The 57,362-nt window shown below is 61.3% G+C and carries 50 protein-coding genes and 7 pseudogenes (1 of these 57 running past the window's edge); 11 read left to right on the top strand and 46 right to left on the bottom strand.

From position 1 onward, the window contains the following. The 5 genes and pseudogenes from ABIB73_RS35780 to bioB form a co-directional block, all read right to left on the bottom strand. Positions 1-958, bottom strand: the 5' portion of a protein-coding gene (locus ABIB73_RS35780) for an adenosylmethionine--8-amino-7-oxononanoate transaminase (protein WP_354231960.1). It extends 308 nt beyond the left edge of the window; only the first 958 of its 1,266 coding nucleotides appear in the window; its start codon is at positions 956-958; the stop codon falls past the left edge of the window. Beyond that, complete coding sequence (gene bioD, locus ABIB73_RS35775) at positions 955-1,587, bottom strand: dethiobiotin synthase (RefSeq protein ID WP_354231958.1); 633 nt, start codon at positions 1,585-1,587, stop codon at positions 955-957. The genes ABIB73_RS35780 and bioD overlap by 4 nt, the downstream gene beginning before the upstream one ends. After that, entirely contained in the window at positions 1,584-2,738 is a 1,155-nt protein-coding gene (locus tag ABIB73_RS35770) for an 8-amino-7-oxononanoate synthase (RefSeq protein WP_354231956.1), read from the bottom strand. Before ABIB73_RS35770 ends, bioD begins: the two co-directional genes overlap by 4 nt. Positions 2,739-2,821: 83 nt before the next feature. After that, a pseudogene (gene panD / locus ABIB73_RS35765) lies at positions 2,822-3,171 on the bottom strand (aspartate 1-decarboxylase). Positions 3,172-3,178: 7 nt separating this feature from the next. Then, the gene (gene bioB / locus ABIB73_RS35760) at positions 3,179-4,219 is read right to left on the bottom strand and encodes a biotin synthase BioB (RefSeq protein WP_354231954.1); all 1,041 of its coding nucleotides are present in this window, start codon (positions 4,217-4,219) and stop codon (positions 3,179-3,181) included. A 202-nt stretch (positions 4,220-4,421) separates the two neighbouring features. On the opposite strand from bioB, the gene ABIB73_RS35755 reads away from it, so the two are divergent. The 4 genes from ABIB73_RS35755 (at position 4,422) to ABIB73_RS35740 (ending at position 7,662) form a co-directional block, all read left to right on the top strand. Continuing rightward, positions 4,422-5,066 carry a GntR family transcriptional regulator gene (locus ABIB73_RS35755; protein ID WP_354231952.1) on the top strand — a complete coding sequence of 215 codons (645 nt, stop codon included), beginning with the start codon at positions 4,422-4,424 and terminating at the stop codon, positions 5,064-5,066. A 156-nt stretch (positions 5,067-5,222) separates the two neighbouring features. Beyond that, on the top strand, positions 5,223-5,582 hold the full coding sequence (locus ABIB73_RS35750; RefSeq protein ID WP_354231950.1) for a Dabb family protein: 360 nt from the start codon (positions 5,223-5,225) through the stop codon (positions 5,580-5,582). Between the two features lie 116 nt (positions 5,583-5,698). Then, positions 5,699-7,096, top strand: coding sequence for an aminodeoxychorismate synthase component I (pabB, locus tag ABIB73_RS35745; RefSeq protein WP_354231970.1), 1,398 nt, complete (start codon positions 5,699-5,701; stop codon positions 7,094-7,096). Next, complete coding sequence (locus ABIB73_RS35740; RefSeq protein WP_317242938.1) at positions 7,093-7,662, top strand: anthranilate synthase component II; 570 nt, start codon at positions 7,093-7,095, stop codon at positions 7,660-7,662. Before pabB ends, ABIB73_RS35740 begins: the two co-directional genes overlap by 4 nt. An 884-nt stretch (positions 7,663-8,546) precedes the next feature. Here ABIB73_RS35740 and ABIB73_RS35735 read toward each other — a convergent pair. The 6 genes and pseudogenes from ABIB73_RS35735 to ABIB73_RS35710 form a co-directional block, all read right to left on the bottom strand. Beyond that, positions 8,547-8,744 (bottom strand): annotated as a pseudogene (locus ABIB73_RS35735) (hypothetical protein); the annotation flags it as partial. Continuing rightward, positions 8,741-8,965 carry a hypothetical protein gene (locus ABIB73_RS35730; RefSeq protein WP_354231948.1) on the bottom strand — a complete coding sequence of 75 codons (225 nt, stop codon included), beginning with the start codon at positions 8,963-8,965 and terminating at the stop codon, positions 8,741-8,743. The gene ABIB73_RS35730 and the pseudogene ABIB73_RS35735, both read right to left, overlap by 4 nt. Positions 8,966-9,784: 819 nt before the next feature. Beyond that, a pseudogene (locus ABIB73_RS35725) lies at positions 9,785-10,315 on the bottom strand (transposase); the annotation flags it as partial. Positions 10,316-10,859: 544 nt separating this feature from the next. Continuing rightward, on the bottom strand, positions 10,860-12,329 hold the full coding sequence (locus tag ABIB73_RS35720) for a M16 family metallopeptidase (RefSeq protein WP_354231946.1): 1,470 nt from the start codon (positions 12,327-12,329) through the stop codon (positions 10,860-10,862). Then, on the bottom strand, positions 12,248-13,642 hold the full coding sequence (locus tag ABIB73_RS35715; RefSeq protein ID WP_354231944.1) for a M16 family metallopeptidase: 1,395 nt from the start codon (positions 13,640-13,642) through the stop codon (positions 12,248-12,250). Before ABIB73_RS35715 ends, ABIB73_RS35720 begins: the two co-directional genes overlap by 82 nt. Positions 13,643-14,347: 705 nt before the next feature. Further along, positions 14,348-14,524 carry a hypothetical protein gene (locus ABIB73_RS35710; RefSeq protein WP_354231942.1) on the bottom strand — a complete coding sequence of 59 codons (177 nt, stop codon included), beginning with the start codon at positions 14,522-14,524 and terminating at the stop codon, positions 14,348-14,350. Positions 14,525-15,145: 621 nt separating this feature from the next. On the opposite strand from ABIB73_RS35710, the gene ABIB73_RS35705 reads away from it, so the two are divergent. Then, positions 15,146-15,856 carry an SPASM domain-containing protein gene (locus ABIB73_RS35705; protein ID WP_354231940.1) on the top strand — a complete coding sequence of 237 codons (711 nt, stop codon included), beginning with the start codon at positions 15,146-15,148 and terminating at the stop codon, positions 15,854-15,856. Between the two features lie 818 nt (positions 15,857-16,674). On the opposite strand, the gene ABIB73_RS35700 is transcribed toward ABIB73_RS35705, so the two are convergent. The 8 genes and pseudogenes from ABIB73_RS35700 to nifH all read right to left on the bottom strand — a co-directional run bounded on the left by ABIB73_RS35700 (position 16,675) and on the right by nifH (position 23,680). Continuing rightward, a complete protein-coding gene (locus ABIB73_RS35700) occupies positions 16,675-17,346 on the bottom strand; it encodes a hypothetical protein (protein WP_354231938.1) in 672 nt (223 codons plus the stop codon). A gap of 117 nt (positions 17,347-17,463) precedes the next feature. Further along, positions 17,464-17,760 carry a ferredoxin family protein gene (locus ABIB73_RS35695; protein WP_148774735.1) on the bottom strand — a complete coding sequence of 99 codons (297 nt, stop codon included), beginning with the start codon at positions 17,758-17,760 and terminating at the stop codon, positions 17,464-17,466. Between the two features lie 41 nt (positions 17,761-17,801). Then, positions 17,802-19,109 carry an FAD-binding protein gene (locus ABIB73_RS35690; RefSeq protein ID WP_354098761.1) on the bottom strand — a complete coding sequence of 436 codons (1,308 nt, stop codon included), beginning with the start codon at positions 19,107-19,109 and terminating at the stop codon, positions 17,802-17,804. 10 nt (positions 19,110-19,119) lie between these two features. Further along, complete coding sequence (locus ABIB73_RS35685; RefSeq protein ID WP_354098760.1) at positions 19,120-20,235, bottom strand: electron transfer flavoprotein subunit alpha/FixB family protein; 1,116 nt, start codon at positions 20,233-20,235, stop codon at positions 19,120-19,122. Between the two features lie 1,108 nt (positions 20,236-21,343). Then, positions 21,344-21,676, bottom strand: a complete 333-nt coding sequence (nifW, locus tag ABIB73_RS35680) for a nitrogenase stabilizing/protective protein NifW (protein WP_354098798.1) — start codon at positions 21,674-21,676, stop codon at positions 21,344-21,346. Between the two features lie 222 nt (positions 21,677-21,898). Continuing rightward, positions 21,899-21,982, bottom strand: a pseudogene (locus ABIB73_RS37670) (hypothetical protein); the annotation flags it as partial. Positions 21,983-22,017: 35 nt separating this feature from the next. After that, positions 22,018-22,722, bottom strand: a complete 705-nt coding sequence (locus tag ABIB73_RS35675; RefSeq protein ID WP_354098759.1) for a nitrogen fixation protein NifQ — start codon at positions 22,720-22,722, stop codon at positions 22,018-22,020. Between the two features lie 67 nt (positions 22,723-22,789). After that, a complete protein-coding gene (gene nifH / locus ABIB73_RS35670) occupies positions 22,790-23,680 on the bottom strand; it encodes a nitrogenase iron protein (protein ID WP_085398584.1) in 891 nt (296 codons plus the stop codon). Positions 23,681-24,218: 538 nt separating this feature from the next. On the opposite strand from nifH, the gene ABIB73_RS35665 reads away from it, so the two are divergent. Continuing rightward, a complete protein-coding gene (locus ABIB73_RS35665; RefSeq protein WP_085398579.1) occupies positions 24,219-24,773 on the top strand; it encodes a peroxiredoxin in 555 nt (184 codons plus the stop codon). 81 nt (positions 24,774-24,854) lie between these two features. On the opposite strand, the gene ABIB73_RS35660 is transcribed toward ABIB73_RS35665, so the two are convergent. Further along, the gene (locus ABIB73_RS35660; protein WP_085398580.1) at positions 24,855-25,049 is read right to left on the bottom strand and encodes a hypothetical protein; all 195 of its coding nucleotides are present in this window, start codon (positions 25,047-25,049) and stop codon (positions 24,855-24,857) included. 431 nt (positions 25,050-25,480) lie between these two features. Next, positions 25,481-25,639, bottom strand: a complete 159-nt coding sequence (locus tag ABIB73_RS35655) for a hypothetical protein (protein ID WP_354098758.1) — start codon at positions 25,637-25,639, stop codon at positions 25,481-25,483. Between the two features lie 1,767 nt (positions 25,640-27,406). Between ABIB73_RS35655 and ABIB73_RS35645 the strand changes: the two genes are divergently transcribed. Together ABIB73_RS35645 and ABIB73_RS35640 are read left to right on the top strand one after the other, a co-directional pair. Further along, complete coding sequence (locus ABIB73_RS35645; protein WP_085398585.1) at positions 27,407-28,753, top strand: M16 family metallopeptidase; 1,347 nt, start codon at positions 27,407-27,409, stop codon at positions 28,751-28,753. Next, a pseudogene (locus ABIB73_RS35640) lies at positions 28,750-30,186 on the top strand (M16 family metallopeptidase). Before ABIB73_RS35645 ends, ABIB73_RS35640 begins: the two are co-directional and overlap by 4 nt. Positions 30,187-30,507: 321 nt before the next feature. Here ABIB73_RS35640 and ABIB73_RS35635 read toward each other — a convergent pair. The 22 genes and pseudogenes from ABIB73_RS35635 to ABIB73_RS35530 all read right to left on the bottom strand — a co-directional run. Beyond that, positions 30,508-31,221: a hypothetical protein gene (locus tag ABIB73_RS35635; protein WP_354231935.1), complete on the bottom strand. Its 714-nt coding sequence runs from the start codon at positions 31,219-31,221 to the stop codon at positions 30,508-30,510. A 145-nt stretch (positions 31,222-31,366) separates the two neighbouring features. Continuing rightward, positions 31,367-31,678: a hypothetical protein gene (locus tag ABIB73_RS35630; protein ID WP_354231933.1), complete on the bottom strand. Its 312-nt coding sequence runs from the start codon at positions 31,676-31,678 to the stop codon at positions 31,367-31,369. 603 nt (positions 31,679-32,281) lie between these two features. Beyond that, positions 32,282-33,070, bottom strand: a complete 789-nt coding sequence (locus ABIB73_RS37665) for an HU family DNA-binding protein (protein WP_502918481.1) — start codon at positions 33,068-33,070, stop codon at positions 32,282-32,284. Positions 33,071-33,099: 29 nt separating this feature from the next. Beyond that, positions 33,100-33,614, bottom strand: a pseudogene (locus ABIB73_RS35620) (response regulator); the annotation flags it as partial. Then, on the bottom strand, positions 33,611-35,311 hold the full coding sequence (locus ABIB73_RS35615; protein ID WP_354098755.1) for a hydrogenase maturation protein: 1,701 nt from the start codon (positions 35,309-35,311) through the stop codon (positions 33,611-33,613). The gene ABIB73_RS35615 and the pseudogene ABIB73_RS35620, both read right to left, overlap by 4 nt. An 8-nt stretch (positions 35,312-35,319) precedes the next feature. Beyond that, a complete protein-coding gene (hypE, locus tag ABIB73_RS35610) occupies positions 35,320-36,360 on the bottom strand; it encodes a hydrogenase expression/formation protein HypE (RefSeq protein WP_354098754.1) in 1,041 nt (346 codons plus the stop codon). After that, entirely contained in the window at positions 36,357-37,499 is a 1,143-nt protein-coding gene (gene hypD / locus ABIB73_RS35605) for a hydrogenase formation protein HypD (protein ID WP_354231931.1), read from the bottom strand. Before hypD ends, hypE begins: the two co-directional genes overlap by 4 nt. Beyond that, positions 37,496-37,732, bottom strand: coding sequence for a HypC/HybG/HupF family hydrogenase formation chaperone (locus ABIB73_RS35600; protein WP_085398637.1), 237 nt, complete (start codon positions 37,730-37,732; stop codon positions 37,496-37,498). Before ABIB73_RS35600 ends, hypD begins: the two co-directional genes overlap by 4 nt. After that, positions 37,732-39,984: a carbamoyltransferase HypF gene (gene hypF, locus ABIB73_RS35595; RefSeq protein ID WP_354098751.1), complete on the bottom strand. Its 2,253-nt coding sequence runs from the start codon at positions 39,982-39,984 to the stop codon at positions 37,732-37,734. The genes ABIB73_RS35600 and hypF overlap by 1 nt, the downstream gene beginning before the upstream one ends. Positions 39,985-39,986: 2 nt before the next feature. Next, the gene (hypB, locus tag ABIB73_RS35590) at positions 39,987-40,907 is read right to left on the bottom strand and encodes a hydrogenase nickel incorporation protein HypB (RefSeq protein ID WP_354098750.1); all 921 of its coding nucleotides are present in this window, start codon (positions 40,905-40,907) and stop codon (positions 39,987-39,989) included. Next, complete coding sequence (gene hypA, locus ABIB73_RS35585; RefSeq protein ID WP_148774722.1) at positions 40,907-41,248, bottom strand: hydrogenase maturation nickel metallochaperone HypA; 342 nt, start codon at positions 41,246-41,248, stop codon at positions 40,907-40,909. The genes hypB and hypA overlap by 1 nt, the downstream gene beginning before the upstream one ends. Next, positions 41,241-42,335: a nickel-dependent hydrogenase large subunit gene (locus ABIB73_RS35580; RefSeq protein WP_354098749.1), complete on the bottom strand. Its 1,095-nt coding sequence runs from the start codon at positions 42,333-42,335 to the stop codon at positions 41,241-41,243. The genes hypA and ABIB73_RS35580 overlap by 8 nt, the downstream gene beginning before the upstream one ends. Continuing rightward, entirely contained in the window at positions 42,332-42,859 is a 528-nt protein-coding gene (gene hybE, locus ABIB73_RS35575) for a [NiFe]-hydrogenase assembly chaperone HybE (protein ID WP_354098748.1), read from the bottom strand. The genes ABIB73_RS35580 and hybE overlap by 4 nt, the downstream gene beginning before the upstream one ends. Continuing rightward, positions 42,856-43,065 (bottom strand): rubredoxin, encoded by a 210-nt coding sequence (locus tag ABIB73_RS35570; protein ID WP_354098747.1) that lies wholly within the window; start codon positions 43,063-43,065, stop codon positions 42,856-42,858. Before ABIB73_RS35570 ends, hybE begins: the two co-directional genes overlap by 4 nt. Then, the gene (locus ABIB73_RS35565; protein WP_354098746.1) at positions 43,062-43,925 is read right to left on the bottom strand and encodes a hydrogenase expression/formation protein; all 864 of its coding nucleotides are present in this window, start codon (positions 43,923-43,925) and stop codon (positions 43,062-43,064) included. Before ABIB73_RS35565 ends, ABIB73_RS35570 begins: the two co-directional genes overlap by 4 nt. Beyond that, positions 43,922-44,368: a thioredoxin domain-containing protein gene (locus ABIB73_RS35560; RefSeq protein ID WP_148756124.1), complete on the bottom strand. Its 447-nt coding sequence runs from the start codon at positions 44,366-44,368 to the stop codon at positions 43,922-43,924. The genes ABIB73_RS35565 and ABIB73_RS35560 overlap by 4 nt, the downstream gene beginning before the upstream one ends. 275 nt (positions 44,369-44,643) lie before the next feature. Then, positions 44,644-44,940, bottom strand: coding sequence for a HypC/HybG/HupF family hydrogenase formation chaperone (locus tag ABIB73_RS35555; RefSeq protein ID WP_148744597.1), 297 nt, complete (start codon positions 44,938-44,940; stop codon positions 44,644-44,646). 26 nt (positions 44,941-44,966) lie between these two features. Continuing rightward, a complete protein-coding gene (locus tag ABIB73_RS35550) occupies positions 44,967-45,548 on the bottom strand; it encodes a HyaD/HybD family hydrogenase maturation endopeptidase (RefSeq protein ID WP_148744601.1) in 582 nt (193 codons plus the stop codon). Positions 45,549-45,562: 14 nt separating this feature from the next. Continuing rightward, positions 45,563-46,300, bottom strand: a complete 738-nt coding sequence (gene cybH, locus ABIB73_RS35545) for a Ni/Fe-hydrogenase, b-type cytochrome subunit (protein WP_275174343.1) — start codon at positions 46,298-46,300, stop codon at positions 45,563-45,565. A gap of 9 nt (positions 46,301-46,309) precedes the next feature. After that, positions 46,310-48,100, bottom strand: coding sequence for a nickel-dependent hydrogenase large subunit (locus ABIB73_RS35540; protein WP_354098744.1), 1,791 nt, complete (start codon positions 48,098-48,100; stop codon positions 46,310-46,312). A gap of 21 nt (positions 48,101-48,121) precedes the next feature. Then, positions 48,122-49,213: a hydrogenase small subunit gene (locus tag ABIB73_RS35535; protein ID WP_354062270.1), complete on the bottom strand. Its 1,092-nt coding sequence runs from the start codon at positions 49,211-49,213 to the stop codon at positions 48,122-48,124. Positions 49,214-49,411: 198 nt separating this feature from the next. Continuing rightward, positions 49,412-49,770, bottom strand: a pseudogene (locus tag ABIB73_RS35530) (nickel-dependent hydrogenase large subunit); the annotation flags it as partial. Between the two features lie 94 nt (positions 49,771-49,864). On the opposite strand from ABIB73_RS35530, the gene ABIB73_RS35525 reads away from it, so the two are divergent. The 3 genes from ABIB73_RS35525 to ABIB73_RS35515 all read left to right on the top strand — a co-directional run bounded on the left by ABIB73_RS35525 (position 49,865) and on the right by ABIB73_RS35515 (position 51,876). Further along, positions 49,865-50,263: a hypothetical protein gene (locus tag ABIB73_RS35525; RefSeq protein WP_502918480.1), complete on the top strand. Its 399-nt coding sequence runs from the start codon at positions 49,865-49,867 to the stop codon at positions 50,261-50,263. 157 nt (positions 50,264-50,420) lie between these two features. Further along, positions 50,421-51,164, top strand: coding sequence for a hypothetical protein (locus tag ABIB73_RS35520; protein ID WP_354231927.1), 744 nt, complete (start codon positions 50,421-50,423; stop codon positions 51,162-51,164). After that, positions 51,118-51,876, top strand: coding sequence for a hypothetical protein (locus ABIB73_RS35515; protein ID WP_354098742.1), 759 nt, complete (start codon positions 51,118-51,120; stop codon positions 51,874-51,876). The genes ABIB73_RS35520 and ABIB73_RS35515 overlap by 47 nt, the downstream gene beginning before the upstream one ends. A gap of 384 nt (positions 51,877-52,260) precedes the next feature. Here ABIB73_RS35515 and ABIB73_RS35510 read toward each other — a convergent pair whose 3' ends face one another. From ABIB73_RS35510 to ABIB73_RS35500, 3 genes are all read right to left on the bottom strand, one after another. Then, entirely contained in the window at positions 52,261-54,237 is a 1,977-nt protein-coding gene (locus ABIB73_RS35510; protein WP_354231925.1) for a RiPP maturation radical SAM C-methyltransferase, read from the bottom strand. A gap of 633 nt (positions 54,238-54,870) precedes the next feature. Beyond that, complete coding sequence (locus tag ABIB73_RS35505) at positions 54,871-56,403, bottom strand: radical SAM family RiPP maturation amino acid epimerase (RefSeq protein WP_354231923.1); 1,533 nt, start codon at positions 56,401-56,403, stop codon at positions 54,871-54,873. A gap of 140 nt (positions 56,404-56,543) precedes the next feature. Further along, entirely contained in the window at positions 56,544-56,936 is a 393-nt protein-coding gene (locus ABIB73_RS35500) for a hypothetical protein (RefSeq protein ID WP_354231921.1), read from the bottom strand. Positions 56,937-57,362: the final 426 nt, after the last annotated feature.

Here is a 57,362-nt window from a genome sequence, read left to right as displayed (position 1 = left end):
GATCTTGCCAGAGATCCAGGTTAGCCTTTGCGGCGGCGCAGGCCACTGGATTTGCCGTATATGAACTCGAATGAAAGAACGTACGCGTCCGATCTTTCGAATAGTGCGCGTCGAAAATATCCGCGCGACAGAGTGTCACCGCGAGTGGAAGCGCCCCTCCCGTGAGGCCCTTCGAATAGCAGGCGATATCGGGGGTGACATTAGCTTGCTCGCAGGCGAATAGTGTTCCGGTGCGACCCCAGCCTGTCATGACCTCGTCGGCAATGAACAGGACATCCGAGGCCTCGCAGATCCGCCTCATCTCTCTTAGCACCCAGGCTGGGTACATCAGCATTCCGCCCGCCCCCAATATCAGAGGCTCCACAACAAAGGCTGCCGGAACTTCGTTGCGACATACAGACTCGAGCGCATCGAGCGTCGCCTGTTCATGACCTCTCGCCGGGAACGGGATTGACGTAACGTCGAACAGCAGGGGCCTGTACGCCGCGTTGAACACACCACGGGCGCCAACCGACATCGCCCCTATCGTATCGCCATGGTAGGAATGTTGCATCACGACGATGCACGTCCGCTTCTTCCCGATGTTGTGCCAGTAGCCGAGCGCCATCTTTAGCGCGACTTCCACACTGGTCGAGCCACTGTCAGAAAAGAAGACATGCTCAAGTCCACGGGGCGCAACTTTCAAAAGCAGTGCCGCAACCTCCTCAGCCGGATCGTGGGCATAGCCAGTGAAGATGATCTGGTTGAGCTTGCCTGCCTGGTCCTGAATGGCGCTCACGATATGCGGATGGCAATGACCATGCGTGACAACCCACCACGATGAGATTGCATCTATGATACGGCGGCCATCCGCGGTGTAGAGATAAGTACCCTGCCCACGAACGACCTTTGTCATCTCGTCCTGAAGCGCGTGTTGCGTGAACGGACGCCAGATCGGCGACTTCGGCTTCGTCGTCATAGCTTGAAATGATCGGCATGGAACGAGGTTTTGAACGCGGCCTGCAGCGTGTCTGCCGTGAGGGGAGAAAGCCAGGGCAGTCGCCCTAACCAACGCACCCGCCCGATCTCGCGAATTGCAATCTGAGTCTCAGCATTTCGTTCACCAATGAAGGCAATCCCAAGAATAGGGATCTGGCGCTTTCGTAGCGCCTCGATCGACAGCAGCGAATGATTGATGGTGCCCAGTGCCGTACGCGCGCAAAGCACGACTGGAAGCCGCCAGCGCTCGAAGACATCAATGTAGAGTGTCTCGCCACTCAGCGGAACCATCAGGCCGCCAACGCCCTCAATCACCAACGGTCGCTCCCCGGTGTCCGGCACATCGAGCAAATCTGGCTCGATGCGAATTCCGTCAATTTCCGCGGAATGATGGGGTGAAGCGGGCGTTTGAAGGCGATAACGCTCCGGCACGATGCGATCGGACGAGAGATTGCCCAGTCGCGCGACGAACTCAGTATCGCTCTCTCCATCAAGACCGGCCTGAATCGGTTTCCAATAGCTCGCGCCAAGGAGATCGGCGAGCCCCGCGGAAAACACCGTTTTTCCGATCCCGGTATCGGTGCCTGTCACCACGATCCGCTGACTCATCGAATTTCACCTCTCGTCTCCTCGAACAGAGCATTGAGCATTGCACGCACGTCATCCTCCCCAGCGTTGAGCGTTAGTGAAATTCGCAAACGGGCCGTGCCCGCCGGCACGGTTGGCGGCCGAATTCCGCGGATATCGAAGCCGCGAGCCTGCAGTGCGGAGGCGAGCCGCATCGCACGCGCGTTGTCGCCAACGATATACGGCACGATCTGCGAGACCGAAGGACTTCGCCAACCGCGCAAACCCATCTCCCGATGCGTAAACGCGACCAGCTTGGCCAGACGCTGCTGCCGCTCAGGTTCATGTTGCAGGATGAAGAGCGCCTCCCGCACGGCAACAGCCATTAGCGGTGAGGGTGCCGTGGCGAAGATAAAGGGACGGCAGCGATTGATCATGAAGTCGCGCAGCACGCCGGAGGTAGTGACAAGCGCACCAGCTGCACCCAGCGCCTTGCCGCAGGTATGAACGACCAGGAGATTTTCGCGTCCCTCATAGGGCGCGGTGAGCCCTCGTCCCTGCTCGCCGTAAACGCCCGTGGCATGAGCCTCATCCACCATCAGGAACGCGTCGTACCGGTCCGCGATCGCGACCAGGTCTTCGAGCGGCGCGAAATCGCCATCCATGCTGTAGAGACTTTCGACCACGATCCAGACGCGGCCCGTTCCGCCCTCGGCCCGCCAGTCACGAATTGTGTCTTCGATCGATTGGGGATCATTATGGGCGCTTATCCGAAACTCGGCACGGCCAGCGCGCGCGCCTTCATGAATACTGGCGTGCACCAGAGAATCGAGAACAAGCAGATCGTCCCGCTGCGGCAGCGTTGTCAGGACGGCAAAATTTGCGATATAACCGCCACCAAAGAATAGCGCCGTCTCAGCCCCAAAGAACTGAGCCGCTTCTTTTTCGAGAGTTTCGTGTTCCTCGCAATTGCCGCGCAGAAGCCGCGACCCGCCGGCTCCGATCGGTGTGCCGGCCTCGAGCGCGGCGGAGACAGCCTTTTTCATCCGCGGCGCACTCGCCAGCGCTAGATAATCGTTCGACGCAAAATCGATGCCCGCGCGCGGCTTGAGGCCACGCAGCCGGTTGTCTACCTTCAGGGCATGCAAGGCCGCGACATAGTCGCCAAGATTGGCCGTGTGGATTGAATTCATTCTTCACTCGCAAAGTAGCGGTCGATCTCGCGAAAGTTATGATGGCCGCGAAGAACAAAGCTTCAGCATCGGGCTCTTGGTTTTCAACCTGACAAGATGCGATTTTCTCGGTCAACCGCCACAACGCGCGGTCTGAAGAGTTTCGTTTCCGCTTCATCGAAGGAGGCATATGCAACGATAATAATTTTGTCTCCGGGCATCGCGAGTCGCGCAGCCGCTCCGTTCAAATCTATGGTGCCGGATCAGCGGGGGCTTCCTCCACATAGGCGGCGAAGCGCGCTCCGGTTTCGATGTTGTCGATTTCGACGCGTTCGTTGATCAATCCTGCCGCATCCAGCAGCGCACGATCAATCGAAATCGAGCCATCACTGTGCAGATCGGCTTCAGTCACCGAGGCACGAAGGATTTTGCCTTTCATCAAGGTAATTTGCATTTAGCGCCTACACTGGAGTTTGCGCACAGCGAACTCGTTTGAGCTGTTTCACTCGGGCAAGCCCGGAGGTGATGCCGAGCCGGTCTAACAAATTCGCGTCACGGGCGCGCTGCGGGTTCTTGGTGGTCAACAGAACATCGCCGATGAAGATTGAATTCGCGCCGGCCAAAATGCACAGCGCCTGCAGTTCATCACTCATATACTGCCGTCCAGCGGACAACCGCACGACGCTCTTCGGCATCATGATCCGGGCCGTCGCGACCAGGCGCACCAGTGCAATCGGATCGGGACGCTCCGCAGTGTCATTGACCGGCACGCCCTTGACCTCGTTCCACAGGTTAATCGGCACGCTTTCCGGATGGCTGGGAAGATTGGCGAGTAGCACGAGCATGCCGAGCCGATCCTCGACGCGCTCGCCCATGCCGACGATACCGCCACAACAGACCTTGATGCCGGCGTCGCGCACGTGTGCCAGTGTGTCGATGCGATCTTGCAGGGTGCGGGTGGTGATGATCTTGTCGTAGAACTCGGGCGAGGTATCGACGTTGTGATTGTAGAAGTCGAGCCCGGCCTCGGAGAGCCGGGTGGCCTGCTTCGACGTCAGCATGCCGAGCGTGACGCAGGTTTCCATGCCAAGGTCTTTAACAGCGCTGATCATGTCGCAGACCTGATCGAGATCTCGGTCGTTCGGACTGCGCCAGGCCGCGGCCATGCAGAAGCGCGTCGCGCCAGCGTCCTTGGCGGCTCGCGCGGTGGCGACCACTTCGGCGCGATCCATCAGGCGGGTGGCTTTCAGGCCGGTGTCGTAATGCGCGCTCTGCGAGCAATAGCTGCAGTCTTCCGGACAGCCACCGGTCTTGATGCTGAGCAGGCTTGCTGTTTCGACGTGGTTTGGATCGAAGTTCTTGCGATGAACGCTCTGCGCCCGCAACATCAGGTCGGCAAACCGCAGGCCATAGAGTGCTTCGGCCTCGGCGCGCTGCCAGTCATGGCGGACCGGCGCGCTGTCGCCTCCGTCATTCCGTTTCACTCCCACGGCAGCAACCATAAGTCTCGCCTTCCTTATAATAGATAATCCGGGCGATTATCTATAATGTGACCGCCCGTTGCTGCCTGCTTTGTCTCTCCAACATGAAACATAACCGTATGCCGACGCCCAAAGACCGCGAAAGTCTGCAGGCATTGCAGAAATTCTGCAAAACGAGCGGGCTTATGCCGATCATCGACGGAGGGGTAATGATAGATAATCTATGATGACTGACGAGAACACGACGATTGCGGTGCGCATTGCGGAGTCAATCGGTGAGCGCATCATCAGCGGCGCGCTGCAGCCAGATGCCCCGCTCCGGCAGGATCATGTCGCGCGGGAATTCAATTCCAGCCACGTCCCGGTGCGCGAGGCTTTTCGGCAACTGGAGGCCCGACATCTTGTCGTCGCTGTGCGCCGTCGCGGTGTGCGGGTTGCCCCGCTCGACAGCAATTCAGTGAAGGAGATCGCCGAGATGCGTGCTGCGCTCGAAGTGGTCGCGTTGCGCAATGCGGCTTCAAAGCTCACATCCGCCCATTTGGCACGGATCGAGCTCTCCCTGATTGAAGCAGACAATGCCCAGACCATTCAGGAGTTTGAGACGGCCAACCGCGCCTTTCACCACGCGCTGGTGGCGCCCTGCGCGATGCCGCGCCTGCTCGCGAGCCTCGATGGACTACAGCTTGCAAATTCGCGATCGGTGTTTGCAACGGCGCGCAGTGCAGGCTGGCAACCGCGGTCCAATCAGGATCACCGCCTGATTCTGCGGGCACTGCGCGCACGCAACGTCGATCAAGCCTGTAATCTGCTCGCGCGCCACATTCAAACGATTGAGCGCCTTGCCCTTCCCGCGCCTGACCAGGAATGAGATCTGGCGAGGTCAGCTGCAGACAGCAAGCCATCGCAAGTCTGTCAAACGATCGACCGTCTTGCCGAGCGACATAACCTGCGACGACAGCGTTGCAGCGGGGTCGATCCCAAGATAGTTATGCGATCTACTTCCGTAATCACCCAACGGCCATCCATGATTCGTCACATCGTTCTATTCACCGCCAAAGATAAGGCCGACATCGACCAAATCATCGAAGGCCTGTCGGTTCTCACCAATATCCCACATGCACGCCGGCTCGAGGTTGCTCGCAATCGCAAGACCGACCAGCTCGACAACGATATCGACGTCGTGGTCTATGGTGAGTTCGATAACGAGACGGAACTCGCAGCCTACAAAGCGCATGAGCTATACCAGGAAGCGATCAGGCGGGTACGACCACTCCGGGAGCTGCGGTTCGCAGCTGACTACAATCTATCAACGGATGCGCGTTTCGCCTCAACGACAGTGATAAGCCAAGTTACTCGGCCCACCGCGTCCACTCGCGGGGGTTAACCTGAAAATCGAATTCAAGAGCTTGCGGGTCCTTGGCGAGCGTCGCTCTCGTTGGGGTAAGGATCACAATCGGAGCGCGTCTCCCAGCACGGCAGTCCTCGGTGACTGACTGGCCGATGCACGTCCGCGAGTTACCGTGGATTGGGCCTGTCACAGCGATGCGATGTCTCGCGCATCGACCGCACCTTACGTTTCTCGATAGCGCAGCAAGGCATGAGTTGCTCGGGCGCTACTCATTTCTGACCTGCGACCCCTTTAGCACCTACATGGTCGCGAACGGACAGGTGAGTTGCAACGGAGAGGCTCTCGAGGGCGATCCATGGGAAGTCCTTCGCACCCTGCTCGCCAAGTATCCGCAAGAGCATCGCCCAGATCTCCCGCCGTTCCAAGGAGGTGCGGCCGGGTTCTTTGGTTACGATCTGAACAGGACTCTGGAGCGATTGCCGGCGCCGGCAATTCCCGGTCAGCGTTTGCCGCAATCCATCCTGCATTTCTATGACGTGGTCATCAGCTTCGACCACCGTGACGACAGATGCTGGATCGTTTCTACCGGATGGCCGGAGCAGGATCCCGCACGTCGCGCCAAGCGCGCACGCCGTCGAGCCGACGAGTTTGCAGCAGCATTGCTTGCGGGCCCAAAGACGTCGTGGAACGACTTCCCCGGCCGAACTGCCGCATGGCATTCGAATTTCAGCCGTGAGGGCTATATTGCGGCAGTACAGCGCGTCATGGACTTGATTTTGGCTGGAGACGTCTTCCAAGCCAACATTGCGCAGCGCTTCAGCGCCCGCCTGTCGACCTCATTTGATCCTCTTGCCTTCTACTGCCAGCTGCGGTCGTTGAACCCGGCTCCCTTTGCGGCCCTCCTGCGCTACGGCAAGCTCACCATTGCATCGAGCTCGCCGGAACGATTCCTGAGGCTCGACGGACGACAGATCGAAACGCGCCCCATCAAAGGCACGATCGCGCGTTCTGCTGATTCCAAGGAAGACCAGCGTCGCGCTGAAATCCTAGTCACGTCCGAAAAGGACCGTGCCGAGAATACTATGATCGTCGACCTCATGCGCAACGATCTGTCGCGCGTTTGCACTCCACATTCGATCGACGTTCCAGTGCTGTGCGGCCTCGAATCCTACGCCTCAGTGCACCACCTCGTATCGATCGTTACGGGTGAACTTGCAGACGACCAAGACGCTATTACCCTGCTTCGAGCTTGCTTTCCCGGAGGCTCCATTACAGGGGCGCCAAAGGTGCGATCGATGGAAATCATTGCGGAAATCGAGCGGGCGGCGCGATACGTCTATTGCGGGGCGATTGGCTTTATCAGCTTCAACGGGCACATGGACACGAATATCGCGATCCGCACTGTCACGATCGACGACGATCTGGCCGTGTTTCATGCGGGTGGCGGCGTGACGGCGATGTCGGATCCAGAGGCCGAATACGAAGAGACGCTCGCCAAGGCGCAGCGAATCTTTGACGCGTTTCGTGCTGAAACATCCGGTGCATCTTGATTGTTATCATCGACAACTACGACTCCTTCGTCTTCAACATTGCCCGCTATTTCCGCAAGCTTGGTGAAGCAACGGAAGTGATCCGGAACGACGTGGTCGGCGTTAGCGATCTTGTTGGCCTCAAGCCGCGCGCAGTAGTTATCTCGCCCGGTCCCTGCGGTCCAGCTGAGGCCGGAATATCCACCGCCGTCGTCCGCGAACTTTCGGGTCAAGTTCCTATTTTAGGCATCTGCCTCGGTCACCAGTGCATTGGGAGCGTTTTCGGCGCTCAAGTGGCGCGTGCACGTCGCCCTATGCATGGTCGATCCTCCTACGTAACTCATGATAGCCGAGGGCTATTCAAGGAACTACCCTCCCCACTTCGCGTCGGGCGCTACCATTCTCTCGTTGTCGAGGTCGATGAGTCATGCGCGTCGCATCTCACGGTGACAGCGCGTTCGGAGGAAGGCGAGGTCATGGCCCTCGCACATCGATATCACCCAACTATTGGTGTGCAGTTCCACCCTGAATCGATACTTACCCAACAAGGGCACGTGCTGCTGCTCAACTTCTTGCGACTCATATAGTCTCCCAGGGGGTGAGGAGCTGAAGTTGCGTCACACGCACGGGCTCCCGGCCTGCTCAGAATCCCGCTCCGAGCGGTTGATCTCTTCGATTTGAGTAGAGCGGCGCCGCCGCGTTCGTTCGACGGCACCAAAAGCGTTCAGCATGCCGAGTGTGCCGCCCATCAGGATGGCAAGGAAAGTTGCCGCCGCAGGATCCCGATTGAGAGTGCGCGCCGACACGATGCGGCTGAGGACGCGCGGCCGAGGTAATTGCTGCCGAGCGGCAGCGCCGAGCACAAGCGCGCGAACAGTCATTGTCGACCGGCGCGCCGATGTTGTGACGGGCGATGTACGGGACGTGTGATCGCCATCAGGCGGCAACGATGCTAGCGCCGATTCGTGCCTGCGAGCGGACCGCCCCACGTGCGACCAGGGCGAGCGCTTCGACTGCAGCAATGGTCTGATCAGTTTCAATGATGACCGCGCCTCCGGTCAGATGGGATCCCGGCGATATAGACCAGCAACCCAAGGAAGAGATAGATCGAGCAGAAGATCATGACGCAGACCTGGATGAGCGGCATGTCGCGTGTCGAGACCGGTATCGATCAGACGGTGCGCAAGCCCTGGGTACCCACAATCGACAGTTTCAGACCGCTCTTGCTCTAACACTTGGCCGCTGGTGGCCCAAGGTCTGGCTTCCTTCAGATGCGTGCGATACGGACCAGCGTTGGCCTCATCGCGAAAGCGGCCAACGTTTTGAAGGCGGATTGGCAGCCCACTGGTAGTTTGTGCCGAAGCCAGAGCGCTTCGTTCTCGACATGAGGGCTGCTGTACCTGGGGGAACTCTCTGACGAAACTGGGAGCACTTCTCGAGCAGCAGCGCCAGAACTGCAATTTTTTCTGCCACCGCATGTCAAGCTGATCACGTAGCGCCAGCCCGCCGGGCGTTCTGCCGGATGAAGCTTCATCCACTCGGCGAGCTGCGGCGCACCCATCAGACAGGACTGCATCGAGACGTCGGCGAAGTCCGAGGTGGTCACGGTCTGCTCGTGGCAATTTGCCGGAGAGGAGAGACCGCAGAGCACAGCGATGATCTTGATCACGACTGGAGAGCCCCAACGCTGCGATGGGCATTTGCCCGGATGATCTTGATGGCTTTGGCCACCGTGCGCGGATGCAGGCCTAGCGCGTGGATCACTTCCTTCTTCTTGCAGCCGAGATTACACTCGAGGTAGCCGCGCACACGCTCGACGTTGAATGCCTCCAGCTCCTTGGAGCCGGGGCGCAGGTTCAGCGCTTCAATGGTACAGAATTCGTGGAACATGTTTGAAGCTGCCTACCCAGTCATGCACGCAATTCGCGTTCAGCGCTAGCAGCCGATCGGGCGAATGCTTTGGCCGCATCAACATGCCAAGCTTTCTCAGCACGCCGCTCGTAATCGTCGGCAAGGACCTTAAGCTGACCCGCAATCGCTGAGTCGGTCATGGTTTGGGCTGCACGGAGCAAAGTCCGTGCTGTCTCTAAATATGCCTTGCCTCGTTGAGAGATCTGGACCATCACAAAGCCCTCGCGCGGTTCTCTGGCAGCTGGTTGAAGGTGATCTGGAGCCAGCCCACCCAATTGCGGTCACTTTCCCTGCGAGCTCTGAAGCGATCGACGCACTTCTTGGAACAAAGAGGCGTTCGCCACGAGTAGTGCCGGACGAGACCGAACTTGCCGTCACAAACTGCGCATCGCGCGGCACCGCCAGATCTAAGACTTTCGGAGCAGTTGGGCATTGTACTCTCCTCTTGGCTTTATCGCAGCTGTTCGTCGATCATCCTTTTTTCACTGTCGCACTTGATGAGCCTGTGCGCGTTTCCAACGCATGCAGCCTAAGACGATCACGATCAGCAGCTCAATTGAACGTAGGTAATCGTCCGGCATCTAGATGGGTGACGGAACAATACGAAGGTTTAGGGCGCTCCTCCTTAAAGCCGACCACTTCCGCAATGGGTCTTGGTTGTGTGGAAACGGATAGCTCAGAGGCGGCCGTGGTCGACAATCGTTCCAGGCCGCCAATGTTTTCGCTTCGGAGCGTCTAAGTAGCCGGCCAAGGTGGTTAAGCGACGCGCGGCGTCGCCTTTGGCGCACTTCGCCGCCTTCAACTAGCGCGGATGGCTGCAATCAGGCCCGGTTTGCCGACGATGTTCATCGCCCTTGTGAGGTTATAGGCGAGAACATGCAGCGCCATCTCAGCGGCTACATTCCCTAGGCGCTTCATCAGGAAGTGGGTCGCACCCATACGGGCTTTGATCGTGCCGAAGGGATGCTCGACTCTCGCGCCGCGACCGCATGGCGTCGGGATTGGAATCGAGCCGTCTCTGGACCTCCTCGACCACATGCTCATGCTCCCAGCGCGTTATGCGGCGCTCCTTTGACGGCGTGCATTGGCTCTTGATCGCGCAGCCTTGGCACGCTGCTGTCGACCAGTAAACGGTGCAGCGTCATTCCGTGCTCGACGTTGGTGTAGTGATAGGCAGCCGCTGGCCGGATGGGCAGCGGTAGACGTCCTCATCAGGCAGATAGGCGAAGTCCTGTTTGCCGAACCCCCGAACCGGCCTTCCGCCTTGGCATTCGACGTCATGGGCTTGGGCAAGGTGACTGCAACGCCAGCCTGTTTGCAGACTAGGACTAACCCCATCCCGCTTTAGGTTAGTTGGCCTTGTCTCACTGATCCCTTCACTTCAGATCACGAAAGCCCATTCATGAAAGCGGCTTGCGGGAAACCTGCACGAGCCATCTGAGCGGCGGGCAAGCCCTTCAATGGGCGCCTCCCCCGACCTGACACTCCGAGGACGGGAAAGTTGTCCACATGGGGAAACGAAACTTGAACAGATAGCAGTGAAAGCTGTGAACCAACTGCCGAAGAGCGTGGTGCGGGAAATCCGCAGCCACGTTCTGTGGGAACCGGGGGCGGGCCACCGCCTCCGGTGACCCGGTGGGCGGAGCTTCGAGGCTCCCCCTATCCCGATCGATCACTTTCGGGGATCCCGTCAGCGCAAGGGGGGAGGGAGCCCGTCGGCCAATGCGCCCCTTACTGATCCCAATGACTTCGGAGTCATCTGCAACGCGCTGTGAGGTGAGAGCCCCGTTCAGGCTCCCTCCCCCTTGCGGCCCCTTGCGGGGGAGGGGGTAGGGAGAGGGTAAGCCGCAACGGAGGTGCGCGTAGGAAAACGTCAGTTCGATTTCGTCGCTGGCGCTGCCGCCGGTTGCGCTGCGGCCTGCGGGGCGCGGCCGACGATGACGGTCAAAAGCCCCTGGCCCCACAGCCGCTTGGCGGCGGCTTTGGCGTCGTCCAGCGTCACCGCATCGACGATGGCATTGCGCTTCTCGATATAGTCGATCGGCAGCTTGTCCTGCTGATATTGCAGCAGTGCTTGCGCGAGCTTGGAGGAGGTATCGAGCGCCAGCATCTGCGAGCCCTTGAGGTAGGATTTGGCCTCGTCGAGCTCCTTCTGCGTCGGGCCCTCGTCGGCGATGCGACGCACTTCCTTCTCGATGGCATCCATGGTGTCGCCGGCGCGGTCGGCGCGGGTGCCGGTGTTGCCGATGAAGATCGCCGAATGCTCCATCCAGAGCAGCGATTCGAACACGGAATAAGCCAGCCCGCGCTTCTCGCGGACCTCGCGATAGAGCCGCGAGGACAGGCCGCCGCCACCGAGGATGTGGTTGACGACATAGGCCGCCATGAAGTTCGGATCGCTGCGCTTCACGCCGGGGCCGCCGAAGGTGATCACGGTCTGCGGCACGTCGAGCGGCACGAAGGCGCGCTGCGGCGGCCTTGCCGCGTCGATATCGGGGACCGGCACGAGATTGGCCTTGGCAGGCAGGCTGCCAAAGGTGTGGTCGAGCAGCTTGCCGAGGGTGGCGGGATCGACGTCGCCGACGACCGCGATCTTCAGCGTATCCTTGGCAAGCACGCGGCCGACATAGTCCTTCATGTCGGCGACCGTGATGGTCGGCACGCTCTCCAGCGTGCCAGTGGTCTGCTGCCCGTAAGGGTGATCGCCGAACGTCATCTCCAGGAATTTGCGGCTCGCGAGCGAGCTCGGGTTGGTGGTGTCGCGGCGCAGGCCCGAGATCACCTGTGAGCGGATGCGCTCGACGTCGGCGGTGTCGAAATGCGGCGAGGTCAGCGCGCTCCTGAGCAGGTCGAAGGCTTCGTCCTTGTTGTCGCGCAGCATCCGCAGGCTGCCGCGGAACGTATCGCGGGTGGCGCTGAAGGAGAGCTCGATGGCGCGGCGGTCGAGCCGCTCATGGAACGTCTTGGAATCGAGATCGCCGGAGCCTTCGTCGAGGAGGTCGCCGACCAGATTGGCGACGCCGGGCTTGTCCTTGGGATCCTGCGCCGAGCCACCGGCAAAGGAATATTCCATGGCGATCAGCGGTACGGTCGCGTCCTGGACGAACCAAGCCTCGATGCCGCCCGGCGAGACCAGGTGCTGGATCTTTGCTGCCGCCTGTGACGGCGAGACCGCGGTCAGCGCGAGTGCCGCACCGGTGACGAGGGACAGCGCGAAGTGCCTTATGTGTAGGAAGTGTCTTGCGCGAAGGAAGGAATGGTTCACGAACGCTTCTCCTCGCGCTTGGCGGGTGTGGTGTCCTTGATCAGATAGCCCGTCACCGAGCGCTTCTTCTCGAGCCATTTTTGCGCAGCTCCACGGACCTGTTCAGCGGTGACCGCGCGGATGCGATCGGGCCAGCTCCTGATGTCCTCGATCGACAGGCCCGTGCTCAGCGCGCCGCCATACCAGCGCGCCAGGACAGCCTGGTTGTCCTGGGCGTAGATCGCCTCCGCGATGAGCTGGGTCTTGACCCGTTCGAGATCCTCGGCGCGGATCGGATTCTGCACGATGTCGGCGATGACGCCGTCGATGACCTTTTCGACGTCTGCGAAGCTGACGCCGGACTTCGGTGAGGCCGAGACCGCGAACTGGGCCGGGTCGAGCGAGGTGCTTGAATAGCTGGCGCTGGCGGAAACCGCGAGCGGCTTGTCGACGACGAGTGCGCGGTAGAGATAGGAGTTGTTGCCGCTGCCCATCAATTGCGCGAGCACGTCGAGGGCTGCGCTCTCGCCGGCCGCGGCCGTCGTTGCCGAGGGCACCAGGTAGTAGCGTCGCAAGCCGGGCTGCTCGACGCGTGGGTCGGACAGCGTGACCGTGCGCGGTGCGGCCGGCTCCGGCTCCTGCGGGCGGATGCGCCGGGCGGGGATCGCCGGCTGGGCGGGGATCGGACCAAAATTGCGCTCGACCAGCGGGCGTATGTCGGCGGCCTCGACGTCGCCGGCGATCACCAGGATCGCGTTGTTCGGCGCGTAGAAGCGGCGGTAGAAGGCGAGCGCGTCCTCGCGATTGAGCTTCTCGATCTCCTGGTGCCAGCCGATCACCGGGCGGCCGTAGGGATGGTTGAGATAGAGCGCGGCCATGATCTGTTCGTTGAGGCGCGCGTCAGGGCTGTTGGCGACGCGCATGTTGTACTCTTCGAGTACGACGTCACGCTCGGGCAGCACGTTCTCGTCCTTGAGGATCAGGCCGGTCATGCGATCGGCCTCGAACTCCATCATGGTCGGCAATTGCTCGCGCGGCACACGCTGGTAGTAGTTGGTGTAATCGACCGAGGTGGAGGCGTTCTCGTTGCCGCCGACGCGGAGCACGGTCTGGGAAAATTCGCCGACCGGATGCTTCTCGGTGCCCTTGAACATCAGGTGCTCGAGGAAGTGGGCGAGACCGGACTTGCCCGGCGTCTCGTCGGCCGAGCCGACCTTGTACCAGATCATCTCCGTGACCACGGGCGTGCGGTGATCCGGGATCACCACGACCTGGAGGCCGTTGCTGAGCGTGAAGCTGGCGGGGCGTTCGGAGGTAACCGTGGTCTGGGCGCGGAGGCCGCTGCTTGACAGCGAGGTCGCGCAAACAAGTGCGGCAACGAAAAGGGCGGTCGCTCGGTCTGAGGCCATCATGATCCTTATGGAAGCCCGAACATGCGGTCGGGCGCGAAAGCACGGGCACCCTATACGGCACTGTCCGTGCCGGTCATCACGAAACGGAGAGAGACGCGCCGCCCCGCATTAAGCTTTGCTCATGTGAGGTCCGGCCGCGAGGATGAGATTGTAAAACCATACGTATCGCTGATTGGCGTTAGGTTCGATCGTCTCCGCGCGGAGTGCCAGCGCCTCTCGCGGCAAACCATTCACCTGCCGAAGTTTCCTCACGGTAAACGCGGTACCTCTCGGATAGTCACGCCCGAGAGGGCGTCTCCTTCAAGAACTCTACACACGTCGCATCTGGTTTCTCCATGAATGGCTGTTGGGGAAGCGTTGATTTAAATCTCCGTTGACACCGAGCTCTAGTACGCCAGTTCCGGGCAGAATTCGGCACGGCATCGTGTCCGCAACAATCTGCTGGGTACACCGGACTTCTGCGCGCTCGTTTTCAAGGCGCCAGTACTGGAGGGTCTGTTGCGCAGGATATCAAGGAACGCGCCCGCGCCTCAGTGAGCCAGATTCCAAAAGATCTGCTCGCGCGAACCGCTGCCGTTCATCTCCTCAAAGAATCAAAGTCGAGCTACGTCAATAGAAGGCGAGAGACCACCGCAGTACCGTATCCAGCGATGGGGAATGGTCATCGGGAAGGCGGGACGGGGACCGCTCGATGAGGCAGAGGTTCTACGCGTGCAGCGCATCGCGATCGGCGATGAGCGCTTCGTGAAGCTCGGCTTCCGTACCGAAGCTGGTTTCGTCGGCGACCACGACCGCGAGACGCAAAGACCGTTCCTGGATCATATCAGCGCGCGCCACGAAGATATCGCCTCCCTGGTCCGCGGACCAATCGCGTTTGATCATGCACCACGATCACGATGACGTGGTGCGCGGGGCAGCGGCAACGCCGTCACATTTCATAGAAACCCGCAATTCAACTCATCTTCGAAAGAGCTTGAATCGCACGTAAGGTCTCATATTGTACTTTATCGAGAGCGTAGAACTGCGCCTCGGTTGCCGCAAATTGGGACGACATTCATCGCGAACGTGTCGACTTATGGACATAGTACCGCCTGGCATGAGTGATGCTTATTGAAGTAAACGAGACGTTAGACCAAACCCATCGATGCAAGCGCACTCGGCAGCCGTCCGGTCCTGCTCGACCAGGCGGGAGAGAGCCATGGCGCTTTCTTCATCTTTCGCGGTCGCGCTTGCAACGGTGCCGTGTCGCGCTGATGGGCGACGAACGAAAATGATGCATGAGCGAACTGGCATGAGGGCTACAACTCGACGGTCACCCCTCAAGATTATTCCAAACGGGAAAGCGCGGAAGTGGATAATATCAAATCGATGACTCTACAGGAGCTGCGCTCTGCAGTCACTGGCGGCAGGGTCTTGGAGATAACTACGACAACGGGCTGTGTCGTCGGATGTTCTTATTGCTCGCAGGACAGGTTTGCCCAACGGCAAAGAGCGATATCCGACGTGAAGCATCTTTCTCTGCAGGATTTCAAGCGATGCCTGGCGCACGTACCAGTAGCTGTCGACATTAGCTTTTCCGGGTTTTCGCAGCCTTGGCTCAATCCGGCTTGCACCGAAATGGTTAAGCATGCCTACGCATGTGGCCACGGAATCCGGATTTTCACAACCCTTGCCGGAGTGGATGGGCAGGATCTAAGGCGCTTACGTGCGCTGCAGTTCCGCGTTTTCCTGGTGCAGGTTGTTGATGACGGCACGTCCATGGATAGTGGTCTCGTCACGCGCAACTATGTCGATTTGATACGCCAACTTGTCGACGCCGACATTTCATCACTGCTCTTCATAGTCATGGGCGAGGTTCATCCTGAACTTGTCGGCATCATTCCCGACGAAGCGCTGGTCCGCTTGCGTCCGCCTCGCAGGAGAGCTGGCAGCGGCAAGCTCGAGATGGTTAAAGCACGACCGCCAATCGTTGGAACACTAACGTGTCCCGACGAACGGCAATATCGTAATGTTCTTCTTCCAAACGGCGATGTTACTTTCTGCTGCATGGATTTTGAGCGACGACACGTCTTGGGCAACCTCCTCCGCGACAGGTACGAGGATCTCTTCGAAGGGGCGACTTTTCGCGACATTGCCGATCGCATGAACGGAACGGACGGCTTTCTGCTTTGTCGATCGTGTGAATTCGCTGAACCAATAACGTCCGAGAGCTGATCTTTGAGAGCAGTTTGGCCGCTGCCTGATCGAAGCGAATCGCGAGTCCTGGCGAAGCTCGGCCTTTCAGCTCATCATTACCCAGCCGCGGGGACGACCCTCCGATGAACGGAGGGTCGCCATGGACCGGACTAGCATTTTGTTGGTCGCCGGTCTGCTGGAGGTCGCCTGGGCTACCCGGCGGAATCTGATTGTTATTTCCGTGCCACGCCCTTGTCTTGTCAGGCCCTGGAGAACCCCATCATTCTTCTGAGGCGAATGCCGCTCTCTCTCGAACTCAAAAGGCGGCGTCTTGGCATAACCGTTCCATGGTTTCCAAGAATCAGGGCCGAGATGGTATCGTTCCTGCCGAGCTCGCGACTTTGTGTCTTGCCCCGTTCGCGCTTACGAGAGTTTGAGACCATCTTACTCCTTTGAGCATGGTCGGGAGGACGTGGCGCCAAACCGGACGCTAAAGTGAACATGGATCAACTTGCGCCCGGCAAGCCTGCCATCTGCGGAAAAGCGGCGTCGGCCTCGCCGCTGCTTGGCCGACGTGTCCTGCCGTGATTTCCCTTGCTAGGCTGTTAACGAAGGATTCCCTGATCCGCCAGCGCAGCGCACCGCGCGTGCTGCAACTGAGCACCAAAGCTCAGAACTGCGGATCTTGTGCTCACTATAAAGACCCCGAGCTTGACGCGGCCGGGGACTGCGACCGGGTGTGCATACCGGCTCCGCGTCGGCGATAAACGTTAAACGGAGGACAAAGGAACTACGCCGCGACTTTCGACGCGGTTTTGACCTCTCTGCAGGGACCGTCCTCAAAGCGCCCTGAACCCTCACACGCCGTCGGCAGCTCCCCTCAAGTCCGCGTCCGAACCGATCCCGGCATGACGATCCTTCGCTGGCTCATTCAGGAGCCCGGCGAGCCTGAGGCCTTCAAGGACTCCTTCGAGCCGCTGTTCGCGAATGATTGCGGCGAGCAGCAAAACGGCCTCCTCCCGATGGACGGTGAAGCAGACGTCAGGCGCTTGCGGAACCAAGAAGTCCAGCAAGTCCGGAAGGTCGACAACGTGGTGGCGTAAGGTCGAGACCGCATCATTGGCGAGATAGGTCGCCAAATCCGCATTCGCCGGCGGATCAAAGTCCAAGTCGACCTCGGCGCGCTTCTCGATCGCCTGTCGGATCAAGTCGCCCTGCCGTCTTGCATCCATCGAGAGTATGAGCACCGCATCCGCGAGCTTCTCGCGCGGCAAGCTTCTCAGTTCGGCTATGCATGCCTGGATGTCGCCAACCGAACTCTCACGGCCTACCTCTATTCGCAAGCTGTCGAGCAGCATCCGCGCGTCAGTGGCTGCCCTGCTCTTTTGTACTCGAATCATCATAATGCTCTCCGGCCGGCGATATATCCCCACGATACAATGCGTCGCGCGCTTGTTTTGGATCCGCTCGCTTTGGCTGTCTTCGGGAATATTATGGGGGGAAGCAGCGAAGCTGCGGTTGTCCACCATGCAAGGGCCGGCCCGCGGCCCCGATTGAATGTGCTCGGGTGAAATCTCGAGTCGCGCGCATCTCGTTGCATCGCGGCAACGCCGCATCCTGCCAAAGCCAGGCCCTCCCCTGAAGCTTCAACCAAACTTGAATAGCACACCGTAACCGCCCCGTGGGTAGCTCCACTTGATATCACCGCTTTCTTCGCAGATCACCCGGCAGGTGCCGCACTCGAGGCACCCGTCGACTGTAACCTCAACATGACCTTTATCGTTGAGATCGTAGCACCGTGCTGGGCAAGCCTTCAGCATCGATAGCAGCTGCGACGATGGCGTGGTGTGCGGCCGCACCTTGATATGGGCGCGGCCGGAATCAACAAGATAACGGTTGTAGAATAGTTTGTCCTCGACACGTTGGGATGGCTCGCTCGGCATTGATTCTGGCTCCGTCAATCGTCGTTGTCATTGCTTCGTGATCAGCGCCAGGCCCGGGCAATGCGAAGGGCATCGCTGAACAGTCCACTCCACGATCGCGCCTTGATGAACGAATTCAGCATCAGCTTCTCTTTCTCGAGCTTTGGTGTACCGTCGACGCGCAGGTAATCCTGCATCGCCTTCGAGAAGAGCTGCGGATATGTGAGAAAGAAGTTCTGCGAGTGGGTATGCAACAGTGCCGGCATATCCTTGTACTTCTTCAGGTCCTTGATTACGAAGGAGTCATTCAGCATCTTTTTGTAAAGCGAAAGATTTTTCGCCGTCATGGGATCATTTCGCGATCGGATAAGACAGATCGCTTCCGCCGCGATACGGCCCGACGTCATCGCCAGATTAGACCCCTCGCGATGGATGGCGTTGTTGAGCTGGGCGGCGTCCCCGACGACGACCCAGCCCTCACCACAAAGCTGCGGGATCGCCTTGTACCCACCTTCGGGGATCAAGTGCGCGGAATATTCCTTTACTTCCGAACCCTCGATCAGCGGTGCGACGGAGGGGTGACGCTTGAAACCCTCGAGCAAACCGTAGGGCGTCTCGCCGGTACGCTGGAAGTCGGCAACAAGACAGCCAATACCGAGCGAGATACATTCCTTGTTGGAATAGATGAAGCCCATGCCGGTCATGCCGCGGGAGATGGTTCCGGCAGCTTCGATGACGAGCCCCTCGTCGCCTTTGAGACTGAACCGAGCATCGATTGTCTCGCGCGACAGGAAGTGCATCTCCTTGACCGCGAGTGCCACCTTATCCGGTTGCAGTCGCCCTCTTAACCCCGCACCCGTCCCGAGCACTCCGTTCACCCCCTCGGCCAGCACGACGACATCTGCATGGATTTCACCGCCATCGCGGTCTGTGCGCACCCCGACCACCCGCCCATGTGAATCCTGGAGGAGCTCGGTCACCGTGGTCTCGCACAGGACCGTGGCGCCGGCCTCGCGGACCTTCTGCGAGAACCATTTATCGAACTGAGCGCGGATGATGGTGTAGCGGTTCGGCTTCTCCTCATTGAAATCATCGGAGCGATATTGAAGCCCCGTGTGCGAACGCTCGTCCATGATCCAGAAGCGCTGCTCGACCAGATGCCGCTCAAGCGGTGCATCCTCGCGGAAATCAGGGATCAGCTTCTCCAGCATATCGGCATAGAGGATGGCCCCTTGCACGTTCTTCGACCCCGAATACTCGCCGCGCTCCAGCTGCAGCACTTTCAGGCCGCGCTCGGCCATGGTAAGCGCCGCCGCATTCCCGCCCATGCCAGCACCGACGACGATCGCGTCGAATTTTTCCTCGATCATAACAAGCTCCCTAGCCGGCGATGCGGTCGTGCGAGTGCGGCGACAGCCGCGCGCGGAATGCAGAGGTCAATGCCGGCAACAGTCGAATGGCGTCGGTGACGATACCGATATGGGCGAAGTCGAAGATCGGAGCGTTCTTGTCGGTATTGATGGCAACGATGAGGTCGCCACCCTCCACTCCGACGCGATGCTGGATCGCCCCGGAAATACCGGCCGCGATATAAAGCTTTGGCCTAATGGTTTTGCCAGTCTGGCCTATTTGTCGGTCCGAGGTGACCCAGCCCTTCTGGACGAGCGGCCGCGAACAGCCATATTCGGCGCCAAGCACGTCGGCGAGCTGCTGTACCAGTTGGAAGTTCTCAGGTGATCCCAGACCGAGCCCTCCAGCGACGACCACGTCCGCATAGGCAAGGTTGGACTTTTTAGAATCGCGGTCCGGCAGGAAGGAGAGGACTTTTGTGACGATATCTTCTTCTACAAGCCCGAGCGGATGCGAGATGACGCGCCAGATGGCGCCCGTCACGCGCTCGGGGGTCGGCATCACGCGCGGGCGGACGGTTGCCATCTGTGGACGATAGTTGAGTGTGTAGATCGTGCACAACAGTGAACCGCCAAACGTCGGCCGCGTCGCCGCAAGCGAGCCGTCGGGATCGACATCGAGCTCGGTGCAGTCGGCAGTTAGGCCGGTGAGCAGTGTGGTTGCCACTGAGCCGGCGAGATCCCGGCCGAGTGTAGTTGCCCCTAGGAGTAGGATTTCCGGCTTGTACGTATTGACCAGCTCTGACAGGGCCTTGGTATAGGACTCATTGCGATAGTCGGCCAAGAGATGGTCCGCGACGATATAGGCGAGGTCGGCGCCGTAGCAGAAGGATTCGGCGACTGCCTGCTCCGTTGTCTCCCCGACCGGGCCGATGACAACCGCGGCGAGGTCGACGTTGAGCTTGTCGGCGAGCCGGCGGCCGGCACCCATCAGCTCCCAGGAGACGGGGTGCACAACCCCGCGTTCCTGCTCGATGAAGACCCAGACGTGCTTATACGCCTTAAATCGTTCGGGCAGCTCCCTCTTGGTCGCTGCGCGACCACCACCCGCGGCCGGCGCTGCGCCTTTGGGTCCGGTGCTCATCATCTGTACTCCCATCCGTTGTTCAGTAGCGGCTCGCCAGCGGAGCGCGCTCCGCCCCCAGCTTTGAATTCGCGCTTGAGGATTGCTTCAGTCAAAAGTTCGGCCGGGTGCCCGCCGCCATTCAGTCAGCATCGCCTGGCAGCTGCGCGGGGCCGAGACAGACATTGCTCGAAGTATCGACGACCACGGAATCACGCGTTTCGGGTTCTGCGCGCCAGTCACGCGAGCCGATCGATTGGTCCCTTCATCTTCGAGATGCAATCGAGCTGGAACGGATCGAGGATGTGGCAGAGGCTCGGCTGATATCATTATCCGCAACGTGCTTGCCGGTGAAAACGCGATCCATTGCTCCGAATGCCCTCGAGATCTCGCCGATTGCAGCGACAAGCCCGCAACTCTTGCCGAGAGCACGAGCGCCGGGGTCAAGCCGCCAGTCAACGGCGCCGCGCGACCGGCGCAGGAGGGCAAGGACTGCCCCCGCGAAACCTCGGCCATAGCTCGGCCAACGGGGGTGATTTCGTCGACGAACCTTTGGCGCGGATCACGCCCAGCGTTCAGCTCAGCCAGGTCGGAATATGCGGCCATCGGGTTGGCGTCGCGACGCATCATGGTGCCGACAGGCAGCGCGCGCGAACCTGCGCGACGTCAAAAACACAATCGATGCGAACCAAGATGTGCATGCGCTTCTCCGGACTGGCTGAGCATATGTCAGCAATTGTCGTACCAATTGCGTAGGCGATTAAAATTGGGCGCCAATACAGACTCTTACGGAAGAATTGGTTGGCGGCCTCTCACGAGGATCGAAACATTCGGTAACCGTGCCGAGGCGTGTCCGGAATGCGACAGAAGACAGTCATCCGAATCTGGTGCGTTTTCCTCGCCAAATGTGCGCTTCCCGCTGCCGGCGTACCATTGCAGGAGATAGGTGCGCCATGGGCACCAGCTTGAAAGGATGGACAAACCAGCGCCCAGTCGTGATTGGCCCTTAAGGAGAGCGGAGTAAGTGTTAAAGCTGCGGATCCACGAGGCCACTGCAACTTCCGTTTGAATTGCAAGCTGGAGCTGTCAGCTCCGAACCTTCACGGTCCAGAGCACGAGATGTAAACTCGAGTCACTCCAAGGAACCGAGCTGGACCAGGGCTGGATGCTTGTTCGGTTGTGGCGCTGCCGCATCCTTGAGGACCTTGAACACGCGCTGTTCGATCGGGGAGGACGTGACGAAGTCGGCATAGGCACGCTCAAGCGTAGCCTTACAACGCAAGGCGATGTCAAGATCGGATGCACCGGTCAACTCCTCGCCCGCAAGATACTGACCCATGCGACGCAGGATGTGAAGCCGCGCCACGTTGATGATTTTCTCGTCGTACTCGACGCCGAGCAGTGCAAAAAACTCCTCTGCCGCCGAGGCCTTCTTCAATAGCGAAAGGATGCCGTCCGTCATCATTCTCAACCTCCATTTAGATCCACGCCCAGAAACCATCCGGGCCGAATGTTTCGACTTGATCGCGCGGCCCTGGCTGACCAACCGATCACGCGCCCTTGACGAGGGAGCCCTCGTGATTGTCGCGTCAGATTGCCACCACGCCGGGGCAACCGGCCCTTTGTGCTCGATGGCATGCTTGCGGACGCGCGCGAGGATGGTTTCGGTTTGCTCGGCGGTGACCGACAGCTGCAACTCGGACAACAGCGAAGTGATTGCGACAAACCCTGATTGCTTGGCGATCACAATGCGGTGGGAGCGGCCAAGCAACAGCGGGTCCAGCGCTCGGTAGGGGCGCCGGTCTTTTAAACGGAATCATCGGGACGACGCAGATGATCCCGCCGTCGTCCGGCCATCAGGCTCTCCCCGCTCTCCTCGCCGAAGCAAAGATCAAAATCATTGCATTCCGTGCAGACCGGCGTAGTACACATCGCCAGACCGTCATCTTCGCATAGCATGCGATAGAAGAAGCGCTTCCAGCGCATCTTCTTGGAGTTGCGAGCCGCTAACGGCCCGAAATGGCGCGTCAGGAGGCGGGACAATTCGTCGCGCTTCCGCAGACCGAGATCTTCCCACAAGTGATTGGGCTCCATGGCGCGCCGCGCGATCATCCTCGCCAACCAGCCGCCGACCTCGCTATGGGTAGAACGTTGCGCTAGCAGGAGGTCGCGCAACATAATTGTCTCGTCAGGAGCCGATAACGCGGGCTGTTCGCGCCAGGTACACCTTCTGACCGGGCTGGACGGGAAGTATTGCACTAGGAGCGCATTGAGCTCCTGGTTAGTCAAGCCAGCTCGTTCGGGAAGTTGGCCGCCATCCATAGCGGATGCGGCGAGAACGCAGGCGAGCACATGGCGATCGAAATCGTAGTCATCGCTGATGTCGACTTCTGTTGGATGGCGTCCCGTCAGAAGGCCGTAGAGCTTACTTGCATCGCGCTCCTCGGCGACGTGAGCTGCCGATACAGGAGGTGACACCGTACCGGCCAATTGTCTTTGTGTACCAATCATGAAGGTCCCCCCAGCATCTGAGTGGACGATGTCGGCCTTCCCGGGTCGAGAAGGCCGACATCATGAACTATGCCGAAGCAGCGGCGAGCTCGGCGGCGGTCTTGCCGACCAAGCTCTCGTCGACGGGCTTGATGATGCCGTGCTCCATGAGCATATCCTCGAGCTCGTCCATGCTGATTGGCGTCGGGATAGCGCCTTGTCCGGCGTTATTGTGGATCTTGGTCGCGAGATTGCGATAGTGATCCGCCTGCTTGGAATCCGGCGCGTATTCCAGCACCGTCATGCGGCGCAGCTCCGCATGCTGAACGACATTGTCGCGTGGCACGAAGTAGATCAGCCGGCTGCCGAGCTTCTTGGCAAGAGCATCTGCAAGCTCCAGCTCCTTGTCGGTCTGCCGCTCGTTGCAGATCAGGCCGCCGAGGCGCACGCCGCCGGAATTCGCATACTTCAGAATACCCTTGGAGATGTTGTTGGCGGCATACATCGCCATCATCTCGCCGGACATCACGATGTAGATTTCCTGCGCCTTGTTCTCGCGGATAGGCATCGCGAAGCCGCCGCAGACGACGTCGCCGAGCACGTCGTAAGAGACGTAGTCGATGTCCTCATAGGCGCCATTCTCCTCCAGAAAGTTAATGGAAGTGATCACGCCTCTTCCGGCGCACCCGACCCCCGGCTCCGGACCGCCGGACTCGACGCATCGAATGTCCTTGTAGCCGAGCTTGATGACGTCCTCGATTTCGAGGTCCTCGACGCTGCCTGCATTCGCCGCCAGGCTCAGAATGGTGTCCTGCGCTTTGGCGTGCAGGATGAGGCGGGTCGAGTCTGCTTTGGGATCACAACCGACGATCAGAATCTTTTGGCCCAGCTCAGCAAGGGCCGCCAGCGTATTTTGCGACGTCGTCGATTTACCGATGCCACCCTTGCCATAAAACGCGATTTGTCTCAGCGAAGACATGTTGCTCTCCATCAACCGATTGCCAAATTTTTCGCGCCGAACGCGCGAGGCTGTTTCTCTCTCAGAAACGTAGGCACACGGGTTTCGGGAAGGAGGCCATCGCTCGCCATCGGCGTCGGCATGCCCTCAGCCCTCACTCGTTGTTGCTGCATCCATTTAGCAACTGGCGTGCCATTTCGTTCGCAGGTGCGTCAAGCGCCTGAGCATGCTGGACTAATCGCGCGGCGTCCGAGACCGGATGCCGTGGCGGACGCGACAGCGGCAAGGGCTTTGACAGAAACCGGACAAAGCCCTGGCGCATTGACTCCATTACGAGCGCCCGGCGACAGGGCGCGGAACGGGGAATGCCGGGCCTTAGCCCGAGGCGATTGAGGAGATCATACGGTGCAGATCGGGTTCGAGGACACCGCCATCATCAAAGGCGAATGTTTCATGACCGGCACGGTGGGTACTTGCCGTCAGAGCGGGTGGCATATCGCTTGCTCTGTTAGGCCCGGAACGCAGTTTCCGCGTGACGCGATGTTGTAGTGAGGACAATATGTCTGGAATTGGAAGTAAGTTGCCGCCGTTCGAAATCACAGGCGTGAAGCCCGGCTTTCACCTGCCAGAGGAGAACGGGCAGAGCGCCTTCGAGACGCTGACTGAGACGAGCTTTCCCGGCAAATGGAAAGTCATCTTCTTCTACCCGAAGGATTTCACATTCGTCTGCCCAACCGAAATCGCTGAGTTTGCCCGCCTATCCAAGGAGTTTGCCGATCGCGATGCAGTCGTACTTGGTGGCTCGACCGATAACGAGTTCTGCAAGCTCGCCTGGCGGCGTGAGCACAGGGACCTGCACCGTCTATCGATCTGGCAGTTTGCCGACACCGATGGCGCACTGGTCGATGGCCTTGGAGTGCGCTCGTGTGATGGCATCGCGCATCGCTACACCTTCATCGTCGATCCTGAGAATACGATCCAGCATGTCTATGCGACAAGCCTCAATGTCGGCCGCAGCCCAAAGGACACGCTACGCGTTTTGGATGCGATACAAACTGGTGAGCTCTGCCCTTGCAACCGCGAGATCGGCGGCGACACGCTTAAACCTGCCTGAGGCAACATGTTGAATCGTGCAGTTGAAGAAGCAGCTCCCGCATTCGAAGGACGTCAGACTCGGTACGGTCTAACGTGGAGGCTATTTCTTGGATCCGCTACCCGGCAGAACCACATCGAACCGGCCGTCGTCGAGCTGGCGCATGGCTGCCGTCATCGACGCGACTGTTTTGTCGAGGCGGCAACCCAACAGTAGGGCGAATAGGCCCATGAGCATCGTTGGAAGCCGATCATCCAGATCAGCTTCCTCCGATGTCTTCAGCTCGTATTTCAGCAACCTGCGAATTAAGTCCGGCCGACAAGTCGGAGAGCACCGGCGCAACTCAACCCCCTCATTCAGAATGAGCCGATCCGCCTGCCCAGCTCGAAGGTGTCCGCCGCCACATCAAGAGCATCCAGGGCTGGGAAGTCACCGAGCCGGTGACGCTCGCGACGCAGTCCTTCACCAAGTAACTGATATGGGAGGATCTCGTCGACCGCACAGATTGCCCAAGAGCAATCCCGTCGTGCGTCACCTGATCGATACCCCGACCCACAGCTACGATGGGTCCCGGGCGAGCTTCATCGATCGCGGACCATCGACGATATCGTCGACCCGATCGAACTGTTCGCGCCGCTGTCGGCCGGTTCCTCGCAGATCGCTGCCGTCGTCGCTGCCCAGCGCGGCGCGGGCTATGTACTGTTCGGCCCGCCCGGCAGGGGCAAGAGTCAGACTATCGCCAACGCCATCACCAACAGCCTTGCACACGAGAAGACGGTGCTGCTCGTCGCCGCGACCGCCTCCTTCAATATAGCGTTGATGACCTGGCTGTCCTTGTACGGGCGGTTTGGCGCCCGATGGGTCACGAACAGCGTGCGCGTGGTCATTGGCTCCTCCCGTGGATACCGGATGATCGCTTTACCACAGGGTTACGCACCGAGCGATTTCGGCCAAGAAGCTTGCGCTCGGCCTGCCATCACATGCTTGGCACAAGATCACGTGGCGTGAGGGTATGGCAGAAAGGTTGTCCTCGCGCTTCGCCCGTGTGCGCGTCCGTCCGGCACATCGAGATTAGTGGCGCGGCGAAAGCCGGTCGGAGGAAATGGCTGCCGATCGAGGGGCCGGCAGGCGAAGAGGCGCCGACCAAATATTGGTTGTCAACGCTTCCGGCGAACATTGGCTTCCGTCGGCTCGTCGATGCCGTCAAGCTTGCGCTGGCGCATTGAGCGCGACTACCACGAACTCAAACAGGATGTGGGCCTTGGCCACTTCGAGGGGCGAAGCTGGCGTGGCTTCCACCATCACGCAACACCGTGCATTGCCGCCTACGGATTCTGGTCTCCGAGCGAGAAGCGATTTCCCCCTCAGAAACAGCCTCCACCAAGCTGTTCAAGGAAGCTGCAATTCCCGAAACTTATCGACCGAGGGGGTCCGCCATTGCGGCCTGAGCAACACTCCCAGATTCGATCGCCACCGTTCGGAGAGGATGGAACGCGGCTCTCGTGTCCACACTATTTCGATACCCTTATTGCATCAGACCAATCTGACGTCGAAGTCGGTGCAAATTATGACGCAGTAGGACTGATCGCTACGGATGACGCCGGGGCATTGTTTAATTATGGACAGCCGACGAAAAGCGCCACGCCAATGGGGTCATCCGCACCACAGAGCTGTCGCTAACGGATCCGAAACGGACCTTCGAGAGAGATTAAACATTCGATCACATGATTTTGGTCCATGGCTGACATCTCAAAGACGAATTCTCCCTGTTGGTTATGATCGCATTTGACGAGATGTGCACTTGCCGCGCGTATGCTGCAGAAAAGCCATTCTACGACGCCCTAGGGAACAACGCGTTTGTTGATTGCTAGAGGTGATTGCCGACGAGGCGGTTCGCCGGCTGAACGCTATCAACGTTATCCGCGACCACATTGGCGAAGTGGGCCCATTCTCGACAACCTAATTCGCGTTACCGAGACATCTACGTTATTCCGGCGCCTTGTCCTACACTATTTCGGCGGAGTTCACTCCAAGCAGCTGCTCGCCAACTCCCGTCTCGCGATCATGAGAAATATTGCGAAGCCACTCACGGCGCAGAGGGAGAGTGAGCCATCAGCCGAGTTGAGTGCAATGCCGTGGCATCCGCTGCGAAGAAATTTGCGCTCCAGCGAACAGGCAATCGTTCACTGCCCGCCCGAGTTGGACCGTCGGTAGGACGCCGTGCGTCAGACGTTTCGATGGATGAGCGTCCTTATGCGTGTAACAGCGACTGCGAAAGTTGAGACGGCGTTGTAATCGCCGCTCGGTCTGTCGTTTGCTGCAAGTTGCCATTCTGCCAGTCGGCGCCAAGTTATGGTGCGCTTTCGTGCGCAATGTCGTATTCACGACATGCCGGCGGTTGACCGTTGGCCAGTACGTGCGCCCCACGTTTTGTTCTGCGTCCAGTTGGCGCGTAGCGTGGCCGTGCGCAGGCCGCCAGGCAGTTGGCCCGGTCTTTGCTCAGTTGCTTGCCAAACGGTGTGCGGCCTCCCGCTTTTGTAGGGATTGTCTGTCACAGAACGTGGCTCTCTGTGGAACGAAAAGGCGATGCGATGAAGAACAGGAAATCGGTAACCGCCAAGGTGGGAAGCACCGCGGCTGGTGCCTTCGATTTGATGACGCGCACCGCACTGGCTGTCGAAACGTATGATAGCGCGGATGACATTAATCAAGGGAGCGTCGTTGCCCGGGACACAGTCAGGTCGGATCGACCAGCCAGCTTCACGCTTCAGAACGGCCTGCAGGTCGTGGTGATTGCGGATCATCGGACACCCGTTGCGACTCAGATGATCTGGTATAAGGTCGGCTCCGCCGACGAGCCACCCGGCAAATCGGGGCTTGCGCATTTCCTCGAACACTTGATGTTCAAGGGCACATCCAAACATCTCTCCAAGACCGTGCTGCAGGGCAGCTTCACCGGGACCGACCATACCAGCTATTTCCAGCAGGTGCCGCGCGAGCAGTTCGGTAAGATGATGGAATTTGAAGCCGACCGCATGACCGGTCTCATCCTCAAAGAGGAGAACGTGCTGTCGGAGCGCGACCTGGTGCTGGAGGAATGCGATTTCTTCGCCAACAGGCCGAATCCGCAGCTCACCCAGCAGATGATGGCGGCGCTTTACCTCAACCATCCCTACGGCCGCCCTGTGATCGGCTGGCGTCAGGAAATCGAAAAGCTCGACCGCGAGGACGTGCTCGCCTTCTACAAGCGTTTTTATGCGCCGAACAACGCCATCCTGATGATCACCGGTGACGTCGACGCAAATGATATCCGCCCGATGGTGGAGAAGAGTTATGGCCACATCCCCCCGCAACCATCAATTCCCGCGGAACGCCTGCGACCGCAGGAGCCGACGCCGGCCGCGCCGCGTACCGTGACGCTGACCGATCCCCGCGTCGAGCAGCCAGCCTTGCGCCGTTATTATCTCGTGCCGTCGGCTCACCCCGCGGCCGCCGGCGACAGTCCAGTGCTTGATGTTCTCGCGGGATTGATGGGTAGCGGCGCCAACTCACATCTTTATCGCGCGCTGGTGATCGACAAGCAGATCGCGATCAGGGCGGGGACGTTCTACAACAGTATCTCGCTCGACCCTTCGTGCTTCAAGATTTCTGCGATCCCGAAGCCCGGCGTTGGGTTCGGGGAGATTGAGTGCGCCATCGACGATGTGATAGCCGATATGGCGCACATGTGCGCGCGCGCCGAGGATCTCGAGCGGGTCAAAACGCAGCTGATTGCGCGAGCAACCTACGCCCACGGCCAAGAAGTGCTTGCGACCTGCTACGGTGCTAGGCTCACGACCGGACTCAGCATCGACGAAATCCGAGGCTGGCAGGACGGCATCCGCGCCGTCACCGCCGACCAGGTGCGCGCGGCCGCTGGGAAATGGCTCGACAAGAAACGCTCCGTGACCGGCTATCTCATGAGAGAATCAACGCGGAACCACCAGGAGAAGCGATCATGACCGATTCCTTCACACCTCGTGCGGTCTTCGCCGGCGGAGCCGCGCTCTCGACCGCGATGCGCGCCTCGCCACGTTCACCTTCCGCGGCCGGAACGCGTGGCGCGACCAAGATCCAGCGCCTGGTGTCATCTTGCGGTATAGTAGCCTGGTTCGTGCAGGACGCCACTGTCCCGTTGATTGCGATGAAATACGCATTCGGCGGCGGCGCGACCCAAGACCCCACCGATAAACCCGGCGTCGGCTACATGGTGTCTGGCCTACTCGGTGAAGGCTCCGGCGATCTGGATCCCAGACCTTTCATGAGCGGCTCGACCGTCGCGCGATTGAGCTAAAACTTTGAATCGACCCGCGATCACCTCCGCGGTGCCTTGCGCACGCTCGAAGACAACAGGGACGGGGCCTTCGACCTGTTACGGATGGCATTAACGTCGCCGCGTTTCGACGCGGCCGATGTCGAACGGATTCGTGCCAGCATGCTTGCGAACCTTCGGCAGGACTCGACCGATCCTTGGTCCCTCGCCAATCGCAAATTCCTCGAAGTCGCCTTTAACGATCATCCTTATGCTAGGGAGACCAGAGGCACGATCGAGAGCGTGCCAAAGATCGAGGTCGCGGATCTCAAGGGCTATGTCCGACGCGTGATAGCAAAAGACACGCTCAAGATCGCGGTGGTCGGCGACGTCGATCCAGAGGCCCTGTGCAAATTGCTCGACAGGACTTTTGGCGGCCTGCCGGTCATGCCGGATTTGACGCCGGTGCCCGACGTGGTCGCAGCAACACCGCCGCAGCGCGTCTTCATTCCGCTCGATGTGCCCCAGACCGTTGTGACTTTCGGCGGTCCCGGCGTCCGCCGCAGCGAGCCCGATTTCATGGCGGCCTATGTCGTCAACCACATCCTCGGCGGCACCGGTCTGACGTCGCGGCTGTTCCGCGAAGTCCGCGAGAAGCGCGGGCTGGCCTATTCGGTCCATGAGCGCTTGGTCTGGATGGATCATTCCGCCATGTTTGTCGGCAATAGCGGCACCCGCGCCGATCGCGCTGACGAGACGGTCGAACAGATCGAGAATCAAGCCCGCCGAATCGCCGAGGAAGGACCGCCCCAGCAGGAACTCGACGATGCAAAGTCTTACCTGAGGGGCTCACAGATGCTGGCCCTCAACACTTCCTCGAAGTTTGCGCGAACGCTGCTGCAGCATCAGCTTGATAAGCTACCGATCGACTATGTCAAACAGCATAACGCCGTCGTCGATGCAGTGACGTTGGAGGACGGCAAGAGGGCCGCACAGCGGCTGTGGGGCCAGGGTCTGCTCACCATTATCGTCGGCCGCTCCCCAATGGGCGCAGCCCGGTCGACCGCCGTGCCATCGGCCGCGACTTCCTCACCAGGCGCCGAGCAGTTAGGCGCCACGGCATCGCCCAAAATACCGGCCTAACCCAATTAACTTTAGGCAACGCCCCGCGTGAGCCTCGCTCTCCGCTCCGCCCTGGGGTGAGAGAACCGGAGAGCGGTTGCCGTGGGCATAGAATCGACGAATAACCTTGTAGCCTTTCGAGAGCGACGTACGCCGTTAAAGACGACATGCTCGCCGAGCGGTGGTGCAAACAGACCATCCAGCGCCTACACAACCCAGATGTCCTTCTCAAGCAGATGAACACGCCGTCCCGAGGCGGTCGCGGCAACGCCCAACGCTTCAGGCCGACCTCGCGCGACAGGGTGAGATTACGTTTAGCCATGAGGCACGAGGGTTTGACTTCTAGACTTCGACAACCATCCGGGCAGCGCAGGGCGAAGCGCAATTAGCTCGTCGACCGTGGTCTTGGACATGCGCATCGCCCTGGTTTTGCTCGGCGATGGCGGGCGCCGACAATCGGCTTGGTTCCGGCTCCCCAGCTCGCAAGGGGCAATTGGATGCCGGAGCGATCTGCGTGAGGCCGATCATTGACGCGATCGACGGACCTTGCCCGCCAGTGATCGCGAGATCGAGGTCGGCAGGCAGGCTTTCTCTTTGCAACGCGGTATCGATATTCTCGAGCGCAGTCTGTGCTTCGGTGGTCAGTTCGTTCTTGACGTCGTTTTTCGCCAGCTCGCTCGCCATGCGGGAGCGTAGGCCTTTGTCGGAGAGTAGGCGATCGAGCGCGGAACCCTGCACTAACCTGAGATCGCGATCATTGCGATCATCGCCGCTCAATCGGACGAGGCCGATCGCGCGTCGCAGCGCGACCGGATAGCTATCCGCAAAGCCGTCAGGCTGGACGATCTCATAGGCGAGTTCGGAGGTCTTCGGTGCCACGAACACAAACACGGTAGACCGGTTCGCCAGCGACCTTGCCGTCGTGTTCGAGGGCAGGAAGGGCTGCATCTTCGCCGGTCCATTCCCACCGTGAGAGGTGATGCCGCGAAAGCGCTCTATGGTGAGAGCGTAGATCGCAGCCGCCGGCGGTTTGGCTGACGGTGGGGCATCGGTCATCTGGCCTCCCAGACTTGTCGCCAGGCTGGAATTCCGAGGGACGGATTCGATAGCGAGCGAAATTGCCTTCATGCGGGCCTATCAGTTCGGCTGCGGCGATTTCGGCGAAATGCTCGCGGCCGTCGGGGACGATCTCTTTCTCCGATCAAGCTGCTATTCGTGTTGCGACGTCCCCCCGACCCACGCGCGCGCGGACAAGTTCGGCGATGAGCTCGCGAAACTGTTCGCGGTAGCGAAGTCGGAAGGGATTGGGTTCGCCGAGGGATTGGCGAACGGCGGCGCAGCGAGCGGCCGAGCGCTCATAGCGCCAGATGAAGGCGTCCCTGAGAAGGTCGATTTTTTTCAACTCGTAAGCACCGAGCACGGCTTCCGTATAGGTCTGCCGGGGCACATCGGCGAACGACAGCGGCGCTAGCTTGCGCTTGATGAGCGGGATGTTGGCGGCGAGGCGCGACACGGGCTTGTTCACGTCGTCGAAGGGCTGCAGGTGTAGAGCTGCACCATCACGAAAAACGCTTGTTCGAAGGGGTCGCTGATCGCGGCAGCGGTTGCCAGGATCTGATAGAAGCTTTCCTCAATGAGCTGCGGCACCTCCAGCGGATGGAATTAGGAGCGTTCGATACCGACGGGTATGTAACGCAGCCTGCCGCCGCCTTGGAATCGGCAAGGAGGTCGTTAGCGAGGAGCGCAGTCACCAGTTCAGTCATAGGCGGCATCGGCATCTAGAGACCAGGTTCGAATGCTAGAAGGTTGGCTTTCGAGAAGCTGACCTGTACCTCGACACAGAGGACTTGATTCGTTGAAATTGGCCTGATTTGGCACGCCATTTTTGCGCGAGTTTTTTCGGTTGTGAACGACCACATGACGCGCGCGCGGTCGGCACTGCGCCCTTTCTCCGGCGGTCTCAACGACGAGGCCGGGGAAACTGTCGATGCGCTGCTCAAGGCATACGCGCTGCTGGCCAGTCTCGTTGAGCGAGGCGACTACGGCCAAGACGGCCCAGCGCTTGCGCCGATAACCCGTCGTTTGAACGCAACACGTGCTGAAGCTAGCCCCCTAATCAGCTTCGGCGGAGGAAAATTTCGTGCTCCAGGTTTGGCGGCCCAATGCTGGCCGTGTAGTTTACGACGCGGGACAAGGTTTCGTTGTCGGTATCTAAAGTCGTCCGGTCTTTAATCGCGGGCGACAGCAAACCGAACGGCCCAGTGCAGGGCGACGGTTCGGGCACGCATGCAGGATGCGGCATGACTTTACGCGCCAGGCAGAGGACATTCGGGGTGGCACCTCCCGTTACTGATCGCTTGACCAAAGCGACCCAAAACGAAATCCAGCAATCTCTTGAGTTGCTGGGCTCTTTCGATCGATTTGGTGGCGGGGCCCGAAACGTTGTGGTTTCCGTGCTTCCGGGAGCCCAGTGATAATCGGTTCCGAGGGGGCGGACGAAGGTTCTCACCACGGTTTGTTCACGATCATTCACTTGAAGCCGAACCAATTCAGCGCAACGGCCCTGGTCTGAGTCAGGCGTGGATGGACTGATCTTGGCGCTCTGACCGCGGGACTTGTCGATGCTAATGGTGACTAGCACCCTGCCCAACGGGTAGTCGTTACCGCGTCGGCCGCCGGCGGCTTGGCATGATGGAACCCTACGTCCGTTTGAGTGGATGGCTATCGCCAGCTCCATCCTCCAGGAACTGGCCCGGCTTTGCTGGCGAATTTCCGGGACAGAGCAGCGCTTCGGCCTTGAAGACCGGAAAGCGCTTTGCTCGATTTGCACGTACTGGCCCGTTTTTGGGTTACGGCCTGTGCGAGGCTGCCGATGGCTGACCGAAAATACCCCGAAGCCTCGCAACTCAACCCGGTGTCATTCGGCTTGCAATATTTGAACGCCGATTGACATGCATGCACGATGCGGTCGAAATCGTAGAGCTGCTTGGCCACTCCGCGCTTGACCGAGACGACCTTCTTGATGTGCCCCGAGGTTGCCTTGACGTCGACGCCGGCGGTCTCGGTCTCCTTCTGCAGCCGATAGAGCTGAACCGCCTCCTTGACGGTTTCGACCAGTTGGTCCGGCTGCCAGGGCTTGGTGATGTATTGATAGATGCCGGCTTCGTTCAGTCCTGCGATGATGTCCTCGGACTCCGAATAGCCGGAAATGATCATCCGCACCGGATCCGGCCAGAGCTCGCGGACGCGCTTCAGGAAGCTCACGCCGGATTCGTGCGGCATCCGCTGGTCGCAGAGGATCGCGTGGACGATCTTGCCCTCCAGCAGCTTCTCCGCATCGGTCGCATTGCCGCGCAGAGCACCTCGAAATCCTCCCTGAGCACGCGCCGCAGCGCTTCCTGCGAGCGGACCTCGTCGTCGACGACGAGAATGGTTCCCTGAATGTTCACGATGGCACCACCATGCCGACAGGCCGATCTGGCGCACGCCGGGACCGGTGACCAGCGATGGTCAGCGGCGTGCGCGACTTCGGCACCTTGTGGATGAAATTGTAGCGCGCGACGTGGTAGCTCGGATCGAAGCCGTAGAAATTCAGCTTCATCCGCCGCAGCTCCTCGTCGCGGTAGGATTGCAGGGGCTTCTCGGCCTCATCGGCGGCGCGCCGCTGCCGCTTGGCGGCGAGGCGCATGGCAAAGCCGGCATCCGATGCCATGGTGGCGCCGCGCTGTACGAGGCTTATATCGGCAAGCTCCTCGCCCGATAGCACGCGATCGACGATGCCGAGGCGCCGCGCCTCCGCCACGCCCATCGGGAGCCGGCATTGCGTGATCCGGGTTGCGTTCGCGGCGCCCGCACGGCGCGGCAGCAGATAGGTCCAGTATTCCGAGCCGTAAAGATTGCCCATGTCCTTGTAATGCGGATTGAGGACGATCTGGTCGCTTGCCCAGACCTCGTCGGCGGCAAGATTCAGGAAGACGCCGCCCGCACCCGCATTGCCGCGAATGACCGAGACGACCAGGCGGTCGGTGGTCTCGATGATCGCGCGGGCAAGATCGTCGATCGCATTGATGTTGCGCCAGGACTCATCCGCGGGGCTGTCGGCCGCCTCGATTTCTGCAAGATGAATGCCGTTCGACCAATAATCCCGGCCGCCGGTCAGGAGCAGCACCCTGGTCGGGCGCGCCAGCGCCGCGCGATAGGCCTCGAGCAGGGCCTCACAGTCGGCGGTCGCCATGGCGCCGTTGTAGAAGGAGAACGCGAGCTCGCCGACCTCGCCATGCTCGCGATACCGGATCGGGGCGTAGCCGCAGCCGGGACGGTGCGGCAGATGCGCCGCCTCGGCGGCGAAGAGTTTCGCCGTCGGCAGCTTCAGGCTCTTCGGCGCGAGCTGCCTGACATGCCCGATCCAGACCGCACCATCGACCGTGGCGCGCGCCAGCGCGCCGTCGCATTGCGCGACGACGGTGCCGGGCACGCCGGAGATGCCGTGCGCCTCATGCGCATCGAACAGCCTGATCTCCTGGAAGGACAGACTGTCGACCAGGCCCGGCATGCCGTCGGCGCTGTCAATCTTGCGCAGCACGGTCGCGGTGGTGTCGTGCTGCCAGTCGATCGCCCGGCCCGCCTGGCGGCAAGGTCCGCGCACGCGAATGCGCGCGTCGTCCGTGTCCATCGGCTGCGGGGCAGGCCGTCCGGATTCGATCGCCGCGACGGCTTCGAGCACCGCCGCAACCGCGCAGGACGTCACCTCATTGCGGTAGATGCTGGACTTAGGCGCGCGCCGCATCGGGAAGCTGCGGAACGCCCAGACCGGACCGGCGTCGAACTCGCCATCCGCCTGCAAGACCGTGACGCCCCACTCGCTTGCACCGTCCAGAATCGCCCAGTCGAGCGCCGCCGGACCGCGATCGCCGGGCGGACCGGCATGGACGACCAGGCACCGCAGGCTGCGCCAGACGTCGTTGGGAATCGCCTGCTTCAGGAACGGCGCGATCACAAGGTCCGGCCGATGCAGCGCCACGCTCTCGCGCGTGACCTCGGCATGGATGTCGAGCTCGACCGCGACATCGTGGCCTCGATCCCTGAGCTCGACATGCAGCCGCTGCGTCAGGCTGTTGAAGGAATGCGACAGGAGCAGGATGCGCATGGTTTGCCTCAACAGATTCTCGGCAATTGCTCGCCCGACAGCCAGTCGACGATCCGCCCGCCGCCGAAGCTCGTGGCCATCTGCACGAAATGATGATCGTCGGCCACGGCCTCGCCGATGTCGGCGGCGTCGCGGCCAAGCGGATGCGCCCGCATCGCGGCCAGCACTGCAGCAGCATTTTCGGGCGCCACGATCGCGACCAGCTTGCCCTCATTGGCGACATGGAGCGGATCGAGCCCGAGCAGCTCGCACGCTGCCGCGACGCCCGGCTTGACCGGGATCGCCTCCTCGCGAAGATGGAAGCCGAGGTCGGACTGCTGGGCGATCTCGTTCAGCGTGGCGGCAAGCCCGCCGCGGGTGGGATCGCGCATCAGGCGGATGCCGCGGCCGCCGGCTTCGACCATCTTCGCGACGAGATCGTTCAGCGCCGCCGAATCCGAGACGATCTCGGTCTCGAAGGCGAGATTCTGCCGCTTCGACATGATCGCCACGCCGTGATCGCCGAGCGTGCCCGAGATCAGGACGCGATCGCCGACGCGGGCATTCTCCGCCGAGAGATCGAGCCCGTGGGGCACGACCCCGACGCCGGCGGTCGAGATGAACAGGCCGTCGGCCTTGCCGCGCTCGACCACCTTGGTGTCGCCGGTGACAATGTGAACGTCGGCCGTGCGCGCAGCCTCGCCCATCGATTCCGCGATCATCTTGAGGTCGGCGAAGCGGAAGCCTTCCTCGATGATAAAGCTTGCGGAGAGGTAGAGCGGGCGTGCACCGGCCATGGCGATATCGTTGACGGTGCCGTGCACTGCAAGCGAGCCGATATTGCCGCCGGGGAAGAACAGCGGCGAGACCACATAGCCGTCGGTCGTCATCACCATGCGCCCGGCACCAACGTCGAATGCCGACTGGTCGTTGCCGCGCGCCAGCCATTCATTGCCGAAGGCCTCGTGGAACAGACCCGAGATCAACTGCGCCATGGCCCGGCCGCCCGAGCCGTGGGATAGGTCGACGTAGCCGTTCCTGATGTCGAGCTTGCGCTGGTAGGCCTTCATGACACGCGCCTTTGCTGGTGGTCGCGGAAGCGGCCATAGGTCCAGTGTGCGGCGCAGGCGCCTTCGGAGGAGACCATGCAGGAGCCCATGGGCGTCTCCGGCGTGCAGACGGTGCCGAACAGCTTGCAGTCGACCGGCTTCTTCACGCCGCGCAGGATGGCGCCGCATTCGCAGGCGGGATTGTCGTCGACGCGCAGCTCGTGCATGTCGAAGCGCACCTCGGCGTCGTATATGGCGTAAGCGCGCTTCAGCTTCAGCCCGCTATAGGGAACCTGTCCGAGCCCCCGCCATTCGAACTGATCGCGCAGCTCGAAGATGTCGGAGACCTCCTCCTTGGCGCGCAGATTGCCGTCGCGGTTCACCGCGCGGCTGTACTGGTTCTCGACCTCGTGCCTATCCTCGTTGACCTGCCGCACCAGCATCAGGATCGCCTGCATCATGTCGAGCGGCTCGAAGCCCGCGATCACCACGGGCTTGCCGAACTCCTCGTCAAAGAACTCGTAAGGGGCCGTGCCGATGATCGTCGAGACATGGGCCGGCCCGACGAAACCGTCGATCTCGACCCGGCCGATGTTGCGGATGTCAGGACTTTCCAGGATGTTCTGCATCGCCGGCGGCGTCAGCACGTGGTTGCAGAACACGGTGAAGTTTTCGAGCTGCTTCTTCTCCGCCAGCCGGATCATGACTGCAGTCGGCGGCGTCGTGGTCTCGAAGCCGATGGCGAAGAACACGACCTCGCGTCCGGGATTGTCCTCGGCGATCCGGATCGCGTCGATGGTGGAATAGACCATGCGGATGTCGGCGCCGCGCGCCTTCGCCTTCAACAGCGATGTGCCCTGCGAGCCGGGAACGCGCATCAGGTCGCCATAGACGCACAGGATGACGTCCGGCCGCTCGGCGAGCCGGATCGCCATGTCGATGCGTCCGGCCGGCAGCACGCACACCGGACAGCCGGGGCCATGGATCATCCGCACGTTCTTCGGCAGCATGTCCTCGAGGCCGTAACGCGAGATCGCGTGGGTATGGCCGCCGCAGAATTCCATGAAGCGATAGAGCTTTTGCGGATCGGCTTCCGCGCGGATCGCTTTCGCAAGCCCGAGCGCGATCTCCTTGTCGCGAAACTCGTCGGCATATTTCATGACGCGGCTCCCTGCCCCTCGGCGCTAAGCTCGCGCAGCAGCTCGAGCGTCCGCATTGCCTCCTCCGGATCGATCTTCGTCAGGGCATAGCCGACATGGATGATCACATAGTCGCCGACGGCGAGATTCTCGATCAAGGCGACCGATATCTCCTTGCTCACGCCGTCGATCGAGACGATTGCCATCTCGTCGGGCAGGAGCTTCGTGACCTCAGCAGGTATCGCGAGACACATCAGGCGGTTCCTTCCAGGCCGTACTGTTCGAGTTGGAGCGCGGCGATCCAGGCCTGGCCGAGGCTGAGACCGCCGTCATTGGGCGGCACTTGCCGCGGCAGCAGCGGCAAGAGACCGGCGGCGATACAGCCGCGCTCGATCTCGCAACTGAGGATCGCGTTGAGAAAGCAGCCGCCGCTCAGGGCGACGGTCGTGACGCCGGTCTCGCGCGCCGCACGGGCGATCCAGTCGACGCAGGCAGCGGCGAGCGTGCCATGGAACAGCCCGGCCCCCTCGACCGGATCGATGCCCTCGGCCGCAAGGCGCGCAAGCAACGGAAACAGGGACAGCACCCCATCCTCGATCGTCCAGCCGTCTTTCATGGAGCGCGGCGCGCGAACCCGCGCCTCCAGTTTCATCGCGGCTTCGCCCTCATAGCTCTGCACCTGGCAAAGACCGAGCAGCCCCGCCGCCGCATCGAACAGCCGGCCGGCGCTGGTCGTCACCGGTACGCCCGGCTGGTCGAGCAAGGCATGAAGACGCGCAGCCTGCGGCTGCGCCGCAAACCGGGTCGCGATCGCGTTGCCGCGGGCCAGGCCATGCAATGCGCTTGCAGCCATGCGCCACGGCTCGCGCGCGGCGCGATCGCCGCCCGCCATCTTCATCGGCGCCAGATGGCCGAGCCGCCGGAACTGCGCGCGCTCGCACAGCAGGAGCTCGCCCCCCCAATTGCCGCCGTCGCTGCCCTGGCCGAAGCCGTCGAGCACCAGCGCCAACGCAGATCCCGCGAGGCCATGCTCCGCCATCACGGAGGCGGCATGGGCATGATGGTGCTGGACTGCGATCAGTCGCCGCCCGCTCGCTTCGGCGAAGCGGGTCGAGGCTATGTTCGGGTGCAGATCATGGGCGATAACCGCCGGCTCGACGTCCAGCGTCGACAGCAGGTGGCCGATGGTTTCTTCGAAGACACGGACGCCTCCGGCGGTGCCGAGGTCGCCGACGTGCTGGGAAACGAAGGCCTCGCTGCCGCGCGTGACCGTCACGGTCGACTTCAACGCGCCGCCGACCGCAAGGATCGGCGGCACCGGTCGCGCCAGCCGAACCGGCTCCGGCACGTAGCCGCGGGCACGGCGGATGAATTGCGTCCGGCCGGCGACGACGGCCGCCACGGAATCGTCGGCGCGGGTGACGATGTCGCGGTCATGGCTGACGATGAGGTCGGCGATGCCGGCAAGCCGCAGCTCGGCCTCGCGATTGTCGGTCAGAAGCGGCTCGCCGCCGGGATTGGCGCTGGTGGCGACGATCGCCCAGCTCTCGCCGGCGAGCGGATACGCCGCATCCAGCGCCTCGAAGATCAAATGATGGAGCGGAGTGACCGGCAGCGCGATGCCGATCCGCGCCAGCTCCGGCGCGATCGCCGGCGAGAGCCGATGGCGCGATGTCATCAGCACGATCGGCCGCGGCGACGTCTCGAGCAAGGCGAGCTCGGCAGCATCGGCGTCGGCGATGCCGGCGACCGCGTCCACCGAGCCGACCATGACTGCAAACGGCTTCTGGTCGCGCTGCTTGCGCTGGCGCAGGCGCTGCACGGCCGCCTCGTCCCGGGCATCGCAGACAAGCTGATAACCGCCGAGCCCCTTGACTGCGACGATCTTGCCTGCGGCGATCGCGGCAGCGATGTCCTCGATACCGTGGCTGAGCCGCGGGCCGCATTGCGGGCAGGCGATCGCTTCGGCATGGAAGCGGCGGCTGTCGGGATCGGCATAGTCGCCCGCACAGGCCTTGCACATCGCAAAGCGCTTCATGGCCGTGGTCGCGCGGTCGTAAGGAAGCCGCTCGGCAATGGTATATCGCGGACCGCAATGGGTGCAGTTGACGAAGGCGTAGCGATAGAACCGGCCGGCTGGATCGAACAGCTCGCTCAGGCATTTTGGACAGGTCGCGGCATCGGCGACGATGCGTGTCGACACCCTGCCCTGGTCGCTCGCGCGGATATAAAACCCTTCGCTCGCCACCGCCCCGACCGGCTGCACCGAGATCTCGTCGATCCGGGCGAGCGGCGGCTTTTCCAGCGGCAGTGCCCTGACGAAGTCCGACGCGCGCTCGCCCTCGACCTCGATGACGACGCCATGGGAATCGTTGGCGACGAAGCCGCCGAGGCGGTAGCGCGTGGCGAGGCCGTAGACATAGGGGCGAAAGCCGACGCCCTGTACCGCGCCGCGCACGTGCAGGCGCAGCCGCCGTCCGTCCCGCGCCGTGGCCTCGCCGCCCATCGTCACTCCGCCGCCGTCATCGCGGCAGGCGTCGTCGCCGCCATCCGCTTGCGGATCCAGGCAAAGAACGTCGCAAAGCCTTCGCCGGTGCGCGCCGACACCGTCAGCACCTCGATCTTCGGGTTGACCCGGCGCGCATAGTCGATGGTCTTCGCCAGATCGAAATCGAGCACGGGCGCGAGATCGATCTTGTTGATCAGCATCAGCGACGAGGCTGCGAACATGTCGGGGTATTTCAGCGGCTTGTCCTCGCCCTCGGTGGTCGAGAACACCACGATCTTGCAGGCCTCGCCGAGATCGAACGCCGCCGGGCAAACCAGGTTGCCGACATTCTCGATGAAGAGCAGGCCGCCGTTCAGCCAGGGCAGCCGGTCATAGGCCTCGCCGACCATGGCGGCGTCGAGGTGACAGCCCTTGCCGGTATTGACCTGGATCGCCGGCACGCCGGTCGCGCGAATGCGCTCGGCATCGTTGGAGGTCTGCTGGTCGCCTTCGATCACGCCGATCGCAAAGCTTGCCTTCAGCTCGGACAGGGCGCGGACCAGCAGCGAGGTCTTGCCGGCGCCGGGGCTGGAGACCAGGTTGAAGGCGAGCACGCCGTCGGCCGCGAAGCGGGCGCGGTTGTCGGCCGCAAGCCGGTCGTTCTTGTCGAGGATGTCGCGCTCGACCTGGATGATGCGGTCGCTGCTCATGCCGGCGATCTTCTGGCCCGCGGGATTGGCGCCGCAGTCGAGCAGCCCGGCCCCATCGGGGGCGTGGTCGTGGGCACCACCGTGGTGATGGTGGTGACCGTGGTCGTGGCCATGACCGCGGTCATGATGATGGTGCCCTCCGTGCTCATGGCCATCGCCGTGATCATGATGATGACCATGCGCATCTTCGATCGATGCCTTGCCGTCGCTGCAGCCGCAGACCGTACACATCAGTCGACCTCCAATTCCCTTACGCGCAATTCTTCGCCGCCCGTCACCTGCAATTGGTAGCCGCCGCAGGACGGGCACAGCTCGTAACACTGCCCGATCTCAACGGTTTTGGAACAGGCCATGCACCAAGCCGTGCCGGGCGTCTCGACGATCTCGAGCCGCGCGCCTTGCGCGATGGTCCGCGCGGCCACGGCCTCGAAGCAGAATTTCAGCGCCTCCGGCACGACATGGCTCAGCGCACCGATCTCCAGACAGACGACGTTCACCTTGGTGAAAGCGCGCTTGCGCGCTTCCTCCTCGACGATACCGACGATGCCTTCGCACAGCGCCATCTCATGCATGGCCGGCCTCGCGAAATTGCAGGCTGAAGCCGACGCAGGGATCGAAGGAGCCGACCAGCGCGCGAACCGCGTCCTGTCCCTGCCGGCCGGTCGCGAGCGTCGCGCCCTTGAGGCTCCTGACCAGCGGTCCGCGGGCGTGAAAATTCCACTCGGTCGGTGCCAGGAACTCGAAGTTGACGACGCGATCCTCGTCGTCCAGTGCGACGGCGTGATGAAGGCGCCCGCGTGCGCATTCGACCGCGGCTGCCCCCTTGCCCGCGCCGAGCCGGTAGCTCGCGACGACGCCTTCATCAAGATCCGCATCGCCGCGATCGAGCCAGGCGCAGAGCCGCGCGACCTCGGCAATCCGCGCCTTCAGACGCGCGGCGGAGCCCGCTTCCGCCGCCGAGACCGCTTCACGGCGTGCCCTGCGCGCCCAGACGCCGGTTTCCGGAATCCGGCCGCAGAGGTCCGGCGCATCGGAATAGGCCGCACCGTCCGCCAGCAGACGCGTGACGATGTCCAAATCGTCCGCCACCGTCAGGAAGGATGGATCGGCGTCCGGCTCTGACACCAGCTTGCCGTGGCATCCCGCGACGGAGGCGGCGAGCGGGCTGCCCGGCGCGAGCGTCTCGTCTTCTTCGCCGGCGATCCCCATCGCGCCGAGCGCGGCCTTGATCTGCACCACGGCGTTGCGATGCAAGGCCGGCGGGACGGCCTCGTCCGCGCCCCAAAGCAGCGCGCTTGCCTGCATTACGGCGCGCACCGCCGGAGCGTTTGTGCCGTCGAGCGCGAGCCGTCCGACGAACAGGCCGCGCAGCAGTTCGGTCAGCCGCTCGACGACGACTGCGGTGACGCGGCGCCGCACCGTTGCGGGAGTCGCCTCCCGCCCTTGCGCGGCTTCCACCGCCGACTGGAACGCCACGTGATGGGCGATCGAGCACAGCGAGAACAGACGCGGCAGCACCGGAAGCAGCGAAGCCGCGGGCTTTCCCGCAAACAGCCGCGTCAGCGGCGGCCGGCTGCGCGGCTTGATCGCGACGTCGGCGATCGTGGCGCCGGACAACAGCACCGTAATATCGATCTCGCTGCGGAACGAGAGACTCATCCATGCCACTCCATCAAGACACCCCGCAGGAAGTTACGCCGATCGATCGGGCTTGTGTCGGGCTCGCGGCGGCGAACCGCCTCCTCGCCGTCCGCCGGCAGCATCAATTCGGCAAGCGCGGCTTCGGCCGTCGCTCGCGCGGCATCCATGTCGGCGAATTGGAACATCGGCGAGAACAGCGAGCAGCTCGCGTTCCGGCCGATCCGGGCGATCTCGCTGAGGGTGAATTCGATATCGCCCGCGGGAAAACGCATTCGCACGGTCGCGCCCGAGGTGGCTGGCGTCACCGCGCCCGCCGGCATCGCCACGTTCATGAACCACGGCGTGACCATGATGCCGACGATCGTGCCGTTGAAGGGACGGAAACCGACCGCCTCGATGCCGAGCGCATCGTTGTAGATGGGTAGATCGCGCATCGCGCGCTCGCCGATCTCCCGGTAGCTTGCGGCCAGAAGCTCGCCCCACGCCGCGGCGTCGGCGTCGCCGGCAGGACCTGACGCACTCGCTGGCGGGCTGCCTGTCATGTTTCGATCGCCATGAACTTGGACTTTGGCGCGTCGCAATTCGGGCAGTGCCACTCCTCCGGCAGCGCCGCGAACGGCGTGCCCGGCGCGATCTGCGCTACCTCATCGCCATCCGCCGGATCGTAGACGGTCCAGCAGATGCCGCATTCCAGCCGCGTGACGTCGGCGACGTCCTGGCGCATGCCAATATTCTCGAAGGCGCTCATTTGAAGTAGGCCTCGATGATTTCCTGCAGCCGCTCGGCGGAATCCTCGAAATCCTCGTCCGCTGCCAGCGCAACCGTCGGCACGCCGCCGACTTCGAGCGTATCGAGAATGATAGTGTCCATGACGTTGAAGAACTGCACCGACCAGACATTGCGGATGCCGGTGGAGAGCGCCCGCCAGGTGCCGTAGCCGCGCGACACGAGCTGAATCGGTCCGTTCCGGATCGTGTCCTGCAGGAAGCTCATGTCGACCGGGCTCATCGGCAGCAGCGTGAAATTGATGATCTGCGAGCGAATGCCGGGCCGCCAGGCCTGTGCCCGCTCGCGGATTTCGGCGAGCACCGGCAGCACGTTCATGGCGCCCTCCGGCACCTGCCCGATCTCGAAATCGGCGGATGTCAGGTCGGCAGCCGCACGCTTGACGATCTCGGGAACCGCGCCGATCTCGAGATATTCGGAAGTGGCGTCGGTCTCGAGCCGCACACGCCAAATTCCCGCCAGCACCGATTCCTGGATCTGCGCCAGCGATCCGTCCGGCAGCGCGACGACGCCGGCGACCTCGCCTTCGCCGAGCACGTCGGCCACCAGCTTGCTCTCGAGATCGTTGAGATTGGCCAGCCGAAACAGTCTTGTCGGCGCGTTCGCCTTTTGATCCGCGATGGCATCCGCGATCCTCGAGAGCAGCGCGACTGCGTTCGGGCAGCTCTTTGCAAGCTCCGCACTGTCGAGCGTTGCAAGCTTTGCGAGCGCGCCGGCCGCCGTCAGGCTGCCCTTCGCTGCATTGAGACTCTCGTCGCCGATCGGAAACACGTTGACTGGTTGCTCGGCGCCTTCGGGCGCATCCCAGAAGCCGGCCTTCATAGCCCGACCTCTTGTGCGCGATGCTGGGGAACGATGGTGACGGCGACTGCGGCGCCTTGCCCGCGCGGCCGGTCGATCAGCTTGGTGATGCGGTCGGCATAGACCGACCAGTCCTGGATCTTGGCGATCAACCCCAGCGTCTTGCCGTTGGCGACGAAGATCAGCGTCGGCTGCACCCGCACCTCGAAGCGCTCGCCGAGCACACGCTCAGCGTCGCGTGCGATGATCGCACCGCGCAGCCGATTACCGAACGCTGCGATAAGCTCGGGCAGCACCACGGCGACATCGATTGCCTCCGGAAAGCGGTTGGGATCGCCCGCCGACAGCAGCACCGCGACCGCACCGGCCTCGTCCGCTCCGCCAAGAAAATGATCGACCGTCGCAGCATCGACCTCGGGCAGACCACTCCGCGCCAGATCATGCTTTCCTACCTGGAATTCCATCGAACCTCTCCTGACAAGCTTGTGTTTTTGCCGAACTAGAGGTTCGCAAGCCACGTGCCAGGATCGGTTATCACATGTCCGGATTTATCCCATTGATCCAGATCATGTATTTCTTGGCGCCGATTGTAAGCTAAGCTTCAATGGAAAGATGCTTGCCATATCTGGTGAGAGCTGTCTTTGCAGGTAGAAATCGACCTTCCAGGCCCACAGCGGCCGCCGAGGCCGGCCGGTCACTGATGTCGTCAACGCATCAAACGGGAGAAGCAGCGGCGATCCTAGTCGGACCGCAGGTGCTCGGGTAGTTGCGGCTCGCGATCGATGAGGTCGGCGAAGAAGCGGTCGCAATCCTCGCCGTCGAGCGCCGCGCTGAGACCTTCGATCGCATTCGCGATCAGGCGTGCCTCGTCCTCGTCCAGCAGCCGGATCGCGGTGTCGATATAGACCAGCACCTTGGCGCCGACCGGAGGATTCGAGAGCAGTAGCACAGAGACGGGGCGCTGCTCGCCGCGATACGCGCACAGCGCCGAGATCCCGTCGGTCTCGACAATCGTCATGGGCAGGCCGAGGCACATGGGCAAATCTCCGGCAGTGTGGCCGATCAGGCCGGCCGCGTCTCGTAATGGAGATGATCGATGTCATTGGCGAGCAGCCGCTCGATATCTGCCAATGGCTCGGCGCGTTGGCTCACCGTGAGGCCCCATTCGGCCAGGATGGCGCAAGCGAGATTGATCGCGGGCGCGATCTGGTCGCGCACCGGCGGCGTCAGCGGCCCGCCCCAGTCTTCGAGATCGAGCGGCTGGCAGCCGATCAGCACCAGATGTTTCGGGCAGCGGCCGAGCAGGTCGGCCGCGCTGATGACTTCCTGGAAGCCGGTCTGGTGCAGGCTCATCTTCTTGGCGCCGGTGAAACGCGGCACCTCGTCGTCACGCACAAGCTTCAACTGGCCGGGCTCGAGGCCATAGTCGATCGCGTCGAACACGATCAGGCGGTCCGCCTCTTCCAGATAGTTGACGAGATAGAGCCCCTGCGTGCCGCCATCGAGAATGGTGACATTGTCGGGTACGGCGTAGCGGCGGTGGAATTCCTCCACCGCCCGGACGCCGAACCCTTCATCGGCCCACAGGATATTGCCGATGCCGAGCACCAGGATGCGATCGTCTTGCGAGAATGTCGGCTTCACTTGGCGTTCCCGTTTCAGTCGCGGAATTGCCGTTCGCCCGAGATCATCGAGGAGATGATGCTCTGGCGCGACATGATGTCTTCGCGGATCGCGGTGTAGATGTGCACCATCACGAACACGACCAGCGCCCACATGCCGAGATGATGCCAGGTGTGCACGTCCTGGCTGTTCGGCCAGATCGCAAACACCCAGCCGAACAGCTTATGCTGCCAGCTATCGATGCCGGTGCCTTCCGAATAGAGCGCAAACCCGGTGATGATCATGAAGGCCACGAACAGCGTGAATCCCGTGAACATCGCAATCTGCGCCAGAGGATTATGGCCGACATACATCTTGGGCTCGCGCTCCAGGAACGCGTACCAGCGGATTTCGTGCAGCACTTCCTCCCAGAACTGCTTGCGGTGAACCGGGATGTAGAAGATCTGCCGAGACTGGTGGTTCCCGACGAAAGCCCACAGGATGCGCGTGAGGAAGAATACCGCGAGCACCTGCCCCGCGGCGAAATGGGCGAAGCGGATGTAGCCCATCACGAAATTGTCGGACGCCTCGCCCGCGACCGTCGGCAACGGCGTTCCGATCAGATAGCCGGTCACCATAAGCACGATAATCGAGAACGCGTTCACCCAGTGGCAGATCCGTACCGGCGCTTCGTAGACATAGACGCTGGGACGACCGACCGCACGTTCTCCGGAAGCATCGGCTGCGATCGCCGCGAGGTCGGGCCCGGCGTCCGAGGCAGCTGCATCCATCATGATCCTCTCCTACCTGACCTTGACCTTGGCGAGTTCCTGGCCGTCCGGGCTCATGACGTGCGTCGAACAGGCCAAGCACGGATCGAAGGAATGGATGGTGCGCAGGATCTCCAGCGGCTGCTCGGGATTGACCATCGGCGTGTTCATCAGCGACGCCTCGAAGGCGCCAATATTTCCCTTGGGGTCGCGCGGCGAGCCGTTCCAAGTCGTCGGCACCACGCACTGGTAGTTGTCGATCTTGGTGTCCTTGATCTTGACCCAGTGCGCGAGCGCGCCGCGCGGCGCCTCGGTGAAGCCGACTCCCTTGGCCTCCTTCGGCCAGCTCTCCGGCTTCCACTTGTCGACATTGGCGGTCGAGCTGTCGCCGGCCTTGATGTTGGCGACGAGCTTGTCCTGGAAGTAGCGCATCTGGCGTCCGGCCCAGACGGATTCGAGCGCACGCGCCGCCGTGCGGCCGAGCGTCGAGAACAGCGCCGACATCGGCAGGTTCAGATCCCGAAGGAACTTGTCGACGGGATCCTTGAACTCCGCCTTGTTCTGCGCGTAGCCGACGACCCAGCGCGCCAGCGGGCCGACCTCCATGGCGTGACCGCGCCAGCGCGGCGCCTTGATCCAGGAGTACTTGCCGCCTTCGTCGAGCTGCTCGATCGCCGTCTTGGTGCCCTTCGCGTTCGGTCCCAGCACGTAATTCGGCTCGGTGACGCCGTCCCAGGGATGAAGTCCCTTGGTCTCGTCGGGATATTTGTACCAGGAGTGCACCACGAACTCCTGGATCTCGTCGGGATGGGCGTGGTCGACCGGAAGCACCTCGGACAGGTTGCCGTTGATAATGGCGCCGCGCGGCAGCTTCAGGCTCTTGGCGGAATAGTCGTTGGCATGTTCTGGCACATCACCATACGAGAGCACGCTCTGGCTCGAAAGGCCACCGCCATAGAGCCAATCCTTGTAGAATGAGCCGATCGCCGCCACATCGGGGAGATAGACCATTTCGTTGAACTCGATCAGACGGTCGATGATCGAGGAGATCAGGTTCAGCCGTTCCATGTTGATGGCGCCGACAGCGCCGGTGCCGTCGACATTGATCGGACAGGGCACGCCGCCGACGAGCCAGTTAGGATGCGGGTTCTTGCCGCCGAAGATGGTGTGAATCTTGACGATCTCCTTCTGGAAATCGAGCGCCTCCAGATAATGCGCCACCGCCATCAGATTGGCCTCGGGCGGTAGCCTGTAGGCTTTGCTGCCCCAATACCCGTTCTTGAACGGACCGAGCTGCCCCGACTCGACGAACTTCTTGAGACGGGTCTGCAGATCCTTGAAATACCCGGGTGACGACAGCGGCCAGCTCGAGATCGACTGCGCCAGCGTCGAGGTCGCCCGCGGATCGGCCGAGAGCGCGGAGACCACGTCGACCCAATCCAGCGCGTGCAGGTGATAGAAGTGAACGACATGGTCGTGCACCTGCAGCGCGAGCTGCATCAGATTGCGGATCGAGTTGGCATTCTCCGGAATTGTGATCCCAAGTGCATTCTCGACCGCGCGGACCGAAGTCAGGGCATGCGTGCCGGTGCAGACGCCGCAAATCCGTTCGGTAAACGCCCAGGCGTCGCGCGGATCGCGGTTCTTGAGGATCACCTCGATGCCGCGCCACATCGTGCCGGTCGATACGGCGTTACGGATGATGTTGTCGGAATCGACGTTGACCTCGACCCGCATGTGACCTTCGATGCGGGTGACCGGATCGACGACGATGCGCTTGCCGGAATTGTCGAGCTTGAACCCATTGGGTGTCTGGATGCCCATCGCTATCTCCCCTGAACTCGATTAGTGATCTTGGTTCGCATCGTCGCGCTTGTTGGCGAGGCGCTTCGCCGCCGTCACCGCGGCATGCGCCGCGACCGCCGCGCCGACGGCGCCGGCTGCCGCCATGCCGATCTGATCGGCATTCTTCTCGATGCCGAACTGCTTGATGTTGGTGAGGCGGTCGTAGAATGAGCCCTTGTCCCAGAAGCCGTCCTCTGAGCATCCGATGCAGCCATGACCCGACTGGATCGGGAAGGAGACGCCGTCGTTCCAGCGCACGGTCGAGCAGGCGTTGTAGGTGGTCGGCCCCTTGCAGCCCATCTTGTAGAGGCAATAGCCCTTGCGCGCGGCCTCGTCGTCCCACTCCTCGACGAACTGCCCCGCGTCGAAATGCGGGCGCCGGTAGCACTTGTCATGAATGCGCTGCGAGTAGAACATCTTCGGTCGGCCCTGGCGATCGAGCTCGGGCAGCTTGCCGAAGGTGGTGATGAAGGTGACGACGCCGGTCATCACCTCGGCGATCGGGGGGCATCCCGGCACCTTGATGATGGGCTTGTTGGTGATCACCTTGTCGATCGGAGTTGCCTGTGTCGGATTGGGCTTTGCCGCCTGCACGCAGCCCCAGGAGGCGCAGGCGCCCCAGGCGATGATTGCCATCGCGTCCTCGGCCATCATCTTCAGCTTCTCGACGAACGGCTTGCCGCCATCGATGCAGAACATCCCGCCTTCGTTCAGCGGCGGATTGCCTTCCACCGCGAGGATATACTGGCCTTTGTGCTTGGCGCGGGTCTCCTCGAGGATGGCTTCGGCCTGGTGGCCCGCAGCCGCCATGATGGTGTCGTCGTAGTCGAGCGAGATCATCGACAGCACCGCATCCTTGACCAGCGGGTGCGCGGAGCGGATGAAGCTCTCCGAACAGCAGGTGCATTCGAGGCCGTGCATCCAGATCACGGGCACGCGCGGCTTAGTCTCGAGCGCGTTCGCGATGCGGCTCGCCGCCAGCGGTCCGAGCCCGAGGCTCGTCGCCGTCAGGCTGCAGAATTTATGAAAGCACCGACGCGTGATGCCTTGCCGCCTGATCACGCTGTAAAACGTTTCCGTCGCCGCGCCCATGAATGCTCCCGTCTTCGGCTTTAACTTTTCGATGACGCAAAGGGTAGCAAGAAGCAGGCCAACAGCCTGGAGAGATTCAAAAGTGGAGAGATTCCATAACGTTGCGAATTTGAACCACTTTCATGAACAGTACGCGAGGACGCTGCCAACACGAGAAGAGGAAACAATTCGATTTGCAGCCGGCAACGAAGTTTCCGGTCAATGCGCGGTGCACACCATGCAGGGATCGAACGAGCGCACGATGTGCTGGATCGCAACCGCACGCGGGCCGGCGTCGCCGACATCAGTGCCGACCAGCGCCCGCTCCAGCGGGCCGCCGACGTCGAAGGAATCGCGCGGCGAGAAATTCCAGGTGGTCGGCGCGATGATCTGGTAGCGCTCTATCTTGCCGTCGCGCACTGCCATCCAATGCCCGAGACTGCCGCGGGCGGCCTCGACCAACCCGACATAGCTTCCGTCGGGGAGCTCGCGCGATTTGTCGCAGAACGGCTCCGACAGCCGCAGCGCGCGCGTCCGCTGCTCCATGGCAAGCGCGAGCGCGCGGTCTCGATCAGCCGACGACGTGATCGGGAAAACAATCTGAGCACTGGAGCGCTCATTCAGGAGCGGCGGGCCGACATTGTCTATGGCTGGAACGACACCACTCAAGGCATGCGTCTCGTCTTCGAGTTCAAGCGCATGGGACGGCAAAAGAAGCACCGTAACCATTATCTGCTCGAACAAGGCCTCGGTCGTTTCGTCACAGGCATCTACAGCCGCCGACAAGCGGTCGCCGCCATGGTGGGCGTCCTTCTTGATCCGGAGGCTGATGTGGTCCCGCCGATCAGGGAAGCACTGGAGGACGCCGCCCTCGCAACCGCATTGCGCCTTAAGCCTACCTCCGGCGGCGACCCGATAGCGAGGCCGTCCAATATGTTCAGGGCGGCAGATTTCGACACTGAGCACGAACGAGATCCGTCGCTGGCTCCCACGCACGGCACCATTCGAGTTTCACACTTTTTTCTCGCCTTCGGTTATCCGACAAGCACCCTAAAACTGAAGACAACCTGACGAGGTCTCATAGAGCCCCGCCTAGGCGGGCTCAAAAACGACAACGGAACGTCTCGGCGTTGCTGAAGACACTCGATGCCTCTGGCATGTCCGATGCCAATAAGCACCTGTAAGAAAGAAACGATGATGAATCATCTCCAGCAGCTCCAATACTTGGATGATGACGTTCGATGAGTGCCGACGCTTGACAGCGCTCCCTCCACCATCTGCTGCAGGCGGGGCCAAGGCTGCACTCGATGGCTACGAGTACCAACTCGCCGTCTCGGTGTTGGCGGCTCTGCGGTTGATGTTGATCACCAAATCGGCGACGAGGATCACGCCCGAACCCGCCAACGAGGAAGATCTGGAGTCGGAGCTCGAACCAACGACGCCTGGCCGGGTCCAACCTAGCGCGAACGTCGCAGACGGCTACAAACTCGTCGTGCAGGTGAAGCTGCGCAACAGCGGTCCCTGGTCAATCACCGAATTCGACGCGTTGCTCAAACACGGTACCACCCGTCGGCCGGCCAAACACCACCTCGACGATCCCGGCACGCGCTATCTGCTGATTACCAATGCCGACGCCACCGGCGTGGCCCGCGACCTGCTGGTCCGCGGCTTGGAGGAACGGCCGGAAGAGCGGATTTTCCCGGCCAGACTGTCAGGGACCCTACCCCATGGACCCCATGGACCGGAGGGGCGGATCGGCATCTGGGGCGTTCTCACCGAGCGTCTCTTGGACTTGGAGATTAACGACATCCTCGGCTGTACTGCGGGTGCCCCAGAGCCGACGAACCGAATGCCGCGCGCGATTGCGCGACGAAGCTCTGCTGCGAATGCGCGGAACGAGCCCGGGCGTATGGACGCGCGAGGACTTGCTGAGCCTGATCCGCGGCTGTGGCGGCTATACGATGATCTCTAAGGATCTGCTCGGCTGCGCGACGTCGCGGAACAAAGGCACATGCGACAACCGCCTGAATATCAGGCGAGACGCTCTCGAAGCCTCGGTGCTCAGTGGCCTCCGGACGCACTTGATGGAGTATTCAAGGAATTCTGCGACGAGTTCACCCGCGAGGTTTTTGCGGATTGAGCGTGGAGCGGGCCTCGCTGCCATGCGAGACGAGCTCCCGCGCATCGAACGCGAACTGGGAAAGCTGCTGGCCGCTATTAAGGCTCGCGGTCCGATCGAAGCCATCGTCGAGGACATGAAGCGGCTCGAGGCCCGAAAGGCGGTACTGAAGGACCAGCTTGCGAATGCGGAAGAGCCGCCACCCCTCCTACATCCGAACATGGCGGAGATCTACCGTCAGCGGATCGCGGCGCTCTATGAGAGCCTGCAGAACGAGGATGGGAAGACCGAGTATGGGAAGACCGAGGCGGCGGAAGTCTTCCGCACGTTGGTCGATCAGGTGACACTTGTGCCCGACAAGGCTGAACTTGGCGATCGTCCCTGCGGGGCGACCTGGCCTCGATCCTGCGGTTCGCCGCAAACAAGAAAAACCCCGACGTCCTTTCGGAGGCTGGGGTTTTGGTTGCCTTGCTTTCGCAAGAATCGTTGGTTGCGGGGACACGCAACACCCGATTCCGGCGAAATGGAACGGGTGTTCTCGAAATCGGGGTCTCGCAAGAAATGATGGTCGTGGGGGCTCGTATTACCCGGTTTTTGCGATTGGTGGAAACAGTCATTCCGCGATTGGCTGCCTAGACCATTGCCTTCCCAAAGGTGGAAGTCACACGTTTGCATCGTGTTTGGTGCGCCACATCGTTACAAAACTGGGCACTCCAAAAACTGTCAATCGGCGTTCAAATTTGGCTCGGACACGCTTGGCAAACACGTTGTGCAAGCGCATTCCCTCCTTGAGCTCTTCCGGCGCCCACTGTTCGCCGTGCTGCCAGTCCGGAGGAACATACAGAGACAAAACTTCCAAAAGCTCGAAATCTCCGCTCCGCCATACTTGGCATCTCGTCGTGCGCCCCAGAAGAAGCGTCTCCCTCCGAGGTGCCCCCCGCAGTTTTCCTCATTCACGCGAGGTACCCAATGGCGCGGCACGTCGGTCGAAATAGCCTCCAGGGAACGCAGTCATCGGAGGGATTGGCGTATATGGATGCCAGAGCGCGAGCCCAACCAGCCGCGCGTCCAGCCGCACAATCAATTTGCGAGCGATCATGTCAGCTATCGCAGCCTCAATCTCGGCCTGCATTACATTCGTCCCGCTCAGCTGTTCGCGCAGGCGGGTTTCAGGCGAGCCTTCGTTCGCAGCCAGAAGAATTTCCCGCTCGAGGCCCCTGACCCGGTGTTCGCGCTCGACTGCAATGGCTCGCGTGTCCTCGACTATGATCTCGTCGCCGCTGTCCCGCATCGACAGCATAGACAACTTCGGCTCGTACCAGGCTTTCAGCCAGGCATCGATACCCTTGGTGACAGCGCTTAGCCCCGGGCGGCGATAAGCGTCGCGCGCCGCGAAATGACCGCCGACATCGTCGTCTTCACTGTCTTCGAAGTAGTAAACCTGATCCGCCAGATCGCGCTCCGACAACGGATAGACGTAGCGATAGGAGACGGCCGGGCGCAGCTTCAATCCATGTTTCTCGGCTGCGTAGTGATAGGGGCTGTAGCGCTGGTACCGCAAACGCACCGCAGGTCCCGGCTGTAGATGATGCAGCAGCGGTAGCAAAGGAGCCATTTCCGCATACCATGCGTCGCTCTCGCCGGGGAAGCCCCACAGCAAACTCCAACTGACCCGCACACCGTGCTGACGGCACCACTTCAAGAGCTGGACATTATGCGCTGAACTCGTTCCTTTGCGCATCAGCTTCAAAACACGGGTATCCAGGCTCTCAATACCCGGTTGGATCCAGCGGACGCCGGCGGCAGCCAGCTTCTCCACTTCGTGGCGCGTCAGGTTGGCTTTGACCTCAAAGAAGATCGCGAGCTTCTCGGGTAGCGCGGTGAGGCGAGGCAGCGCCTTTTTAAGGTAGTCAGTGGCCAGAATATTGTCCACCGCTTCGATGCGCGACGAACCGTAGCGCGCCGACATCTCAATCATCTCCTCTGCGGCCTGCCTCGCGGGTTTCTGGCGATAGGTCATCGATCCGCCGTTCAGCCCACAAAACGTGCAGTGGCTCCGCTCGCCCCACCAGCAGCCTCGAGAGAACTCCATCGGCAGCCCGGTATGGATGCGGTCGCCGTAGAGCGACGCGTTGAGCTCGGCAAAATAGTCCGAGAAATCGGGCAGCGGCAGGTCACCCATGTTCTCGATGACTGCGCGGGGCACTAAGTCGCGCGTCGACGCCGTGGGATAACCGGCCTCGCGATGCGCCGGACCGAAAACGCCAAATGGCAGGTCTGCAGGCGGAATGTCTCTGCCGCGATTAAGGATGTCCCAACACAGCGGGCCGATCAGTAAGTCGGCCTCGCCCGACACGACATAGTCGACCCATGGGAAACGCATGTGAGTGCTCCGCCCCATTACCGACTCGCAGTTTGCGCCCCCCATGAGAGTGACAAGATCCGGTGAGCGCTCGCTCAGCCGGCGCAGCAACGCGAGCGAGGGAACATGCTGGGTGAAGGTCGAGCTGCACCCGACTATGGCCGGCCGCTGCTCCAATATCTTGTCAGCCGTCCAATCGATAAACCCGCCGATGAGCGAGCGCAGCCTGAGAAAATTCGCGCGACGCTCGGCCAAACATTTGCCTGCGTGTATCGGGTTGCGTTCGAAATAAAGGTCCAGGAAGGCGCTTTCTTCAGGCTCGAAGTCGGGAAAAGCAACGCCCGCGAACAGCCAATCAACCAGCGCCTCCTCTGGCGGGCAACTCTCAAGAGGCCCATAGTCGGCAATGCCTATGTATTCCAAAAACCAGATGTTGGGATATGCTATCGTGGCTTGCAGCCCAGCCTGGGTCAGCGCTGACTTCAGCAGACCAAGCGCCAACGACGGTCTTTCGACTGCCGACATAGGCATGTTGACTAAGACGATTGGCACATCGATACTCATGTGATGCCACATTATTTGTGGTAGGCTAGGCGCGTTCGCCCGGCCACAGCCTCATGCGCTGGACGGCAATGCGAACTTCTGCGCGACTCCGTGATTGGAGCCGTGAACATGAAGTCAACTAATTCAGCGAATGCCCTAGGCGGCGCGCTTCGAGCCATGTTTCCGTGTCACGTTCGTTGCCTGGAGACTGGAAAGCATGAACGCGCTAGTCCAGCGGAGGGTGCTAGAGCCGAGCGGTGAATGAGCCGACACACCGCTTCGCTACCGACATTAAGCGGCGCCACGCCAAGGATCAGTTCGGGTCGAGCCGTTCTTGACGAAGAGCGTGCAGCGTTCCAGTCGTACTCGCCGATGTGCAAAAAAAGAGGACCTGGCTCGAAGCCGCGAGCGCGGAAGTCCTTCGGTCGCGTCCAGCGCGGAGCTACCAAAGCCCATCCGGCGGAGCTCAGGCAGGTGGTAGACCGAATGAGTTCGAGCTGCCTAGGAGAGCCCGGCACGCCAAGAACAGGTTCTGCGGTCACGTCGGTTCTGCGCGCCATGAAGCCGCGGACGGTGGATGCGAAACGGCTTGCCACCCCAGTCCACACTGCGAGATGGTAAGATGCCGCAGCGCCTCGATACTGACGTGGTACCTCAGTGCGAATCGGCATGATCTACGTCCGTGCGGGAGCCTGCGTATTTGGCAGCTTCGATGCGGCTCGTCGTCCAATTGCTGGTCTGCCAGGCGAAGCGGTCGTCGAGGTCGTCTTCGATTACCCCGGCCGCGTACAGCCGATCGAGCAAGTCAGCGACTGCAAGTATGCTCGTTCCGTCAGTCGTGACCCGCATAACCAGCTCCGACGCTGTGCAGTTGCCGAACGCGATGAGATCGCCAACGGAAATCGGAGCGACGTCGTCGGGCACCCGGTGTTCCATGTTGCGGGCGCGGAGCTGAAAGTACCGGTTCCCTGCTTTGTATTGCAGGTCTCTGCGGAAGCGGATCGGCAGGTCGGGGGCTGGGCTCTCGAGCATATACTGGTCGATCATGCTCTGCAGCCCCTCCCGGAACTCGTCAGGCGTCCTGAAGAAACGTTCACCCAAGATGCGGTAACCGAGAGGCCAGCGTTCGCTCCCCGGTACCGGCGTCACCAGTTGCAAACGTCCCTGCTGCATATTTACGAGGAAGCCGGAAACACACGCAATCGTGGTATGATCGCGTTCCAGCAACGCGATTGCATCATCTTTGATGGCGGACCTGAGCTTCCCCTTCCGCTCGCGCGCGCGTCCGGCGAAAGCCTTTGCGGTCGGCGCGTCCTTGCCCTGCAGGATGAGTTCCACCCCTAGCAGCTCCTCTGGCGAAAACGTGATATGAATCTGATTGAGATGTGCTTTGCTCAGCACGGAGAAACGATTCGGCGTGGTGCCATACAGGTTGAACAGTCTGAGCACGCGTCTGGTGAGTGCCTGATCCTTAAGCGGCGCAGCAGTGGTTGTCTGCGGCAATGCGCCCGTGATCCGATAGTAGTCGAACAGAAAGCGATCGTAGTGTGGGTTGTCCATAGGATCTGTAGCCCAGTAGCAGAAGCCAGTACGGGCTGCCGAACCAAACACCTCGCTCGCGACGCCAACTACGCCACGCCAACGCTCTGCCTGCTCTTTGCTGTAGTCGTAATAGCCTTTGAACCGGTTGGCAGAGAGGCCACAGAACCAGCAACCAACGGTGCAGCCTTCGCTCAACTCGAAGGCGATGATCGGGTACGTGACCGATAGCGACGATGCGCCCAATTCGTCGTTGCAGCGCCGGATTTGGCGCTCGCGCCAGGCATGGAAACGAGGGTTAATCGTCGACATTTCGCCTTCGTCGCGCAGGAGGTCGCGATGGCGCAACATCTCGCGCAGATGCTCGTCCCACATCGTAGCCAGCGGCCACTGGGCAGACTCCGGCTTGAAGCGGTATTTTTGGTAGTCTCCGTGCCAGAGCGGCAACATTTCCATTGGGTCAACTTCGATGCCGTAGCGCTCAGTTACCGTGCGAGGGGCGTCGACGTTCTCCGAAAGCGCCTTGCGGAACTCCACGTCACCGGCTAACCGCTCCGTGAAGCGCTTGACGTGCGACAGGGTGCGCAGTTGCTCGGGGGCGCGACGGTCAAAACTCAGTCGGTAGTGTTCGGTGGCAGCGCGCGTCATCACGTTACGGATAAACCTTGAAGCAGCATCTTATAAGCCTAATGGCAATGATCTCACCCCGGACGAGGCCAGCTTTCATGTTCTCGTCGCACTTGTCGTCTCCTTGAGCACGAGCCAATGCGGTCAGAGCGAAAGGCATGTCAGGCCACGACCGCAACAACAACAACCAGAACAACAGCGACGGGCTCGACTGCCGAGGCGAAGTTAGAGTGCGCTTCCGCGACCTGTACGCCGCTCGTGGGCACCTCCGCAGCGGACCTGGCCAACCCGGCGGCCTGCACAACGCCGGTCGAGATCGCAACACTCGAATCAGGATTGGCGCCGGCAGTCGCATCGAGCTGCTTACTAATCAACTCCTGTCGGGTTCGACACCGGATGTAACTCTTCGCTTCATCAAGAGTAAAATTGTAGCCGTGACTTTTTCCGACCGCTACAATTGATGCAAGACCTGTAGCACTCGGTTTTGCGTTTTCGAGCAGATTGCCCGTTTTCCCTAGATCGCTGACAAATCGCTCTATCTCAGTTCCCGACACAGCCAGTCTCCACGTCTTCGCTTAATGTTGCCAAACTATGCACGATGCCTTCGCGGGCGATCGACGCCGACAGCGCGAACAAAGCAAGCAACGCGCCAGACTGAAAATTGCTGATTTTTCGCTTTGTCTCGCGTCGTCAACGCGACAACATTGGTTTGGAACCGACAACCGGCCCACGACGCGGGACAAGATTTCATGGTCGGTATCTAAAGTCGTCAGTTCTTTAATCGCTGGCGACAGCAAACCGAGCGGCCCAGTGCAGGGCGACGGTTCGGGCACGCATGCAGGATGCGGCATCAACCCGCGCTATGGCTTTACGCGCCAGCGCAGAGGACATTCGGGGTGGCACCTCCCGTTACTGATCGCTTGACCAAAGCGACCCAAAACGAAATCCAGCAATCTCTTGAGTTGCTGGGCTCTTTCGAT

It is taken from the genome of Bradyrhizobium sp. F1.4.3 (assembly GCF_040548375.1).
In the GTDB taxonomy this organism is placed as follows: Bacteria; Pseudomonadota; Alphaproteobacteria; order Rhizobiales; family Xanthobacteraceae; genus Bradyrhizobium.
The sequence above is the reverse complement of the archived record's forward strand: the minus strand, read 5'-3'. Positions and strand labels throughout refer to the sequence as shown.

Excerpts from the sequence above, each read along its gene's own strand:
- pabB (WP_354231970.1), top strand. The coding sequence starts at position 5,699 with ATGCACGTCCGCGAGTTACCGTGGATTGGGCCTGTCACAGCGATGCGA.
- nifW (WP_354098798.1), bottom strand. The coding sequence starts at position 21,676 with ATGATGACGGACGGCATCCTTTCGCTATTGAAGAAGGCCTCGGCGGCA.
- ABIB73_RS35520 (WP_354231927.1), top strand. The coding sequence starts at position 50,421 with ATGATGACGTTCGATGAGTGCCGACGCTTGACAGCGCTCCCTCCACCA.
- ABIB73_RS35690 (WP_354098761.1), bottom strand. The coding sequence starts at position 19,109 with ATGATCGAGGAAAAATTCGACGCGATCGTCGTCGGTGCTGGCATGGGC.
- ABIB73_RS35750 (WP_354231950.1), top strand. The coding sequence starts at position 5,223 with ATGATTCGTCACATCGTTCTATTCACCGCCAAAGATAAGGCCGACATC.
- hybE (WP_354098748.1), bottom strand. The coding sequence starts at position 42,859 with ATGACAGGCAGCCCGCCAGCGAGTGCGTCAGGTCCTGCCGGCGACGCC.
- ABIB73_RS35555 (WP_148744597.1), bottom strand. The coding sequence starts at position 44,940 with ATGTGCCTCGGCCTGCCCATGACGATTGTCGAGACCGACGGGATCTCG.
- ABIB73_RS35570 (WP_354098747.1), bottom strand. The coding sequence starts at position 43,065 with ATGAGCGCCTTCGAGAATATTGGCATGCGCCAGGACGTCGCCGACGTC.
- hypA (WP_148774722.1), bottom strand. The coding sequence starts at position 41,248 with ATGCATGAGATGGCGCTGTGCGAAGGCATCGTCGGTATCGTCGAGGAG.
- ABIB73_RS35615 (WP_354098755.1), bottom strand. The coding sequence starts at position 35,311 with ATGCGCATCCTGCTCCTGTCGCATTCCTTCAACAGCCTGACGCAGCGG.
- ABIB73_RS35525 (WP_502918480.1), top strand. The coding sequence starts at position 49,865 with ATGCGTCTCGTCTTCGAGTTCAAGCGCATGGGACGGCAAAAGAAGCAC.
- hypD (WP_354231931.1), bottom strand. The coding sequence starts at position 37,499 with ATGAAATATGCCGACGAGTTTCGCGACAAGGAGATCGCGCTCGGGCTT.
- nifH (WP_085398584.1), bottom strand. The coding sequence starts at position 23,680 with ATGTCTTCGCTGAGACAAATCGCGTTTTATGGCAAGGGTGGCATCGGT.
- ABIB73_RS35645 (WP_085398585.1), top strand. The coding sequence starts at position 27,407 with ATGACGCGCACCGCACTGGCTGTCGAAACGTATGATAGCGCGGATGAC.
- ABIB73_RS35635 (WP_354231935.1), bottom strand. The coding sequence starts at position 31,221 with ATGACCGATGCCCCACCGTCAGCCAAACCGCCGGCGGCTGCGATCTAC.
- hypE (WP_354098754.1), bottom strand. The coding sequence starts at position 36,360 with ATGAAGGCCTACCAGCGCAAGCTCGACATCAGGAACGGCTACGTCGAC.
- ABIB73_RS35675 (WP_354098759.1), bottom strand. The coding sequence starts at position 22,722 with ATGATTGGTACACAAAGACAATTGGCCGGTACGGTGTCACCTCCTGTA.
- ABIB73_RS35540 (WP_354098744.1), bottom strand. The coding sequence starts at position 48,100 with ATGGGCATCCAGACACCCAATGGGTTCAAGCTCGACAATTCCGGCAAG.
- ABIB73_RS35655 (WP_354098758.1), bottom strand. The coding sequence starts at position 25,639 with ATGACCACGCGCACGCTGTTCGTGACCCATCGGGCGCCAAACCGCCCG.
- ABIB73_RS35695 (WP_148774735.1), bottom strand. The coding sequence starts at position 17,760 with ATGCCGAGCGAGCCATCCCAACGTGTCGAGGACAAACTATTCTACAAC.
- ABIB73_RS35600 (WP_085398637.1), bottom strand. The coding sequence starts at position 37,732 with ATGTGTCTCGCGATACCTGCTGAGGTCACGAAGCTCCTGCCCGACGAG.
- ABIB73_RS35700 (WP_354231938.1), bottom strand. The coding sequence starts at position 17,346 with ATGGTGGACAACCGCAGCTTCGCTGCTTCCCCCCATAATATTCCCGAA.
- ABIB73_RS35505 (WP_354231923.1), bottom strand. The coding sequence starts at position 56,403 with ATGACGCGCGCTGCCACCGAACACTACCGACTGAGTTTTGACCGTCGC.
- bioD (WP_354231958.1), bottom strand. The coding sequence starts at position 1,587 with ATGAGTCAGCGGATCGTGGTGACAGGCACCGATACCGGGATCGGAAAA.
- ABIB73_RS35730 (WP_354231948.1), bottom strand. The coding sequence starts at position 8,965 with ATGTTCCACGAATTCTGTACCATTGAAGCGCTGAACCTGCGCCCCGGC.
- ABIB73_RS35535 (WP_354062270.1), bottom strand. The coding sequence starts at position 49,213 with ATGGGCGCGGCGACGGAAACGTTTTACAGCGTGATCAGGCGGCAAGGC.
- hypB (WP_354098750.1), bottom strand. The coding sequence starts at position 40,907 with ATGTGTACGGTCTGCGGCTGCAGCGACGGCAAGGCATCGATCGAAGAT.
- ABIB73_RS35565 (WP_354098746.1), bottom strand. The coding sequence starts at position 43,925 with ATGAAGGCCGGCTTCTGGGATGCGCCCGAAGGCGCCGAGCAACCAGTC.
- ABIB73_RS35560 (WP_148756124.1), bottom strand. The coding sequence starts at position 44,368 with ATGGAATTCCAGGTAGGAAAGCATGATCTGGCGCGGAGTGGTCTGCCC.
- cybH (WP_275174343.1), bottom strand. The coding sequence starts at position 46,300 with ATGATGGATGCAGCTGCCTCGGACGCCGGGCCCGACCTCGCGGCGATC.
- ABIB73_RS35580 (WP_354098749.1), bottom strand. The coding sequence starts at position 42,335 with ATGAGTCTCTCGTTCCGCAGCGAGATCGATATTACGGTGCTGTTGTCC.
- ABIB73_RS35715 (WP_354231944.1), bottom strand. The coding sequence starts at position 13,642 with ATGATGGCCTCAGACCGAGCGACCGCCCTTTTCGTTGCCGCACTTGTT.
- ABIB73_RS35665 (WP_085398579.1), top strand. The coding sequence starts at position 24,219 with ATGTCTGGAATTGGAAGTAAGTTGCCGCCGTTCGAAATCACAGGCGTG.
- bioB (WP_354231954.1), bottom strand. The coding sequence starts at position 4,219 with ATGGTTGCTGCCGTGGGAGTGAAACGGAATGACGGAGGCGACAGCGCG.
- ABIB73_RS35710 (WP_354231942.1), bottom strand. The coding sequence starts at position 14,524 with ATGATCAAACGCGATTGGTCCGCGGACCAGGGAGGCGATATCTTCGTG.
- hypF (WP_354098751.1), bottom strand. The coding sequence starts at position 39,984 with ATGGGCGGCGAGGCCACGGCGCGGGACGGACGGCGGCTGCGCCTGCAC.
- ABIB73_RS35510 (WP_354231925.1), bottom strand. The coding sequence starts at position 54,237 with ATGAGTATCGATGTGCCAATCGTCTTAGTCAACATGCCTATGTCGGCA.
- ABIB73_RS35720 (WP_354231946.1), bottom strand. The coding sequence starts at position 12,329 with ATGGCTCGAGAAGAAGCGCTCGGTGACGGGCTATCTGATCAAGGACAC.
- ABIB73_RS35770 (WP_354231956.1), bottom strand. The coding sequence starts at position 2,738 with ATGAATTCAATCCACACGGCCAATCTTGGCGACTATGTCGCGGCCTTG.
- ABIB73_RS35685 (WP_354098760.1), bottom strand. The coding sequence starts at position 20,235 with ATGATGAGCACCGGACCCAAAGGCGCAGCGCCGGCCGCGGGTGGTGGT.
- ABIB73_RS35755 (WP_354231952.1), top strand. The coding sequence starts at position 4,422 with ATGATGACTGACGAGAACACGACGATTGCGGTGCGCATTGCGGAGTCA.